Genomic DNA, 56,235 nt, shown 5'->3' on the forward strand with positions numbered 1-56,235 from the left:
CGAAGCCGCCCCCCGTCAGTCGGCGGGTTGGACCTGCCTGGCCTGGTTGCAGCTCCTCTGTGATCAGCCAGAGGCGGCCCTGCGCTCAGCCCGCACCGCCGTGAAACTCAACCCCCAGGATCCGCAAGCCCGGATCAACCTGAGTCTGGCCATGCTCGAAACCAAGTCCAAGGGCGTGCGGGATCAGATCGAGATGGTGCAGCAGGTGCTGGCGATGGCGCCCGATGTGGGCCAGGAGCTGCAGGCGTCGATTGCCGATGGCTTCCAGCGGCGCCCCGGCTGGCCCGCACTCACCAAGGTGAAGAACTGGCTGGAGCTCTGACGTGGCCCGTGTGCTGCTGCTCAGCAACGGACATGGCGAAGATCTCTCCGGCGCCCTGCTGGGGGCGGCCCTGCGGGAGCGAAACCATCAGGTGGAGGCCTTACCCCTGGTGGGCAACGGCCACCCCTACCGGGACGCCGGACTGCCTCTGATCCTGAAGACCCGTGAATTCAGCACCGGAGGGTTGGGGTACACCAGCCTGCGCGGACGCCTCACCGAACTGGTGCAGGGCCAGGTGCTACATCTGCTCGGTGGCGTGGTGAAGCTGTTGCGGGTCGCCCATCGCTACGACCTGGTGGTAGTGATCGGCGATGTAATCCCGGTGATGGCGGCCTGGCTCAGTCGCCGACCTGTGGTCACCTACCTGGTGGCCTATTCGAGCCACTACGAAGGCCGTCTGCGCCTGCCCTGGCCCTGCGGCGAGTGTCTCTCGAGCCGACGATGCCGTGCCGTGTTCAGCCGCGATCAGCTGAGTGCCGACGACCTCAGCCAGCAACTGCAGCGACCGGTGCGCTTTCTCGGCAACCCCTTCATGGATCCGGTGCTGCAGCCCCAGCCCCCCCTGCCCCCCAGCCGGCGAAGGATCGGACTCCTCCCCGGCAGCCGACGGCCGGAGCTGGAACAGAACCTGCGGCTGCTGCTGAGGGTGGTGGAGCAGCTGCCGGAACCCTTGCTCGCCAGCGGCGAGCTGGCGATGGATCTCGCCCTGGTGCATGGCCTGGACGACACCGCCCTGGCCGCCCTGGCCCAGGCCGAGGGCTGGAGGTTGCAGCCGGGCGATGGCCGGGATCAGCAGCAGCGACTGGAGCGAGGACAAAGGCGGATCCAGGTACAACGCAGCCGTTTCACGGCTGTGCTGCAAAGCTCCGATCTCCTGCTCTGCATGGCCGGCACGGCGGCGGAACAGGCGGTGGGACTGGCCAAACCGGTGCTGCAACTTGTTGGTGAAGGCCCCCAATTCACCCCCGAGTTCGCCGAAGCGCAGCGGCGCCTGCTCGGACCGACCGTGTTCTGCGCCAAGGGCCCCGTCGGCAGCCCCGACACCCTGAAGGCCACAGCCGCACTGGCGCTCGAGTTGCTCGAGCGCAGCGTCTCGGATCCAGACCTCCAGGAACGCTGCAGGCGCGAAGCGACCCGGCGCCTCGGCAGCATGGGTGGGGCCGCGGGGCTCAGCGGCGCGGCACGGATCGCTGAGGCGATCGATGATCAGCTGCAAGAGCAGCACCCACGGCACCCCAGAACTCGGGCATGAACAAGACAGCCTCAGAATCCCTCTGGAAGCGCTGGCTGGACCGGCTGCTGGTGCTGGATGTGTTTGTGGTGCTCGCAGGAGCGCTCTGGTTCGCAGCGGCCGTGGTGGCGAGCAGCCAGGGGCTTGAGGCGCCGCTGCGTCAGTTCCAGCGGCTCTGGGAGCCCCTGTTCACCCCGGCCATCGGCCTACTGATCGCCGCGGCCCTGGTGAACGGCATCAGCTCCTGGTGGCAGCGTCGAGCGCTGCAGGCAGGGCGGGATAGCGAAACATGAATCCGAGGCCATCCAGGCGCTCGGAGCGGACCTGCTGACCCTCCAGCACCACCCGGGCCCCATCACCGAGGAGCAGCTGCAGCACAGGCCCCGGCACCGGCAACAAGCTCGGGCGACCGAGACTGCGGCCGAGCGCCGTAGCGAACGCTCCCATGCGCACCGGCTCCGGCGCCACACCATTGACCACCCCAGTCCAGGCCGAATCCTCCAGAGCCACCGCAATCAGACGGCAGAGATCGGTGCGATGAATCCAGCTCATCCACTGACGACCATCACCGATCGGTCCACCGAAACCGGCGCGGAACACGGGCAGCATCTTGCCCAGGGCGCCGCCATCAGGGGCCAGAACGATGCCGATGCGCACCACCACCAACCGAGTCGCGGCGGGTTTGCCTGCAGCCGCCGCTTCCCAGGCGGTGCAGAGCTGGGCGAGTCGATCAGCTCCAGCCCCACTGCTCTCCAGAAAACAGGCGTCAGCAGCGGTGCCATAGAAGCCCACCGCGGAGGCATTCACGAGCACGGAAGGCGGCGTGTCGAGGCCCGCCATGGCCGCAACACAATGGCGGGTGGTGTGGAGACGGCTGTCTTCGAGCAGCTGCACGTGCGCCGGCGTCCAGCGCTGCTCAGCAATCGGCTCACCGGCGAGATTCACCACCCCATCCGCAGCCGCCAGAGCCTGATGCAACGGCCCTTCAGGCGCCCAGGCATCGGCCTGAGCCGGATCCAGCTGCAGCCAGGTGAGGGGCTGGGCCAGGGAGGGACACGCCACGGCCTGGGGGCGCCGGCTCACCACGGTGAGATCGTGCCCGGCGGCCTGGAGCATCGGGATCAGCTCACGCCCCACCAGACCGGTGCATCCGAGCAGAAGCAGGCGCATGGGGTTCGTCCAGGCAAGGGCCCGCAGGCTAAGGGGCCTGGGCCTCCGCAATCGGCACGGTGATCTTCATGCGGCGGGCGAGCGGCACGAGGGCGAAACCCTGAATGAACAGACCGCAGAGCACCACCGCCAGAGCCAACGGCGGCATCTCCTCCCCCCAGCTCACCCCAGACGCCCAGGCATCGATCGCCAGGGCGATCGGCACGGCGCCACGGAGCCCGGCCCAGCAGATGAACATGCGCTCAGGCGGGCGGAAGGTTGTGCGCAACAGCAGGGTCTGCACGATCACGAGTCGCACCAGCTGCATCACCAGAAAGAGCAACAAGCCCCAGCCAGCCGCAAACACCACGTTCTGCGGCTCCACCACCAGCCCCATGCAGAGGAACAACACCAGCTCCGCCATTTTGGCGAAGCTGGCGTGGGCTTCCTCCAGGGCCGCCTGATCCAGGCTGGGGCCATTGCCGAGCACGAGGCCGGCCACATAGGCGGCCAGCAGCGGGCTGCCCCCCATCAAGGCGGTGCCGCCGCTGAGCACCATCAGCAACGCCAGGCTCACCACAGGGAGCATGGTGGTTTGGTTGAGGCTGGTGCGACTGCCGAGCAACTGCACGGTGAGACTGCCGCCGAGGAAGCCGATCAGGATGCCGAGCAGAAACTGACGAATCACGTCGATCACCAGATCGGCCGGTGCCACGCCTTCCCCACCCGCCAGGGCGAGGGCAACGCCCGCGAGCACCACCGCCATCGGATCGTTAAAGCCAGATTCGGTTTCGATCAGATCGATCAAGGGCTGGGGCAACTGGCCAGCCAGGGGCCGCAGCAGGGCCAGCACCGCCGAGGCATCGGTGCTCCCCACCATGGCGCCCACGAACAGGGCTTTCGGCAGCAGCTCCAGCACGGGTCGGTCGCCCTGCAGCACCCCGAAGCCGATCAGCACGGCGGCGGTGAGCACGGAGGTGAGCACCACCCCCAGGGTGGCGAGGCGGGCGGCCGGTCGGATCACGGCCCGCACCTCAGCCCAGTTGGTGGTGAGACCACCAAAAAAGAGCACCAGCACCAGAGCCACCTGGGTGATCTGCTCGGCATGGCTCAGGTTGAGCAGAGAGGCCGTGCCGGAGGCCACCTCCATCTTGTTGTCGATCAGCAGACCGAGCATCAGCACCATCAGGATGCCGGGCACGCGAATCCGAGCCGCCAAATCATCGAGCAGCACGGCCACCAGCAACAACCCCCCGAAGGCGAGCAGATACACCGCCAGTTGATGGGCCAAAGACTCGATGCAACATCGCGATCGTTTTAGCCTGCAATTCAGCAAGCGCTCCGTGATGGCCGAAACAGCCCCTGCCCTGAAGAAAGGCGCCCTGGTGCGGGTCAATCGCCAGGCCTACACCGGCAGTGTGGAGGCAGCGGCCAGCGATCCATCCGCACCGGCCTACATCTTTGAAGGGCCTGGAGAATTGCTGGCGATCCAGGGGGACTACGGCCAGGTGCGCTGGCGCCGTCCGGTGCCGGATGTGTGGCTGAAGCTGGCTCAGCTCGAGGCCTGCGACTGAAGCGTCGCTTCCACCTCCTGCACAGCGCGAGGAATCGAGCGGCCGGCAGCGGGAAGACGCCAGAGCGCGCCAGACAACACAGCGCTGAGATCATCGAGCGCCACCAAGAGCGCCCCATCACCATGGCGCCGACGCGCGGCTTCCATCACCCGACGCGCCTGGGCTGGGTTCCAAGCGGCGATCGACACGACCGCCCGATAGGCGCTGGGCCAGGGGTTCTGGGGCAGGGCCCGCTCCAGAGCAGCGAACTGACGGTCCGCCTCCGCCGGCCGATTCGCCAGCACCGCCAACAAGGCCAGACTCCAACGTGGTTCCACGGCCTCGGGATCCAGGCGAAGCGCTTGCTCCGCCTGGCGCTGGACCCGATCGCGATACAACTGATGGCCATCGAGCATGTGCTCGACACCCACGGCCGCGAACAAGGGATCCAGGCCGGCCGGCCCCTGGGCCAGACCGCTGGCGAGAGCAGGAAATTGCGTGGCAAACTCTGCCGGTGCCGGCGCCTGCGCACGCCGCCTCCAGAGGGAATAACTCCCCACCTGGGGCCGTGAAAAGCGCTCCACCCGTTCAAACACACCGCTGCTGCGCACGGCTTGATCGAGTCGCCGCGCGCTTTTGCGCACCGACCCCTGATCCCCTTCCGCGAGCAACACCCACTCCGCCCTGGCCAGAACGGGTTCCACATCGCCCCGGCTGCTGCCGAGCTGGCGCCCCACCAGTTGTCCGCCCTGGCGACGGCCGTAGTAACTGACGTTGTGCTGATTGAGATCCGGAGTACTCGGCACCACGATCAAGGTGGTGGGTCGCCCATCGGCCCGGGCACCGCCGGCTCGACGGACAATCGCATCCAACGGCCCCTGATGGCGGTTCTGCAGTCGGGCCAGCTGGGCGGACCAGGCGGCGGGCCCACAGGACAGCAGCCCTGACATCAGGGCGACCGGTGCCAACCAGAACTGCAACCCTGGCCAACGGCCGCGCAACCAGAGGCCCCACTGCCACCAGCCTCGCGCCAGAAGCAGGATCAGGGCCGGCAGCAGGGGGGCGATGTAGCGATCGTCTTTGTTGGGGCTGAGGCTGGTGACCAGCCAGCCAACCAGCAGCGTCACCACCAGAAACCGCCAGGCCTGAGGCTCATCGCCGCTGTGGCGGCGGCGCTGCCAGCACCAGAGCACAACCCCAGCACAGCCCACCGCGAGCATCACCGCGCCGATCTGGGCAGGCAGCAGTCGGGGGTACCAGAGCCAGCCGCTCAGGCTGAGCGGCCCAGGGTCTCCCTCCCGGGCTGCCGACTCGAGCACAGCCCGGTTAGTGCCACCCAGGGTGGTGATCCAGTTGTGCCGCAGCCAGGGCAGCACGCCGGCGAGCACCACAGCCACCCCTGCCAACCACTGCAGGCGGCGCCCCTCGCCCCGACGCCAGGCGCCCCAACTCACCCAGGTCAGAGCCGGAAGCAGCACCAGCAGGGAACTCTGTTTCACGAGAAGCGCTCCGGTGCAGGCGAGGGCGGCCGTGAGGGCCTGCAGCCACTGCCCGCCCTCCAGGGGATGCCACCAACGGCTGAGCCGCCAGAGGGCGAGGGTCACCATCGCCGTGAGGGCCATCTCCAGCACGTAATCGCTTCGCAACTCCAGCAAGGCCGGTGCCAGGGCCACCAACAGGGCCGCCAGCAAGGCAAAGGCGCGCGACTCCACCAAAGAACGACGCAACGTCAGCGCCCAGGAGGCCACTGCCCACAAGAGCACGCCGTGCCAGAGGCTGAGGCTCCAGGCCGCCTGGGACGGATCATCTCCGGCCCAGGCCATCACGGTGCCATTCACCAGCGAAGCCAAGGGGGGAATCTTGGGCGATAGATCCAGCAGAGAGTTCCAGCCCTGCCAGGCACCACCTGGCAGCAGCCCGAGCGCGCGGCCGTGATCGAGAGCACTGTTGAGGTAGTCGGCCTGGTCCCAGGCCGGCAGGCCGTCGTTCAACGTCCACCAGAGCCGATCAGCGCCGGTGGCGACCAGCCAGATCCCGAGCAGCAGGGCACGAAAGAGCCAGGGGCCCATCAACCGATCTCCAGACGCCCGCGCTCCTCATGCAGGCGCTGCCGGCGACGCTTCGCCTCCCGCAGCATCTCCCGACCGTCGTGGAGGTAGTTGTCCACGTAACCCATCGTGTAGCGGTCCAATTCGTTGAGGGCATCCTCCACCTGGGAGAGGCAGTGGTACACGCTCAGGCCGAAACCCCTGGCCGAAGCCGGTGTCGGCAGGGATTGATAGAGAGTTTTCACCTTGTCGATGCGGGCGCGACTCTGCTCCAAGTAGGCACAGAACGCCTCCATCAGGGTGTCGTCGTAGGGATCGGCGGAGAGGGCGCGCAGCTGGGCCGGAAAGGCATTGATCACCTGGCCCAGCTGGCGATCGATCGGCCCATACACCGCCTGCAGCCACTGCACCAGAGCGTCATCGGCGCAGGCGCCCCGGCCGGTGGAGCGACTGGCGGCCTGAGCCGCACGGGCATTGCGGGCACCACGGCGCCGGGCCTCTTCCTGGCCATCGCCGGCTGAAGCGAGGCTGCGATCGCGATCGAAAGCCCGGCGGCGCTCGGCATCCCCGAGCAGTTCCCAGGCGGCATTGAGCGCCAGGATCCGCTCCTCATCGCCGCCGGCATCGGGGTGATGTTCCTTCACCAGACGCCGATAGGCCGCCTTGACCTCCCCATGACTGGCGCTGGGACCGAGTCCCAGCACCCGATAGGGATCGCCGCCATGGGCGTCGAGCTGGGGCGAGCGACTCACAACTGACCATCCCGCCGGGCTGGTGCCGCAGGCGCGCTGCTGAACATCGGCGTGGAGAGATACCGCTCCCCAAAGCTGGCGAGGATCACCACGATGCGGCGGCCGGCCATCGCCGGACGCTGGCCGATCCGGAGCGCTGCCGCCACTGCCGCACCACTGCTGACGCCACTGAGGAGTCCCTCCTCCCGGGCCAGACGGCGACCCATCGCCATCGCCTCCTCATCGCTGATGGCCACGATCTCATCGATCAACGCAGCCTCGAGCACGGGAGGCACAAAACCGGCGCCGATGCCCTGAATGCGGTGGGGGCCGGGATCCCCACCCGCCAGCACCGGACTGGCCGCCGGCTCCACCGCCACCACCTGCAGGCCCGGGCACCGGGGCTTGAGCACCTGAGCACAGCCGGTGAGGGTGCCGCCGGTGCCAACGCCAGCAACGAAGGCATCCAAGGCGCCGCCGGTGTCAGCCCAGATTTCTTCGGCGGTGGTGGCCGCGTGCACGGCGGGATTGGCCGGATTGTCGAACTGCTGCAGCAGATAGGCCCCGGGGATCTCCGCCACGAGCTGGCGCGCCAGGGCAATCGCCCCCTGCATCCCCTCCGCCCCTGGAGTGAGCTGAAGTTCGGCGCCATAGGCCCGGAGCATGGAACGGCGCTCCGTGCTCATCGTGTCGGGCATGGTGAGAATCAGTCTGTAGCCGCGGGCGGCGGCCACCATGGCCAGGGCGATGCCGGTGTTGCCACTGGTGGGCTCCACCAGCACGGTGCGCCCGGGGTGGATCGTGCCACTGGCTTCCGCAGCCTGCACCATCGCCCCGGCGATCCGGTCTTTCACCGAGGCGGTGGGATTGAAGCTTTCCAGCTTCGCCAGGATCTCCGCCTGGCAGCCGCAGGCGGCCGGTAAACGGTTCAGCCGCACCAAAGGGGTGCGGCCCACCAGCGCAGTGATGTCGTCGGCGATCGGCATGGGGAGGCCGTCGGGGCTGCTCCCATCCAATCAAAGGATGTCGGCCGGAGACCCAGGCCGGATCAGAATTTGAAAGTGGTTTGAATCACGCCGCCGAAGAGGCTGAAGTTGCCGTCGTAGCCGCTCCCCTGGCGGGTGAGATTGGAGGTGAACTGACCCATCGGGCGCGACAGATAGAACACACTGGGTGCGACCTGGATGTTGTCGGTCACCTGGAAGGAGTAATACAACTCGAAGGCATAGTTGCCATCAAAGGGAGTGGACCCACCATCGAGACCCGTGGCAAACACGGGCTGCCCCACGGCGAAGCCCAGGTCGTTCCCTTTCAGGCCCACATCCGACCATTTGATGCCGGTGAACCAGCTCTGACTGTTGAGAGGCGAACCCGACACTTTGTTGGCGGCGCTCACCTGGTTGTATCCCCAACCCACCGACACCGATGGAACCCAACCACTGTTCTGAGGCTGCCAGTAGGCATTCACGGCATAGCTGTTCGTGGAGCTCGCGATCGGCTCCGAGGCCCCATTGGCCAGGGTGGCGGTGCAGCTGTTGTTGTAGCCATTGGCGGCCACAAACTCGGTGGCGTGGCGGAAGCCGGTGCCGCACTGTCCGTAGCGGTAGGCCAGGGCCGCACCGAATCGAGGTCCGCTGTAGCCAAGCTGGGCCGTGAGGTTGCCTTCCGAGCGATCGGTCATGAAGCCGCCACTGTTGGGATCCGAGGTGTTGCCCTCTGCGGCGACATAGTTCACCGACACGCTCCAGGCAGGGTCACCCTTGCTAGTGGCCTGTTTCCAGTAACCACCGATCATCTGACCCGTGGCCTTGTTGTACACCCCGGTCGCACCCCCAAGCGAAAAGACTTCAAGGGTTTTCACGCCGCCTTTGTTGTAGACGGAGGGCCACATCGCCAGCATTTCAGTGTTTCTAGCAATCGCACCCGCAATGACTGTGAACCGATCCCCCACCGGGAAGCGATACCAGAGGCGATAGATGTTCAGAAAATTACTAGAGCCAGCTCCACTTGAACTGTCATAGGCCACGTCCAGCTGAGTGAGATTAATCCCACCACCATTGAGAGCATTGTTCTTGCCAAAATTACCAGCACGGAGGTAAGCAAGCAGCAGATCCTTCCCCGTGAAACTGGTCTCAAAGTAAAGACGCTGATCGTAATTGAAGGTGAAAGCGCCATACTCCTGGTTGTAAGCCTTGGCGCCACCATTGAGCCCGTTGCCGCTAAAGCTGCTGGCATCACGCGTCGCCCCATTGGGCAGAAGCTTCGATCCATTATCACCACTGGCATTGACGGCGCCGGTGATGAAGGTGGTTTGACCCTTCAGTTTGGTGGTGGTGGAGAACTGGGTTGCTTCCAGTTCGCCGACGCGGGCCTCGAGGCCATCCACACGACCCTTGAGGATCGCCAGTTCACGCTCGAATTCCTTCATCAGGCGCTTGAGCTCGTCGGTCACTTCGGTGACGCGGTCGAGACAGGCGTTCAGCAGGGCAGCCGCCTCAAAGCGGGTCATCGCCCGGTTGCCCCTGTAGGTGCCGTTGGGGTAGCCGGCAACGCAGCCGTAGCGCTCGATTAAGTTGCTCAGCGCCTGATAGGCCCAGTCGGTCGGAACCACATCCGAGAACTGGGTGATGCTGGTGACCTGCTCAAGGCTGTTGGGTGACGAGCTGCTGGCGTAGTCGGAAACGCCACGGATGTTTAGCGGTCTTGCGTTCAGCTCAGCGGCATGGGCCGATTGGCTGGTGTCAATCCCGGCGGCGGCGGCGAGCGATAGCACCACCACACCTGGAACAAGTGCGGTAACAGGGCGCATGCTGAGGCAGGCCACGGGGATGACATCGCATTGAATTGGGCTGAACGTAGGGACTGCCCCGTTAAGGAGGCATCAACACCAGGTGATGATTGTTTGCCTTTCATGCCACAAAAAAGCCCCCGGTGTTCCGGGGGCTGCAAGAGGCACAGTGAGGAGTGCCCGTTCTGTGGATGTGTGAGGAGTGAACCGATCCGATAGAACGGATCAGAACTTGAAGGTGGTCTGGATCAGGCCGCCCCAGAGGTTGAACTGACCGTCGTAACCGGCACCGTTCTGAACCAGATTGCGGGTGTTCTGGCCCATCGGACGGGACATGTAGAAGATCGCCGGGGTCACAGCGATGTTGTCGGTCACCTGGAAGTTGTAGTACCACTCGAAGACATAGTTGCCATCGAAGGGGGTGTCGCTACAGAAGCCATTGAACTTGCCGGTGCAGTCCTCAAGCTGGGTGGCGAAGGTGGGCTGACCGAAGGCGAAGCCAAAGTCGTTGCCCTTGAGGAACACGTCGTCCCACTTCATGCCCACCATCCAGCTCTGGCTGGTGACCGGGGAACCGGGCAGCTTGTCGTTGGTGGTGTTCTGGTTGATCGCCCAACCCACGGAGAAGGAGGGGATCCAGCCAGCGTTCTTGGGCTGCCAGTAGGCGTTCAGGGCGTAGCTGTTGGAGCTGCCACCGCTGCGCACGGCATAGCCGTTCTTGTCTTCGACATCAGAGAACAAGGAACCACCGGTCAGACCAGCAGCGTTGTACTGCTGCTGATAGCAATCGTTGTTCCACTTGCCGTCGAACTTGACGAATTCAGTACCGCGACGCAGGCCGTTGCCGGAATCACACTGGCCATAGCGGTAGGCGAAAGCCAGACCCCACTCAGGACCGCCGTAACCGATCTGAGCCAGGAAGCTGGCTTCAGAGTTGTCGGTCATGAAGCCACCCTCATTGGGGTTGGAGATGTTGCCGTTGCCGTCGTCAGCCACGTAGTTGACCGACACGCTGAAGGCGTTGGCGCCCTTCTTGGTGTTCTGCTTCCAGTAGGCACCGATCAGCTGACCGGTCTCCTTGTTGTACACACCACTGGTGCCCATCAGAGCGGTCCAGTCGAGGATCTTGGCGCCACCCTTGTTGTAGACCGAAGGCCAGAGAGCCAGAGCCTCGGTGTTACGAGCCAGAGCACCGGCGAAGAAGGTGAACTCCTTGCCAACCGGAAACTTGTAGTACAAGCGGTCCAGCTGCACAGTGTTGCTGATCACGCCAGTCACACCAGAGTCGGTGGCGATGTCCAGAGCGGTGAGGTTCACACCAGCGCCAGCAAAGGCGTTCTTACCCTTGGTGAAGTTGCCAGCGCGAAGGCGGGCATACAGCAAGTCCTTACCAGTGAAGCTGGTGTTGAACGCCAGACGCTGGTCGTAGTTGAAGGTCCAGGCGCCGTAGTTGGCGTTGTAGGCGTTAGCGCCACCCTTGTAACCGTTGGCGGCGTACGACTTGCTGTTCTTGTAGGTCTTGCCTTTGTCGGTGTAGCGCAGCACCGAGGCGGTACCGGTCACGCCATCAAACTTGTACTTCTGGTTCCGGTAGACGTACTTGGAACCGTTGTTGCCACCAGCGTTGACAGCACCGGTCACGAAGGTGGTCTGACCCTTCAGTTTGGTGGTGGTGGAGAACTGGGTCGCTTCCAGCTCGCCCACGCGGGCTTCGAGGCCATCCACACGACCCTTGAGGATCGCCAGCTCACGCTCGAATTCCTTCATCAGGCGCTTGAGCTCGTCGGTCACTTCGGTGACGCGGTCGAGACAGGCGTTGAGCAGGGCGGCCGCTTCAAAGCGGGTCATGGCGCGCTGACCGCGGTAGGTGCCGTTGGGGTAACCGGCAACGCAGCCGTAGCGCTCGATCAGGTTGCTCAGAGCCTGGTAAGCCCAGTCGGTCGGATACACATCCGAGAACTGGGTGATGCTGGTGACCTGCTCGCTGGAGCTGGCGTAGTCGGAAACGCCGTTGATGTTCAGCTCAGCAGCGTTGGCAGCCACAGGAGCCAGAAGGCCCAGGGCTGCAGGCGCCACCAGCAATTGCTGGAAGAGTTTCATTGGGGTCCTCACACCAAAATTGAGGGAAAAAGCCGCGGAAGGGAACAACGCAAGAAAATGCGCACACCCCCACGGACGTCCGCAAGGTACTCAGGCCACCCCAGCCGCGAACAGGAGGCCGGTCGAGAATCTGTCCAAAAAAAAGGCCCTCCGGCCAGTGACCGGAGGGCGAGGCGGGGGCGCGATGCCCCCAGGCACAGAGTCCTGAATCAGAACTTGAAGGTGGTCTTCACCAGACCGCCGAACTGGTTGTAGGAGACGCCTTGGGTCGCCGTACCTAGCGGACGGCTCAAATAGAAGATGGCGGGAGTGACCGAAATATTGTCGGTGACCTGGAACATGTACCACCACTCCCAGGCGTACTGACCATCACGCACCAACACATCCTCGGCATCAGAGGCCTGACGGTTAGAGAAGGTCTTGTTGCCGTCGAGACCCAAGGAGGTCACGAAGCCCTGCTGACCCACGGCCATACCGGCGCTGTTCCCTTTCAGGAACACATCAGCCCACTGCAGACCCACATACCAGGATTGGGTCGTGGCGCTGTCGAAGTCGTAACCGAGAAGCGTGGTGTCCTCAGCACCGCTGGTGCTGTTCAAGCCCCAGCCAGTAGAGATAGACGGGATCCAGCCGGCGTTTTCGGGCGTCCACCAGGCGCTGATACCCACAGAGTTGGTATTACCAAGGCTGCCCACCTGCGTAGCCAGAGGCGTCGCCGTTCCCTGGTACATATTGCCAAAGTTCTGAGAGCTGTAGTTGTAAGCAGCTGCCAGACCCCAGTTGTCCTTGGCGTAGGCAATCTGAACCGTTCCAGTGCCAGCAGAGCAATCAGTAGCTATGCCACCAGCAACGAAATTGCCATCGGCGTCAGTACAGGTGCGATTACCGTTGCCATCAAATGCCGTCGGCGCGGAGAAGTTCCCGTTACTTGACACATAGTTGGCACTGATGCTGAAGGCATCCTTTTGCCACCAGATACCAGCACCGGAACCGAGGTTCAGGTTGTAGGTCCCAGGTGCACCGGCGTAAGTGAAGAAGTCAAGAACGCTGTCGGCCGGATAGGCGCTCGGCCACACCGCCAGCATGTCGTCCTGACGCACGACACCACCAGCGGTCACGGTGAAGTCGCTACCGAGGGGGAACTGATAGAAGAGGCGATTCACAGTGATCGCATTGCCGATCGTACCTTCCTCGAAGGCCGTTTCCATGCCAGAAGCGGTGGCATAGGTGCCGCCGAAGGGACTGCCGATTCCGGTGGAAGCGTTAAAGCCGAAAGCACTGTTCTGGAAGTTGCCGGTGCGCAGACGCACTTTCAGCAGATCCTTACCCGTGAAGCTGGTGTCGAGATCCAGCTGCTGGTCGTAGTTGAAGACAGTGGCACCGAGGTTGGAATTGGCCAGGGTGGCCATTTTTTCGGTGTTCTTCGTGTCGCCCGCCGCAGTGATGGCTCGGTTGAAGATTCCGCGAACGGTTGTTGACTTCGGCATGGGATAACCGCCCACCAAGTCGCCGCTGGCATCAAACACGTTGATGTTCTTAGCGTTGCCACCGAAGGCATTGGCGCCAATCACGAAGGTGGTCTTGCCCTTCAGTTTGGTGGTGGTGGAGAACTGAGTTGCTTCAAGCTCGCCCACTTTGGCTTCGAGGCCATCCACGCGGCCCTTGAGGATGGCGAGCTCCTTCTCGAATTCCTTCATCAGGCGCTTGAGCTCGTCGGTCACTTCGGTGACGCGGTCGAGACAGGCGTTCAGCAGGGCGGCCGCTTCAAAGCGGGTCATGGCGCGCTGACCGCGGTAAGTGCCGTTGGGGTAACCGGCAACGCAGCCGTAGCGCTCGATCAGGTTGCTCAGAGCCTGGTAGGCCCAGTCGGTCGGATACACATCCGAGAACTGGGTGATGCTGGTGACCTGCTCGCTGGAGCTGGCGTAGTCGGAAACGCCATTGATGTTCAGCTCAGCGGCATTCGCGGCCACAGGAGCCAGAAGGCCCAGGGCTGCAGGCGCCACCAGCAATTGCTGGAAGAGTTTCATTGGGGTCCTCACACAGAACGGGCGCGATGCGCCAATCCGCAATGTGGGGGATTACCTGCCGTTAACCATCCCGGGATGTGACAGAGATTGCGATGTCCTGTAACAACGAGAACCAAAACCCAGGCAAACGGCTCGATCTGATACCAAATGCAGCGCGTCATCGAAACGCTCTGTGCAAAACGATACCCCCGACCGAAGACCGGCCGGGGGCTCTCGCCGGGTCCGCTCTGGCGCGGAACCGAATGATCAGTCAGATGGTGCCGTCAGCCGGCGTTCTCCGCGATCAGCAGACCCTGCATGAAAGAACTGGAACTCATGGACACCTCCTCCTGAATGGATGGTTGAACGCCGGTGTTGCTTTCGAAGCCAACCTCACCTCGGAAGGTTGAGGATGGCTTCACATCACTGCGATCTGGACGTTTGAACCCTAACGGAACTGGCGTCGTTTCGGGACGCAGGGCTGCCGTCACACCGCTCCTGCTGTGGAGCCTCACCCTGCTGCTCTGGCTCCCCTGGCTGGGGAACCAGCCCCTCCGCGACTGGGATGAGGGCCTGGTGGCCACAGTTTCGCGATCCACTGTTTCGCGATCCACCGATGGACTGCTGGCCTTCAAATGGGAGGCGGCCTATCTGAACAAACCGCCGGGCTTGCATTGGCTGATCGGCGGGGCTGTCCAACATTTCGGAGAGGCGGACGGGGTGGTGCGTCTGGTGCCCTGCCTGCTCTCAAGCCTCGCCGTGCCCCTGATCTACTGGCTGCGCTGCGGTCTGAATCCGACACCGGCAACCCCGGACGCACGCCGCCAGCGGGATCGCCGGGCCCTGATGGCGGCGCTGATCCTGATGACCCTGCTGCCGATGGCACGCCATGGTCGGCTGGCGATGCTGGATGGCACCCTCGTGAGTTGCTCCCTGCTGCTCTGGAGCGGCTGGATCACCAGCAGAACAACCCCTTGGCATGCCCTGCTGGCGGGGCTGGGAGGCAGCGGCGTTCTGCTGCTCAAACCGCCGGCGCTGCTGGGATTTCTCCTGATCGCGCTGGCGATCAGCCTCTGGGAACGGCGGCCCTGGCGCACCCCGGCGCTCGGCTGGTTCGGCCTTGGCCTGCTGCCCGGGATCGGATGGCATGGCTGGCACCTGCACCAACGGGGTGCCGATGCCCTGGTGATGTGGGGTGGTCAGGGTCTGGGACGGATCACCGAGGTGGTGGGCGAAAACCAGGGCGCCTGGGTGATGCCGATCACGGAGGTGCTCGAGGGTGGCTGGCCCTGGTTGCTGCTGCTGCCCACGGGGTTGGCCTGGGCCTGGCGCCACCGGCAGCAGAGCAGCGGTCGCTGGGAACTGGGACTGCTGATCGGCAGCGCCGCCCTGGTGCTCCCCCTGCGCACCCAGCTGCCTTGGTACAGCCATCTGCTTTGGGCTCCGATCGCCCTGCTCTGCGGCGAGGGCCTGGCCCAGCTGCTGCAGACGGGCAAGCCGCGCTGGCTGAGCTGGGGCTTTCAGCTTCTCGGAGTGCTCAGCCTTGTGCTGGCTGGATTGACCAGCCTTTTCGCTTCAAGCAATCAGCTGCCGATCGCCGCCCTCCTGCTCGCTGGGCTCGGGCTGCTGATCGGTGGCGCTGGGCTGCGCGGCGCCTCGCTGCGCTCGCGGCACCGCGGACTGGTGGCCGTGCTGGTGGGCTGGGGGCTGGCCCTGCTGATGCTCTGGCAGAGCCAGCTCTGGCTCTGGGAACTGAACGAAAGCTGGGATCCCAGGCCTATCGCCGGTCAGATCCGCCAGCTCCCCGAGGATGCCGTGGTCGTTCTCAAAGGCCCGACCCGTCCGTCGCTGGGCTGGTATGCCGGCCGGGAGTTGCGTCGTTCCAGCGAGACAGACAGCGACACAAGCGCCAACGAGCACTGGCGGGTGAGTCGGCAACAGGAATCCGATTGCGACAAGGTCGGCGCCACCCAGGAGGGGGACTGGGCCCTCTGGCATTGCCCCGCAACACCTTGAAAAACCACAGCCATGAACCAACACCCCCCGCATCGCGCTCCGGCGCCGCCCCCCGGCGCGCTCTGGCTCTGGTCTGTGCTGCTCGGCCTGCTCGCCTGGGGAACTTCAGCCCTGCGCCACGCGCTGCTGCAAAGCAACGCCTACGACCTCGGCCTGTTTGATCAATGGGCCTGGCTGATCGGCTCCGGGCACGTCCCGATCTCGTCGATGGAAGACGTGCATGTGCTGGCCGACCACGGCGCCTGGCTGTTCTATGCCGCCGGCGCAGCCTACGCCCTGCTGCCCTCGGTTCAATCGCTGCTGGCCAGTCAGGCCCTGGCCCTGGGGCTGACGGCGGTACCGATCTGGATGCTCGCCAGCCAGGCAGCCCTGTCGCGGCAACGCTGCTGGCTCGCCTGCGGACTCTGGTGGCTGCAGCCGGTGGTGTTCAACGCCAGCTTGTTCGACATGCATCCGGAAACCTGGGTGATGCCGGCCTTTGCCCTCGCCCTCTGGGCGGAGCGGGCTGAACGGCCCCGGCTCTGGCTGGCGCTGCTGCTGTTGATGCTGGGGGCCCGCGATGGCCTGGTGCTGATCACGGCGGGGATGGCGCTCGATCTGGGCTGGCGACGGCGCTGGCGCTGGAGTGCAAGCGCGGCTGCCCTCTCGGGCCTCTGGCTGCTGCTGCTGAGCCGCTGGCTCTACCCCCTGCTGCGCGATGGCGAGGGGCCGAAAGCGGCTGGGCGCATGTTCAGCCATCTGGGCGGGGCACCGGGCACGGTGCTGCAGAGCATCGACTGGAGCGGCGGAGGCCTGTATCTGCTGCTGCTGGCCTTGCCCTGCCTCTGGCTCTGGCGACGGCGCTCCCTGCCCACCCTGCTGATCGCCGTGCCGCTCTTGCTCACCAACCTGCTGTCGGCATCGCCCAGTTACCGCACCTTGATCCACCACTACAGCCTGCCCCTGGCGGTGGTGGCGGTGGTGGCCGCCATCGATGGCCTCAAGGAAAGGAAAGCCGAAGCGACCCACCCTTTCCCCTGGACCCTCACCTGGGCTGTGGTCTGCTGGTTGGCCCTGGCCAAACCCTGGTTTTTCACCGGCCCCTACCTGGAGCGGCTCAACGTTTTGCAGGACGCCCGATCGGCCATCGCGCAAGTGCAAGCCGACGATGCCGTATTGACCACCAGCTATCTGGTGCCCCACCTGAGCCATCGCCAACAGATTGCGTTTCCCAAAAAAAGCTTCAGCGATGCACTCCAAGGCGACCAGTGGACAACATTGGTGTTGCACCCAGACGACCCCGGCTGGGGTTCAAGCCGCCGCATCCAACAACAGCTGCTCGACATTGCCGCTTCTCAAAACTGGAACTGTCGAGCCTGGCCTTCAGGGCTGACACTCTGCCGCCGCCCTTAAGTGACCAGCACATCAATGCAAAAGAAAAGCCCACCTTGCGGTGGGCATCGAAACGCAATGGCCAACCTCTCGATCAGAGCGCGTTACCACGGGGCAGAACCTCTTCGGGGAAGACGAAGTTTTCGTGCGGCTGATCAGCCGGTGCCATCCAGGCACGCAGACCTTCATTCAGAAGGATGTTCTTGGTGTAGAAGGTCTCGAATTCGGGATCTTCTGCAGCGCGGATTTCCTGTGACACGAAGTCGTAGGCGCGCAGGTTGAGGGCCAGGCCGATGATGCCGATGGAGCTGGTCCACAGGCCCATCACAGGCACGAACAGCATGAAGAAGTGCAGCCAGCGCTTGTTGGAGAAGGCGATCCCGAAGATCTGGCTCCAGAAGCGGTTGGCGGTGACCATCGAATAGGTCTCTTCTTCCTGGGTGGGCTCGAACGCCTTGAAGGTGTTCGACTGCTCACCGTCCTCAAACAAGGTGTTTTCCACGGTGGCGCCATGGATAGCGCAGAGCAGAGCACCGCCAAGGATGCCGGCCACGCCCATCATGTGGAAGGGGTTCAGGGTCCAGTTGTGGAAGCCCTGCAGGAAGAGCAGGAAGCGGAAGATCGCTGCCACACCGAAGCTGGGCGCAAAGAACCAGCTGCTCTGGCCGAGGGGGTACATCAGGAAGACGCTGACGAACACCGCAATCGGACCGGAGAAGGCGATGGCGTTGTAAGGACGGATGCCGACGAGACGGGCGATCTCGAACTGACGCAGCATGAAGCCGATCAGGGCGAAGGCACCGTGGAGAGCCACGAAGGCCCAGAGGCCACCGAGCTGACACCAGCGCACGAAGTCACCCTGGGCCTCAGGGCCCCAGAGCAGCAACAGGCTGTGGCCCATCGCATCAGCGGGGGTGGACACCGCAGCGGTGAGGAAGTTGCAACCTTCCAGGTACGAGGAGGCGATGCCGTGGGTGTACCAGGAGGTAACGAAGGTGGTGCCGGTGAGCCAACCACCGATGGCCAGATAGGCCGTGGGGAAGAGGAGAATGCCGGACCAGCCGACAAAAACGAAGCGGTCGCGCTTGAGCCAGTCATCGAGGACGTCGAACCATCCCCGCTGTGGCGCGCGTCCTACAGCGATCGTCATGAGAGGCGCTTCATGAAGCTTTACGTGCCGAGCCTAAGGGGTGTCGTCCCATCTGTGGGGACGGAGTTCCGGGCAAGCCGCGGCAGTTGAGTGGAAATACTCAGGAGAGCCTGAACGCCTGAGCGAAAGCCTGTGCCGATTGGCGACAATGACAGCAGTGACGTGGATCCGCTGTGTACATCGTTGAATTGGCCTTGAGGATGAGCCCCGTGCCGGTCTCGGTGCAACGCAAGGAACTCCACGATGCCGAGGCCCTCTATCAGCAGGTGCGCCAAAGCATGGAGCAGGGGCAACCAAGGTTGATGGAACTGAGCTGCGAAAAGGTCGATGGCAAGCGGGTGAGCGTGCTCACCAACGACGTTCTCGCTGTGCAGATTTACGAAAAGGCGGCCGCCAGCGGCGGCAGCAAGCGCCCCGGCTTTGCATTTGATTCCTGAGGCTGAGAATGCCTGAGGCCACGGATGAGTCCACACGTCGGGGCAGCGTTCGCATTGAACGCCTGAGCTACAGCTGGCCCTGTGGAACCAGGGCCCTGGACCACTGCAGCCTGGAGATCCCCGGTTCCGGCCTCTGGATGTTGGTGGGCAGCAATGGCAGTGGCAAAAGCACGCTGTTTCGCTTGCTTGCCGGGCTGCTCACGCCGCAGCACGGACGGATCAGCCATCACCTCCGCCCGGCTTTGGTGTTTCAGAACCCCGACCATCAGCTGTTGCTCCCCAGCTGTGGCAGTGAGCTGCTGCTGCATCTGCCGCCAGGCTGCCCGGCCGATCAGCGCCCCCACAGAATTGAACAAGCCCTGGAACAGGTGGGTCTTGCAGGCATGGTGTCTCGTCCGATCCACACCCTCAGCGGCGGCCAGAAACAGCGGCTGGCGATTGCCGGCGCCCTCGCCAGCGAAGCCAGCCTGCTCCTGCTCGACGAACCCACCGCCCTGCTCGACCCCGCCAGCCAGCAGACGGTGCTGGGAACCGTGCAGCAGCTCTGCCATCGCTCCCGGGCCCCCCTCACAGCCCTCTGGGTGACCCATCGGCTCGATGAGCTCGACCATGCCGATGGAGCCGCCCGCATGGAACAGGGACGGATCGGCGCCTGGCAATCAGGCCGCCAGCTGCGGCAACGGCTTCAGGCCCTTGCCGGTCGGCGGGGCTGAGGGGTAAGTTCTTCGGGTGCCATTCCTCGGTAGCTCAGCGGTAGAGCGGTCGACTGTTAATCGATTGGTCGCAGGTTCGAATCCCGCCCGGGGAGCTTCATCACTATTGCCGCAGCCATGAGCTGCGGCTTTTTTTTGGCTAACGATCGCGCGCTTTTTCCTCGACAGGCGGAAAATTCGTCATAAAGGCGACGGGATTCGAAAGACTTTCTGAAGAGCCTTGGAAGGTCTTGACGCCGCCACAGCGGCAAATCCCTTGCCCCGCCTGAGATCAATCACTGAGGGATCGCTCTGTCGCCGCGGTGACCACCCCTGCATGGGCCTACAAATCTTGGGAGAATCCGCACAACGATTGATTCGCGTTTCGTTTCCCTGTTCGCCCGCGTCTGACGTCTGATGAAACCCTGCATCCTGCTGATTGAAGACGACAGGGATATGCGCGAGCTCGTGGGCGGGCACCTCGAGCACAACGGCTTTGATGTGCAACGCGCCGAAGACGGCATCAAGGGTCAGGCCCTAGCGCTGCAGTACTCCCCCGATCTGATCCTGCTCGACCTGATGCTGCCGAAGGTCGATGGCCTCACGCTCTGTCAGCGACTCCGCCGCGATGAACGCACCGCTGGCATCCCGATCCTGATGCTCACGGCCCTGGGCGGCACCAAAGACAAGGTGAGTGGCTTCAACTCCGGTGCCGACGACTACCTCACCAAACCCTTTGACCTCGAAGAACTGCAGGTGAGGATCAAAGCTCTGCTTCGTCGCAGTGATCGGGGGCCCGTCGGCAGCGGAACTCACCAGGAAATCCTCAGCTACGGCCCGCTCACCCTGGTGCCGGAACGTTTCGAGGCGATCTGGTTTGACAATCCCGTGCGCCTCACCCACCTGGAGTTCGAGCTGCTGCACTGCCTGCTGCAGCGTCATGGTCAAACCGTGGCGCCATCGTTGATCCTCAAAGAGGTGTGGGGGTACGAACCAGACGACGACATCGAAACCATCCGGGTGCATGTGCGACACCTGCGCACCAAACTCGAGCCCGATCCGCGCAAACCGCGTTTCATCAAAACCGTGTATGGCGCCGGCTACTGCCTGGAATTACCCACCGGCGCTCAACTTGAAGATCTGGGCGATGTGTTGGCCCAGGCCCGCCAAAACCGCGAGGAGCACGAGCAGGCCAAACGGGCCAGCGCCTGAGGGGTACCCACCCTGATCAGGCGTTCACAACGAGCAGATCCAGCAGCGCCACCTCCCAGGCCAAGCGCGGCTGCACATAGGCCAGCAACTGCTGGCGCAGACGCTGCAACCGTTGCAGATCCTGCTCACGGCCCTGCTGCCGCCAACGCACCTGCTCCCACCAGGCAAGCAGCCAGAGCTGTTGCTCACCATTGAGCTCTTCACTGAGCTCCCGCGCCAGCGCCAGGGCCTCCACCGGTTGTTGTGGCGGCTGCTCCAGCCTCTGACGCAGGGTTTCCGGCACCGCCTGCCATTGCGCAGCGTGATGCAGGAGCGCACCGGGTGATCCCGCTGCCAGGGCGGCCAGATCCGGCTGCTTCAGGGCCTCAAGGGCCGACGACGCCAGCGCTGGATCCAACCGCTCCAGCACCTGATGCATCGCCTCAGCGCTGAGCCTCACAAAACGGATCTGCTGACAGCGCGAACGAATGGTGTCGAGCAACCGCTCGGGGGCCGCCGACACCAGGATCAACAAGCCATGCCCGGGTTCCTCCAGGGTTTTGAGCAGAGCATTCGCTGCGGCCTCCGCCATCGCTTCCGGCTCCTCCAGCACCACGAGACCACGCCGTGCCTCCAGCGGCTGCCGTGCCAGGAAGCGGCCGAGCTCCCGGATCTGCTCCAGACGCACCTGGGGAGGGGAGCGTCGATTCACTCCGGCCTCCTCCGCTTCGGAGCGGGGCACGAGGCGCCCCTGATGGCTGTAGGTGGGTTCCACCCAGAGCAGATCGGGGTGATTGCGGGCCTCCAGACGCCGGCGTTGCCTGGAATCCGGCTCACCATCGGCCAGCACCCCCTCGAGGAAACGGAGCGCCGCCAGGCGACGGCCCACACCGTCGGGGCCATGCAGCAGATAGGCGGGAGCGATCCGGTCGCAGCGGAGGGCCGCCTCGAGCAGAGACACGGCCAGCGGCTGCCCCACCAGGTCGGCAAACAACGCCGTCACAGGCGTGCCCAGCGCCGGGCCTGTTGGCTGAGCAGCGCCTCCAGGGACTCACGCACCTCGGCCAGGGGGCGATCCGCCCGCACCTCCAGCCACCCCTGCTCCGCTGCCTGGGCAGCAAAACCATCCGCCACCCGCTGCAGAAAGGCCAGGCCCGTCGCCTCGATCCGATCGGCACGGCGGCCCCCTCGGCGCTCCACACTCACCGCCACAGGCAGCGAGAGCCAAATGGTGAGATCCGGTGTCAATCCGCCGGTGGCGATCAACGCCAACTGACGGATTAGGGCCTGATCCAATTGGCGCCCAAACCCCTGATAGGCCATGGTCGATCCGGTGAAACGGTCACTGAGCACCCAGTCACCCCGCTCGAGGGCGGGCCGAATCACCTGAGCAACATGCTGGGCTCGATCCGCTGCATAGAGCAGCAACTCCGCCACCGCTTCCGGTGCCGCCGCCTCGGGAGGATGGAGCAGCAGCTCGCGCAGGGCCTGCCCCAGAGCGGTGCCTCCAGGCTCCCGGGTCTGAATCAGGCGAGCCGTTGATGGCATCAACCCACTGATTGGCAACCAGGCGACCAGATGGGCCATCTGGGTGGTTTTGCCACAACCATCAATCCCCTCCAGCACCAGCAGCCGGCCGCGCTGGATGGTCATGGCAGCCGCAGGCTGAGGGCATTGAGCACCACCGTGATCGAGCTGAGGGCCATCAGGAGGGCAGCGAGCGGAGGCGAGAGCAGCACACCGAAACCGGGCAACAACACCCCGGCCGCCACGGGCAGGGCAATCAGGTTGTAACCGAAAGCCCACACAAGGTTCTGACGCACTTTCGCCATCGTGCGGCGCGCGAGCAGCAGCGCTTCGGGGACACCCTCCAAGCGATCGCCGAGCAACACCAGATCAGCCGTGTCTTGAGCGATCTGCGTGCCTGTTCCCACCGCGATCCCCAGATCGGCCGCGGCGAGAGCGGGGGCATCGTTGATGCCATCCCCCACCATCGCCACCGCCCCCTCCGTTCGGAACGCTTCCAACCGTTCCAGCTTCTGCTCGGGCAGGAGTCCCCAGGCCAACTGCTGGGGGCCAAAACCGAGCTCACCACCCAGACGCTCCACCGACTGACGCCGATCGCCACTGAGCATGGCTAGCTGCAACCCTTGATCCGCCAGCCGGCGCACCGCCGTGGCGGCATCGGGCCTGGGGCGGTCATCGACACTGATCAGGGCCAGAAAGCGCGCTTCCAGTGCCACCGCCACCAGGGAAGGGCCCGCTGCCGCCAGCTGGTCGAGCTGCTGCTGTTCGGCCTTCCCCCAGGCCACGCCCTGGCGTTGCAACCACTCGGGTGTGCCAACCAGCACGGTGCCGTCCACTCCTGCGAGGCGGCCGGACACCCCGGCGCCTGGGATGGTGTGGCTGGCTTCCACAGACAGCAGCGGCAGCTGACGGCGCTGGGCCTCCTGAAGCAGGGCGTGGGCCAGGGGATGGCGACTGCTCTGTTCCAGGCTCGCCGCCAGCTGCAAGGCCCGAGACGGATCGTCAACGGCCAGCACTTTGGACACCAGGGGGCGCCCCAGGGTGAGCGTGCCGGTTTTATCGAAGACCACTCGGGAGAGGTCGGCGGCCTGCTCGATCACATCGCCGCCGCGGAACAACCAGCCCTGACGGGCCGCCAAGCCCGAGGCCACGGTGATCACCGTGGGCGTGGCCAGGCCAAGGGCGCAGGGGCAGGCGACCACCAGCACGGCGATCGCCAGCTGGATCGCCAGACCCAGCGGTGTTTCCGCCCCGGCACCCAACGGCGCATGCAAGCCATGGGCCATGCCGTGCTGCATTCCGTTCTGCATGCCATGGCCAGAAGCAAGCAACTCCGGCCAGAGACGGGCGCCGATCCACCACCAGAACAGCAGGGTGATCAGCGCCAGGGACACCACCCCGTAGCAGAAGAGGCCAGCGACCCGATCGGCCAGCCCCTGGATCGGGGCCTTGCGGGCCTGGGCCTGCTCCACCAGAGCGATGATCCGGGCCAGGGCTGTTTCCGCCCCCACCCGCTGCACCTGAAGCACCAGGGGCGCCTCCAGGTTGAGGCTGCCCGAGGAAAGCTCGGTGCCGGGTGCGGCCTCCAAGGGCAGCGGTTCACCCGTGAGGCTCGACACATCCACCGCCGAGCCGCCATCCACCACCAAGCCATCCACCGGCACCCGATCGCCCGCCAACAGCTGCACCCGCTCACCGGGGCGGAGATCGGACACTGGTACTTCCCGCACCGTGCCGTCATCCATCAGCAGCCGCGCCACATTCGGTTGCAGCGACGCCAGCTCCTGCAGGGCACGGCCCGTGCGCAACCGCGCCCTCTCCTCGAGGAATCGCCCCAGCAGCACAAAGCCGAGCAGCATGACCGGCTCATTGAAGAAACAGGGCCAGCCCACCTGGGGCCACAGCAGAGCCACCACACTGGCCAGGTAGGCACTGCCCACCCCGAGAGCCACAAGCGTGTCCATGCTCGGTGCGCCGGCCCGGGCAGCCGCCCAGCCACCCAACAGGATCGACCGGCCCGGACCCAGCAGCGCCACCGTGGCCAAAGCGGCATGAAAGGGCAAGGCACCGAGAATCGGCACCTGGAGTTGGCCGCCTTCGGCCAGATGTCCCAGCACCGACAGCAGCAGGAGTACCAGCGCCACCATCAACTGACGCCACTGGCGCCACCAGCCCCAAAGCCGTTCAGGATCGTCGGCCTCCACAGGAGACACCCCCCTGGGTTTGGCGGGGAAGCCCCGATCGGCAAGGGCCTGGAGCACGGGCTCGAGGCCGTCGTCCCGCCCCGGCCGATCGTCGGCCAGCTGCACCCAGGCGCTGCGGGTGACCAGATTCACGCTCGCGTCGCGCACGCCGGGCTGCTCCAACAGCGTGCGTTCCACCGCGCGCACACAGCCTCCGCATTTCATCCCTTCCACATCCAGCAGCACGGTGCCGCTGGAGGCACCAGGCCCAGACGGTGTGAGCCTGGACGCGGCAGGCGACGAAGTGGGGGCCGGATGGGTGGTCACCAGCGGGGCTCAGATCAACGTTAACAGGCTCACCACGCTAGGCAGGCCTGGTTGCCCCAGGATGGAGGCACCTGAGCAGGCGCGCCGTGCCCCGCAGCAATCGCAACGACAACTTCATCGACAAAAGCTTCACGGTGATGGCCGATCTGATCGTGAAGCTGCTGCCGATCAATGCACGCGCGAAGGAGGCCTACGTGTATTACCGCGATGGTCTCTCGGCCCAGAACGACGGCGATTACGCCGAAGCTCTGGAGAATTACGAAGAGAGTCTGAAGCTGGAGGACAACCCGATCGATCGCGGCGAAACCCTCAAGAACATGGCGATCATCTACATGAGCAACGGCGAGGAAGAGCGGGCGCTGGAGACCTATCAGAAAGCACTTGATGAAAACCCCAAGCAACCGTCCTGCCTCAAGAACATGGGCCTCATCTACGAGAAACGGGGCCGCACGGCGGAAGAGGAAGGGCGACGCGACGACGCCGACCGCTGGTTCGACCGCGCCGCCGATGTGTGGACCCAGGCCGTGCGCCTCAATCCGGGTGGCTATCTCGACATCGAGAACTGGCTCAAGTCGACGGGCCGCAGCAACGTGGATGTGTATTTCTGAGGATCAGGCGCGATCGTCGGCCGGATCCACGCCGAGAGCCAGCACCAGGGCTTCCGTGATCCGAGCCGCTTCCAACAGTTCGAGATCCAGGGCCGCCGCTGCAGCGCCGAGTCCGCTGCCCCTGGGCACCACGGCCCGCCGGAAGCCGAGTCGGGCCGCCTCCTGCAGGCGCAACTCCAGCTGCGTCACCGGACGCAGCTGGCCTCCGAGCCCTAGCTCCCCCAGCAACACGGTGCCGGCCGGCAGGGTGAGATCGCGATAACTGGCCACCACGGCGGCCGCTACCCCCAAATCCGCGGCCGGTTCCTCCACCTCGAGCCCGCCGGCCACGGCGAGATAGCAGTCGAAGCGCGAGAGGGGCAACCCCATGTGCTTTTCGAGCACCGCCAGGATCTGATGCAGGCGATTCACAGCAATGCCGGTGGCGGTGCGGCGCGGACTGGCATAGCTGGTGGTGCTGACCAACGACTGCAGATCCACCACCAGCGGCCGTGTGCCTTCGCAGGCCACGATCGTGGCCACACCGCTGGCCTGATCACCACTGAGAAACAGCTCGCTCGGATTGCCCACTTCCGCCAGGCCCTGCCCACGCATCTCGAACACGCCCAGTTCGTGGGTGGCACCGAAGCGGTTCTTCACGGCCCGCAGCAGCCGGTGGCTGGCGAAGCGATCCCCCTCGAAGGTGAGCACCGCGTCCACCAGATGCTCGAGCACCTTGGGCCCGGCCAGCACCCCTTCCTTGGTGACGTGCCCCACCAGCAACAGGGCCGTGTTCTGGCGTTTGGCGAGTCGTTGCAGAGCGGCGGCGCACTCCCGCACCTGGGCCACGGAGCCCGGAGCGCTGGACAGCTCCCCATCGTGGAGGGCCTGAATGCTGTCGATGATCGCCACATCCGGCTGCAGCGCCTCCAGTTCCTCGAGCACCAGCTCGAGATCGGTCTCGGCCAGGAGCTGCAGGCTCTGAACGGCCTCCACCCCCACCGGATCCTGCAGGCGCTGCCAACGCAGCTTCACCTGCGCCGCAGACTCCTCCGCACTCACGTAGAGCACCGAGCGCTGCACAGCCATCGCCGCAGCGCTCTGCAGCAGCAAGGTGCTCTTGCCGATGCCGGGATCGCCGCCCACCAGCACCAGAGAACCGGGCACGACGCCACCGCCGAGCACGCGATCCAGTTCTCCATAGCCACTCGCCAAGCGCTGCAGAGGCTGATCCGCGAGCGCATCGATGGCCATGGACCGGCGCGCTGTCGGTGTGGTCGCCGGATCGGCGGAAGCCCGCCGGCGACGGCCGTCAGATTTGGGCGCAGCCTGCTCCACCAGGGAGTTCCAGCTCCCACAGCTGTTGCAGCGACCGAAGAACTGACGGGTCTGGGCCCCGCAGCTCTGGCAAACAAAGAAGGAGCGCGACCGTGACACGTCGAACTGTGAAGAAACTTGGCGCTGAGTGAATGATGGGCACCCCCATCAACTTATGTGTGACGAGATCTTGTAATGGCTGCTGATCACATGACAGCCTCCGGTTCTGCCAAGGAAACCATCCTGGTCGTCGATGACGAGGCCAGCATCAGGCGGATCCTGGAGACGCGCCTGTCGATGATCGGTTACAACGTCATCACTGCCAGCGACGGCAACGAGGCCCTCGAGTGCTTCCGCGCCAGTGAACCGGATCTGGTGGTGCTCGACGTGATGATGCCGAAGCTCGACGGCTACGGCGTCTGCCAGGAGCTGCGCAAGGAATCGGATGTGCCGATCGTGATGCTCACCGCCCTGGGCGATGTGGCCGACCGGATCACGGGGCTGGAGCTCGGTGCCGATGACTATGTGGTGAAGCCCTTCAGTCCCAAGGAGCTGGAGGCCCGCATCCGCTGCGTGCTGCGCCGGGTCGACAAGGAGCAGGTGGCGGGTATCCCCAATTCCGGCGTGATCCAGGTGGCCGACCTGCGCATCGACACCAACAAACGCCAGGTGTTCCGTGGCGATGAGCGGATCCGACTCACCGGAATGGAATTCAGCCTTCTGGAGCTGCTGGTGAGCCGCTCAGGCGAGCCCTTCAGCCGCGGTGAAATTCTCAAGGAAGTCTGGGGCTACACCCCGGAACGCCATGTGGATACGCGGGTGGTGGATGTTCATATCTCCCGACTTCGCTCCAAACTGGAAGACGATCCGGCCAACCCCGAGTTGATCCTCACGGCTCGCGGCACCGGCTATCTGTTCCAGCGCATCGTCGACTCCGTTGCCTCCGAAGGACCCTGACTCCGCCGCGACCTCCTCGCCCCGGAGCAAACCCCGCCGATCCCGCGCCGTGCGACGGCTGGTGATCTGGTATCGACGCAACGCTGCCGTCACCAGCCTGGTGGGCACCGCCGCCACATCCGCCAGTGCCGCAGGAACGGCAGCCGGCCAGGTGGCCGGTTCGGTCGGCTCCATGGCGGGAACGGTGGTGTCCAGCGCCGGGACGATGGCCGGCAGCATGCTGCAGCCGCTGGTCTTCGATCCCCTGCGACGACTGCAGGGTGGTAGCGGCACCGACGATGCGGTGATCGAGGACAGCGCCCGACTCTGGGTGGCCGTGGATGGCATGGGCGGTGACCATGCCCCGGGCCCGATCCTGGAGGGCTGCCTGGAGGCGATCGAGCGACTGCCGCTGCGGATTCGCTTTGTGGGAGAAACCGATCGAGTGCTGGCGGCCGCGGCCGCCATGGACCTGAGCGATGCCCTGGAGCAGGCGATCGCCCTGGGCCATCTGGAACTGGTGGCCAGCGGCCCCTCGATCGGCATGCATGAAGAGGCCACCACCGTGCGCCGCAAGCGGACAGCCAGCATCAACGTGGCCATGGACCTGGTGAAACGCGGCGAGGCGCTGGCGGTGTATTCCGCCGGGAATTCCGGTGCCGTGATGGCGTCAGCGATCTTCCGCTTGGGGCGGCTCGCCGGCATCGATCGACCGGCGATCGGCGCCCTGTTCCCCACCAAGGATCCAGGCCAGCCCGTGCTGGTACTCGATGTGGGCGCCAACATGGATTGCAAGCCCGCCTACCTGCACCAGTTCGCCCTGCTGGGCAACATCTATTGCCGCGATGTGCTGCAGGTGAAGCAGCCCCGCATCGGACTGCTCAACATCGGCGAGGAGGAGTGCAAGGGCAATGATCTCGCCCTGCGCACCCATGCGCTGCTCAAGGAGGAGTCGCGCCTGCATTTCGCCGGCAACTGTGAAGGCCGCGACGTGCTCTCCGGTGCCTTTGATGTGGTGGTCTGCGACGGCTTCACCGGCAACGTGCTGCTGAAATTCCTCGAGTCGGTGGGCAGCGTGCTGCTCGATGTGCTCAGGGCGGAGTTGCCACGGGGGCGGCGCGGCAAGGTGGGCTCCGCGTTCCTGCGCAGCAATCTGAAGCGCATCAAGAAGCGCTTGGACCACGCCGAACACGGAGGCGCCCTGCTGCTGGGGGTGAATGGCATCTGCGTGATCGGTCACGGCAGCAGCCGGGCCCTTTCGGTGCTGAGTGCCCTGCGGCTGGCCCACTCGGCCGCCAGCCATGGCGTGATGGACGACCTCGCCGCCCTCGGCGAGCCAAAGCAGGCCGTGCAGGCCTGACTGTGGTTGACTGACGCCGACCCTGCGACCGTGTCTCTTGGCTGGATCAGCTCCACTCTCCGGTGCGACCGGTGGCGTGGCCCTGGTGGCCAGCGGCAGCGCCAAGGGTGAGCAGACGATCCGAAACGAGCAGCTCGGGCTGCGGGTCGACACCAACGATGAATGGATCCGCAGCCGCACCGGCATTCGTGAGCGCTGCATCTGCGGACCACAGCAGAGCCTGGCCGACCTGAGCCACGAGGCAGGCGATGCAGCGCTGACCATGGCTGGCTGGTCGCCCGAGAGTGTCGACCTGGTGCTGCTCGCCACCTCCACTCCCGACGACCTTTTCGGCACAGCACCCAAAGTGCAGGCGCTGCTCGGCGCCAGGCAGGCCGTGGCCTTTGACCTCACGGCCGCCTGCAGCGGTTTTCTGTTCGCTCTGGTCACCGCTGCCCAGTTCCTGCGCACCGGGGCGATGCGCCGAGTGCTGGTAATCGGGGCGGATCAACTGAGCCGCTGGGTCGACTGGGATGACCGCCGCACCTGCGTGCTCTTCGGTGATGCGGCCGGCGCGGTCGCGCTCGAAGCCACCACACCGGCCGAGGATGGGTTACTCGGCTTTGCCTTACGGAGCGATGGCCTTCGGGGCGACTGCCTCAACCTCTCCCAACATCAGCAGCGACAAGCATTGGTGGACGGCACCAGCCATCAGGTGGGGGGCTTTGCACCGATCAGCATGAACGGGCAGGAGGTGTATAAGTTCGCGGTGCGCGAGGTGCCGGCGATTCTTCATCACCTCCTGCAAAGCACAGAGACGGCAGCAGACAGCCTCGACTGGCTGCTGCTGCATCAAGCCAACCAGCGCATCCTCGATGCGGTGGCCGATCGCTTCAAACTTCCCCACGCCAAGGTGCTCAGCAACCTGGCCCACTACGGCAACACCTCCGCCGCCACGATTCCGCTGATGCTCGACGAAGCGGTCCGTGACGGGCGCATCCAACCCGGCCATCGGATCGCCAGCAGTGGCTTTGGCGCAGGACTCAGCTGGGGCGCCGCCCTGTTCCGCTGGCAAGGCCCCTCGTAGGCTCGCCGCACAGCTGCGCTTGGTTGATGTCGATCGCCTGGGTGTTTCCCGGTCAGGGTTCTCAGAAGACCGGGATGGCCGATCCCGTGCTCAACCTTCCCGGCGCCGAGGAACGCTTCGCCCTCGCCTCACGCCTGCTCGGACGCGATCTGCTGGCGATCTGTCGGGGCGAGCCCGGCAGTGACGATCCCGAACGGCACGGGCCCAACGATCTCAACGACACCCGCAACACCCAACCGGCCCTGTTTGTGGTCGAATCGCTGATCGTGGACGAACTGCGGCGGCAGCAGCGCGAGCCGGCTCTGGTGGCTGGCCACAGCCTGGGGGAGCTGGTGGCGCTCTACGCCGCTGAGGTTTTTGATGCCGCCACCGGGCTGGAGCTGATGCTGCGCCGCTCCGAGCTGATGGCCGCCGCCGGGGGTGGCGCCATGACTGCCGTGATCGGCTTCGACCGCGATCAACTCCTGGCGCTGGTGGCCGCCAACGACGCTGTGGTGATCGCCAACGACAACAGCGCCGCCCAGGTTGTGCTCTCCGGCACCCCGGAGGCCCTGCAGCACGTGAGTGAGCAGCTGACCTGCAAACGGGCCATTCCCCTGGCCGTCTCCGGGGCGTTTCACTCGCCGTTCATGGCGGAAGCCGCCGAAGCCTTCGCCAGCCACCTCGAGGCTGTCGCCTTCGAAGACGCTCGCTTCCCGGTGCTGAGCAACACCGATCCAACCCCCAGCTGCGATGCCGCCGTGCTCAAGCAACGCCTCCGGCAGCAGATGACCACCGGGGTGCGCTGGCGGGACACCATGGCGGCGATGCAAGCCGCCTCGATCGACACCATGGTGGAGATCGGGCCTGGCAACGTGCTCAGCGGCTTGGCGAAGCGCTCCATGCCGGGAGTGACGCTCAGCTCCCTGGCCGGAGCGGCCGATCTGGGGCTCTGATCCTTGGCACTCCCCGTTCCCAGGCCAGGGTCTGCAGCACCGGTGCTGCTCACGCCGCGGCCGAGCCTCACCTATCGCCTGGTGAGCTCAATGCTCGTCTTTCCCGTGTTCCGCGGTCTGTTCAGAGGCCGCACCGTGGGGAACGAGAATGTGCCGATGCAGGGCCCTGTTGTGGTGGTGGCGAACCATGGCTCCCATCTGGATCCGCCGCTGCTGGGCCATGCCCTCGGGCGTCCGGTCGCCTTCATGGCCAAATCGGAACTGTTTGACGTTCCGGTGCTGGGGCCGATTATCCGCGCCTGCGGCGCCTACCCCGTGCGGCGCGGAGCCAGTGATCGCGAGGCAATCCGCACCGCCACGGCCCGCCTCGAGCAGGGATGGGCCACCGGCGTGTTTCTGGACGGCACCCGCCAAGCCAATGGCCGGGTCAATGAGCCGATGCCAGGCGCTGCCCTGCTCGCCGCCCGCAGTGGCGCCCCCCTCCTCCCCGTGGCGATCGTGAACAGCCACAGAGCCTGGGGCCCGGGCCAGAGGCGCCTGCGCGCCGTGCCGATCCTGCTCCGAATCGGCACCCCGATCCCGGCTCCAGCCAGTCGCCGCAAACCCGATCTGGAAGCCACCACCCGGGAACTCCAGCAACGGATCAACGGCCTGCTCGATCAGGGCCTCCTGGATCAAGGTCTGCTGGGCCAGGGTCTGCCGGGCCGGCCCCCCCACTGAGCCATCGCCCCCACGACATCCGCGCCCAGGGTTTGAGATCCCGACCGGTGAGCACCCAGGCGAGAGCGCGCAGACCATCGCCCACCTGCTTCCCCAGGCTCTCCTCGAGGCAACGGGGCGCACAGGCCACCGGCACGGCGGTGAGGCGGATGCCCCGACTGCCAGCCACCAGCCGCCCCACCACGATCGCCCGGGGCAGATGGTCGCGACTGGTGACCAAAAGCACGTGTTGCACGCCCTCACGCTTGAGATCATCCACCAGAGAGGTGAAGTTGCCCAGGGTGTCTTTGGCCCGGTAATCCAGGCGCACCCGGCTCTGGCTCAGGCCCTCGCGATCCATCAGCCAATGGGCGTATTCGGGATTGCTGCCGCCACTCACCACCACAGGAAGTGCGAGGCGACGGCCAAGCTGCAGACCGGCCTTTTCCCGATCCACATCGCCGCCCAGCACCAAAACGCGCTGGGGAGGCTGACGCGTGAACCAGGCCTGGCGATAGGGCCGCAACGGCCAGGCGCTGAGCGCGCCGAGCAGCGCCGCGGCGCTCAGGATCACAAGGCGGCGCCCCATCGGCTCACACCACACCCACCGGCGACATGGGATACAGGGGGAGTACCTCCGACCAGGCGGCCGGGAGCCGCTGCTGATCGGCCTGGTAACAGAGAGCGAGCAGATGCTGCACATCCGCTTCCACGCCCGTTGCCATGGGCAGGGCCGGACGGGGCTGGGCATCAGCAGCGAGCAGGCGAGGAGCCTCCAGCTCCACCGCACCGAGCTCAGCCGGGTTGCAGCGATAGCAGCCGCCGACGCGACCGCGGCGAGGCAGGTCTTGCACGATCCAGAACGGTTGCACCGGATCGAAGCAATCGACCCCGGCCGCAGCATCTCGGGCTAGCCGGGGCGCCATCAGGGCAAAGCTGCTCACCCCATCGAGGGGAACCTGCAGCTGCTGCGCCAGGGTGCGCGCCATCACCACCGTCAATCGGGTGCCGGTGAACCCGCCCGGCCCTGTGGCCACCGCCAGGCGAGTGATTGACGACCACTGCTCAGACGGCAGCAGCAGCTGCACGGCCGGGATCAGATCGTTGGTCAGTCGGCGGCCACAGGAAAGCACGAGATGACGCCGCGTGTCGGAGGGGTGGTCGGCGTCGAGCACGGCCACCCCAAGATCGGGGGTCGAACTGTGCAGCGCCAGGAGCCAGCGGGTCATGGAGGGAGCTTCGCACCCGGACGCAGACGCTGCCAGCGCCCAGGCTCAGCCTCAAAGCTGTCGCAGGCGCGGACGTCCCACTCCACCCCCACACGCCCGCCCTCCAGATCGCGCACGCTGATGTGAATCCGGGGCTTTCGGGGCTCCAGATCCGGAGCCGGATTGAGGTGCTCGGCTCCGTGCTGCCGCTCCACCGCGTGATAGGCCTGGCAGCGATCCACCCAGCGGCAATCCACGCAGATGCACATGCCTCGCCATGCCGCTGAGCCATCCATTCTGGAGGCGGAGCCCCGCGCATGGGCCTCGCTGCTCTGGCAGCGGTTGGCACCGGAGCGCTGGCCGATCCCACTCACGGCCCTGCCACCGGGCGCGGCCCTCGTGGGGGGAGCGATCCGAGATGGACTGATCGGGCGGCTGCGCCCCCAACCGGATCTCGATCTGGTGGTACCCGAGAGCGCCCTGGAGCTCACCGCCCAGCTGGCCCAAGAGCATGGCGGCGCCTGCGTGGTGCTCGATGCCCAACGCGACATGGCCCGCCTGGTGCTGAAGGGCTGGACCCTCGATCTGGCCCGGCAGGACGGGGCCGACCTGGAGGCGGATCTGTGGCGGCGGGATTTCCGGCTCAATGCGATCGCCCTGGTGGTGGATTCCCAGCCCCAGTTGCTCGATCCCACCGGCGGCCTCGACGATCTACGCGCCGGGCGCCTCTCGGCCATCCATGAAAACAACCTGATCGACGATCCGCTGAGGCTGCTGCGAGGCGTGCGACTGCTGGCGGAACTGTCCTTCAGCATCGACACCGCCACCATGGCGATGCTCAGGCGGCAGCGCGCCCTGCTGCCCAGGGCGGCACCGGAGCGCATTCAGGCGGAACTGCTGCGGCTGGTGGCAGGCCCCCAGGCCGACCAGGCCCTGGAGGTGCTCGACAAGCTCCAACTGCTGAGGCCTTGGCAGGAGCTGGAGGGGCCGCCACCGGCAGCTCTGCCGGTGCGGGGGGCTGGCCTGCAACAGGCCGCCGCGGCCCTCAACCCAGACGAACGCGACCACGCCTTGCCCCTGCTCCGGCTCACCGCCTGCCTGGGGGATCAGGGACTGCAGAGCCTGCGCTTCAGCAAAAAACAGTGGCAACGCTGTGCCCGGCTGCGTCACTGGCTGACACGCCTGGAGGAAGCGGCATTCGACACGCTTCCTGAACTTGAACGCCTCCAGCTGCATCTGGAGCTGGAAGACGACCTACCAGCCTTGATTCTGCAACTGCCCCCCGAGAGGCGAGATCACTGGTTGATGCGCTGGCGGGATGACACTGACCCTTTATTCCATCCCCGAGCCGCTCTGGATGGACGCACCCTGCAACGCGAACTGGAGCTGCCCCAGGGCCCCCTGCTGGGGCGACTGCTGCATCACCTCAAGCGTGAACGCGCCTTCGGGCGCATTCACGATCGCGAGGACAGCCTCGCCGCAAGCCGGACATGGCTGAAGCTTCAATGTGATTGACTGGCCTTTCAATGACGACCCCGATCGGCCTGACCGGATCTTCACGTTTCCATTTCCCCCTCCCTTCATGAGTGTTCGCCTCTACATCGGCAACCTGCCGCAAGACTTCGACAGCAAAGCACTGGAGTCTCAGCTCGCCAATGTGGGAGAGGGGATTCGCTTCAAAGCTGTGCTCGACCGGGAGACAGGCAGCTGCCGGGGCTTCGGCTTTGCCAACGTGAATGACGAGAAAGTCGCTGATGCTGTGATCGAGCAGTTCAACGGCAAGGAGTTCGGTGGCCAGACCCTCCGGGTGGAACGGTCCGAGCGCCGCGACAGCAATGCCGGCGCCGCTGGTCGCCGTGGTGGTCGCGATCAGGGCCATCCGCCTGGCTCAGCCCGCAAAGCAGTGAACAAAGTGGTGCACAGCGATGCGAAGGCCGAGGAAGCTCCCGACCCTCGCTGGGCGGGTGAACTCTCCAAGCTGAAAGACCTTCTCGCCAATCAGAAGGCAGCGGTCTAAGCGAAGACCGCACAATAATTACAGCCCGGGATTCAACATCCCGGGTTTTTTAGCGTGCCTGGGCAATCACAAAGGAGCGAGGCAGCTCAAGCAATTTGCCGAGGCGACTCACGTAGGCCCGATGGTTGAACACGTCGTAATCGAGCCGTTCAATCGCATCAAGAATGCCGCGATACAGACGCAGAGACGTCCACACCGGCCAGCGTGCATCACCTGACAACCAACGCACGCCCGCCTCGGAACGAGCAAACCACAGGCGAGCACGCTCCAGCTGGAACACCATCAGGTTGCGCCAGGCGTCATTCAGGCGACCAGCCAGGAGATCGGCCTCGGAATAGCCGAAACGGTCCAGATCTTCCAGGGGCAAATAGATGCGACCACGGGAACGGTCTTCACCGACGTCGCGAAGAATATTGGTGAGCTGATTGGCGATGCCAAGGGCCACAGCAGCATCGGAGGTGTTGGGATCATCGCTCCAGGGTGCCGTGGTGTAGGCCGGATCCAACCCCATCACGCCCTGGGTCATTAAGCCCACCGTGCCCGCGACGCGATAACAGTAGAGACGTAGATCCTCAAATGTGGGATAGCGGGTCCAGGTGAGATCCATCCGCTGCCCCTCGATCATGTCGAGATAGGGCTGAATCGACTGTGGGAAACGCTCCAAGGTGTCGACCATCACCGCATCAAGATCGCTGCCAACCCGCCCGGCAAACACTGCGCGGGTGTTCTCCTCCCAGCGATCGAGCCGCTCAGCCAGTTCCGCCTGGGGACGGGCCTGAGCTTCGGCACTGTCCATCAGTTCATCAGTGCGACGGCACCAGACATAGATCGCCCAGATCGCCCGCCGCTTCTCGGGAGGCAGCAGCAGCGTGCCGAGATAAAAGGTTTTGGCCCACTCCGCCGTTTCCTGACGGCAGGCCTCATAAGCCCGCCTCAGAGCCCCGCTGAGGGCCTGACTCCCGTGAGCCTGGGAGGGTTCGGGCGGCGCGAGGGTCATGATTCAAGCCGTGACCGGCGCGCCGACATCAGTCAATGATTGCAGGTGATCGCGTTGGCGGTCCACCGCTTGGGCACAGAGCTTGCCGCTGAGCACGGCCCCTTCCATCGACGCCAGATAGCGCTGCATCGTGTAGTCGCCAGCGAGAAAGAAATTGGGAATCGGGGTGGCCTGATCCGGCCGCAGCTGCTGACAGCCAGGGGTGGTTTTATAAACCGACAGAGGCGTTTTCACCACCTTGTATTTGCGCAGAGTGGCGGGCTGATCTCCACCGAAGTGCATCGGGAACAGCTTCTTCAGTTCGCCCATGGTGGCCTCGATGATCTCCTCATCCGGGCGACCGATCCAATCCTTGGCCGGAGCAAACACCAGTTCGAGCATGGAGCGATCGGGATCCTCGTATTCCTTGCAGGTGATGCTCATATCGGCGTAAACACTCAGCAAGGGAGAACGGCTGAACAGCAGGTGATCGATGTCGGTGAGCTTGCGATCGAACCACAGATGCAGATTGATCACCGGCACACCGCGCAGGCCATCCAGCTTGCGGAACACCTCCATCTGCTTCCAGGGCTCGGGCAGCAACAACTTGAAGGGATCGACCGGCAGGGCACTCACGTAGGCATCCGCCTGCACCTCACGGGGTTCTTGCCCCTTCACCCCACCAATCTGAAAACCAGCCACGCTGCCATCGGCGTTGAGGCGAATCTCCCGCAGGGGGCTGTTGCGATGCACCTCGCCACCCAGGGCCTCGATGTGCTCCACGATCGGCTGGCACAGACGCTCCGGCGGTGCGCCGTCAAGAAAGGCCATCTGAGATCCGTTCTTCTCCTGCAGAAAACGGTTCAGGGCCGTGAGCACCACCGTGGCTGAAATTTCATCGGGATCGATGAAGTTGAGGGCCTTGCTCATGGCAATGAACACCTCATCGTTCACGCGCTCGGGGATGTTGTGCAGGCGCAACCACTCGGTCCAGGAGTACTGATCGCATTCCTCCACATAGCCCTGACCGCGGAGCATGGCGGGCACCAACCCCAGGCCGAAGGCAATTTTTTCGGGCCAGGTGAGCATGTCGTTGTTGCCCAGAATCGCCGCCACCCCATTGACCGGTGCGGGGAGATCAGGAAAGTCAAAGCGGCTGTAGGTACCGGGCTCCTCTGGCTGATTGAAGATCATCGAATGGCTCTTCCACTGCAGCCGGTCTTCGATGTTCAACTCTTTGAAGAGCTGCAGCATGTTCGGGTATGCCCCGAAGAAGATGTGCAGACCGGTTTCATACCAGTCGCCGTCCTCGTCTTTCCAGGCCGCCACCTTGCCGCCCAGCACATCCCTGGCTTCGAGCACGATCGGGGTATGACCGGCGTCCGCCAGATATTTGGCGCAGGACAGACCGGCCAGACCGGCTCCTGCAATGGCGACGCGCATGGCTATCTCGAAATCGTGAAGCCAACCTTAAAAGGACCGCTTCCCCGGCCGCTTCCTAAAGTCGATTTCAACAGCCACCGGAGCCTCCGCTCGCCCCCCTGCCATGGCCGAGACCCTGCTGAAGTGCACCACCCGCCACGTACGGCTGTTCACTGCCCGGGTGGAGAACGACAACCTGGTGCCAGCTGACGACCAGCTCACCCTGGATCTCGACCCCGACAACGAATTTCTCTGGGATGACACCACCATCGGCACGGTGCAGCAGCGGTTCCGTGAACTGGTGGACAGCCAGGCCGGCCAGGAACTGAGCGATTACACCCTGCGGCGCATCGGCACCGAGCTTGAGGGCTGCATTCGCGACCTGCTGCAGAGCGGCGCCCTGAACTACAACCCGGCCTGCCGGGTGCTCAATTACTCCATGGGACTACCCCGCACCCCAGAACTGCTGTGAGCCGTTCCCCCTACGACCGCCCCCGGCCCACCCGTCGCAGCGGTGAACGTCGCTACGAGGAGAGCCGTTACGGCCCACCACCGACGGGTGGTGGCGGTCCGGGTGGGCTCAAATTCAACGGGGCCACCGCCGCCGTGCTCGCCGGCGTTCTCGTGATCGGCATCGGCATCGGCAGTGCCGTCACCAGCACCACCCAAGGCGATCAGGGCAACATCGCCAGCAGTCAACAGCTGGATATGGCAGTGCCGGATCCGGAGTTCTGCAGGCAATGGGGTGCCAGTGCCTATGTCATGGACGTAGAGATGTACACGACGATGAACCCGGTGAGCAGCTTCGTGACCCAACCGGCGCTGCAGGCCGGTTGCGTGATCCGCCGGGAGAACTGGGCCGTGCTCCGCAAGGAGGGAGCGATCACTCCCGCCCAGGAGCGGGAATGCAAGCAACGGATGAACACCTTCGCTTACATCGGCTCCATCCGCGACAAGCCCGTGGTGCGCTGCGTCTATCAGACCGATATCCGGGAGAACAAGTTCATCACCAAGGGCGTCGCCGACGATTCCGTGGGCATCACCCCGGAAGCCGATCAGTTCTGATCCTTCGGTCTGATCACCCCGCTTCCACCACCGCTTCCCCCTCCTCCACGGCGCTCCGGCTCTGACGCAGCGGGCTGTCGGCACTGGCAAACACTGGAAGCACATCGCGACGGAACGCTTCCGCTGCTCTGGAGCAGTAGCGGGCGGGGTGGCTGATCAGCTTCAGTTGTCGCCGCACCTGCAGATCCACCACCGAGGGTTTATGCAGGGTGCCGGCATTGAGCTCCCGCTCAATCGAGACCACCGGCAGAAAGGCGGCACCAAGACCGGATTGCACCGCATTCTTGATCGCTTCCAGGGAATTGAGCTCCATCTCAATCCGCAACCGCTGCACATCAAGGCCGGAGCGTGCCAGCAATTGATCCACCATCTTTCGGGTGGTCGATTGGGCATCGAGGCAAACGAAGCCGAGTCGGTAGAGGTCGTCTTTACTCAGCTCCAGCAGGCGGGCCAGCGGATGCTTCACCGGCAGCACCAGGGCCAGTTCATCGCTGGCATAGGGCACCACCTGCAGCAGCTCGTTGAGCTCCGGGGGCAGTTCACCACCGATGATCGCCAGATCGATCTGACCGTTGGCCACACTCCAGCCGGTGCGCCGGGTGCTGTGCACATGCAGCTGCACGGCCACATCGGGGTATTTCTGCCGAAACAGGCCGATCATCCGAGGCATCAGATAGGTGCCTGTGGTCTGGCTGGCGCCCACCACCAGGGAGCCGCCTTTGAGGTTGTGCAGATCGTCGAGGGCGCGGCAGGCCTCGTGGCACTGACTCAGGATTCGGTCGCAGTAACCGAGCAGCAGGTGACCGGCCTCGGTGAGCTGGGCCTTGCGACCACCACGGTCGAAGAGGGAGACCTCAAGCTGCTTCTCAAGATTCTGGATCTGCAGGCTCACCGCCGGCTGGGTGACGAAGAGGCTGTCAGCGGCCTTCTTGAAACTGCCCTCGCTGACGATGGCACGAAGGATGCGCAGCTGATCCAGGGTGAACGGGAGATCGGCCATGGGGCCCAGCCACCCGGGCAACGAAGACCAAAACTGTAGGTGGGATGCCCGCTGCAGGAACGACCGTTCACGGACCGCCAGAATCGCCGCTTGCGATGGCTGTGAGATCCAACCGTGCCGCTGAGCGCCCCTCCCAATCTTCACCACAGCAGCCTGGTGATGCTGGCCCTGCTCCTCGCTTTCGCCCTGATTCACAGCGGCGGCGCGGCCCTGCGCAGCCGCGCCGAAGCCCGCATCGGTGCCCGCGCCTGGCGCCTGATCTTCGCGGCTCTGAGCATTCCCTCAGCCGTGGTGGTGATCGGCTACTTCCTGGCGCACCGCTACGACGGCCTGCAGCTCTGGAACCTCCAGGCGGTGCCGGGCATGGTGCCCCTGATCTGGACACTGACGGCGATCAGCTTTCTGTTTCTCTATCCGGCCACCTACAACCTGCTGGAGATTCCTGCCGTTCTCAAACCCCAGGTGCGGCTCTATGCCACGGGAATCATTCGCATCAGCCGCCACCCCCAGGCGGTGGGTCAGATCTTGTGGTGCTTCAGCCACGCCCTCTGGATCGGCAGCAGCTTCATGCTCGTGACCTGCGCCGGCCTGATCGGCCACCATCTCTTCGCCGTCTGGCATGGCGATCGCCGCCTGAAGGAACGCTTCGGCACCGCCTTCGACACCCTGCGAGACAGCACCTCGGTGGTTCCCTTCGTGGCCGTGCTCGATGGGCGTCAGCAGCTCGACTGGCGCGAACTGCTGCGTCCGGCCCAACTCGGCATCGCCATCGCCGTGGGGGTGTTCTGGTGGGCCCATCGCTACATCCCGATCGGCGGCATGGTCTTTCTTCACTCACGGCTCGAGGGCCTGTTGAGCTGAGCTGCCTACACTCGGCATCAGCCTGATTCGCCCGGATGCACTCGGCCGCTGACTTCGCCTGGTTGATCCCGGTGCTCCCCCTGCTCGGTGCCGTCATCACCGGCCTGGGGCTGATCAGTTTCAACCGCACGATCAATCGGTTGCGCAAACCGGTTGCCGTGCTGCTGCTCAGTTGCGTGGGGGCAGCTGCTGCCATCAGTTACGCGGTGCTGCTGGAGCAACTGGCTGGTGCGGCTCCCGTGGAACATCTTTTCGTGTGGGCCAGCGCCGGCAGTTTCAGCCTGCCGATGGGGTACGTGGTGGATCCACTCGGGGCCGTGATGCTCGCCCTGGTCACCACGATCGCCCTGCTGGTGATGCTCTATTCCCATGGCTACATGGCGCACGACAAGAGCTACGTGCGCTTTTTCACCTATCTCGCCCTGTTCAGCAGTTCGATGCTCGGGCTGGTGTTGAGCCCCAACCTCCTCGAGATCTATGTGTTCTGGGAACTCGTGGGGATGTCGTCGTATCTGCTGATCGGCTTCTGGTACGACCGCGACGGTGCCGCCCATGCCGCCCAAAAAGCTTTCGTGGTGAACAGGGTCGGGGATTTCGGGCTCCTGCTCGGCATCCTCGGTCTGTTCTGGGCGACTGGCAGCTTTGATTTCCAAGGCATCGCCGATGGTCTCTCGGCTGCGATCAGCTCAGGAGTGGTGCCCGGCTGGGCCGCTCTCGCCCTCTGCCTGTTCGTGTTCATGGGGCCCATGGCCAAGTCGGCCCAGTTCCCACTGCACGTGTGGCTGCCGGACGCGATGGAAGGTCCCACACCGATCTCCGCCCTGATCCACGCCGCCACGATGGTGGCCGCCGGCGTGTTCCTGGTGGCTCGCCTCGAGCCGCTCTACGCCCAGTTCCCATCGGTGGGCCTGGTCATTGCCGTGGTGGGCACGATCACTTGCTTCCTGGGAGCATCGATCGCCCTCACCCAGATGGATCTCAAGAAAGGTCTGGCTTACAGCACCGTGAGCCAACTGGGCTACATGATGCTGGCCATGGGCTGCGGTGCCCCGGTAGCCGGGATGTTCCACCTGGTGACGCACGCCTTCTTCAAGGCGATGCTCTTCCTCTGCTCCGGCTCGGTGATCCACGCCATGGAAGACGTGGTGGGGCATGAACCGGTGCTGGCGCAGGACATGCGCCTGATGGGCGGCCTGCGCGGCAAGATGCCGATCACGGCGATCACCTTCCTGATCGGCTGCATCGCCATCAGCGGCATCCCGCCCCTCGCCGGCTTCTGGAGCAAGGATGAAATCCTCGGCCAGGCCTTCGGCACATTCCCGCTGTTGTGGGCCGTGGGCTTTCTCACCGCAGGCATGACAGCCTTCTACATGTTCCGCCTTTACTTCCTCACCTTCGAAGGGGAGTTCCGCGGCACGGATACGGCGCTGCAACACAGCCTGCTCGAAGCCGCCGGCAAAACTGCTGACGAAGACCATGGCCATCACGCCGGCAGCGTGCATGAATCCACCTGGTCCATGACCCTGCCCCTGGCGATCCTGGCGGTGCCGTCGGTGCTCATCGGCCTGCTCGGCACCCCCTGGAACAGCCGCTTCGCTGCCCTGCTGAATCCAGAGGAGGCGGCTGAGATGGCTGAACACTTCAGCTGGGGAGAATTCCTGCCTCTGGCCGGTGCCTCTGTGGCCATCTCGTTGGCGGGCATCAGCATCGCTGTTCTTGCCTATCTGCTGCATCGCCTTGATCTGAGCCAACTCGCGGCCGCTCGCTTCCCGGCGATCAATGCCTTCCTCGCCAACAAGTGGTATCTCGATGCGATCAACGAGAAGCTCTTTGTTCGCGGCAGCCGCAAGCTGGCACGCGAAGTGCTGGAAGTGGACGCCAAGGTGGTGGATGGCGTGGTGAATCTCACCGGCCTGCTCACCCTGGGCAGTGGCGAAGGCCTGAAATACTTCGAGACCGGCAGGGCTCAGTTCTATGCCCTGATCGTGTTCGGTGGCGTCATCGCCCTGGTGGTGCTGTTCGGCGTGCTCGGCAGCCCGATCACCTGATCCGTTCGCCCCCTTGGGGCCTCGATAGGCGTTGTGTGTGTCAACGCCTATCGAGGCGATGCGAACCGGGCCAGGATTTCTACACTCCAGCCAGTGCTGAAAAGGCCTGGCCGTGCTGGATTTCGCCGTCAGTCCACCCTTCGATCCCACGTCGGCTCTGGTGCCTGACGCCCTCGAAGCCGGTGTTCCCTGGCTGAGCCTTTCGATTCTGTTTCCAATCGTTGGCGCCCTGATCGTGCCTTTTGTTCCCGACAAGGGAGACGGCAAACAGGTGCGCTGGTTTGCCCTAGGCATCGCCCTGATCACTTTCCTGATCACCGCTGCGGCCTATCTCAATGGCTACGACCCGAGCGTCAGCGGCCTGCAGCTGTCGGAACGGGTGAGCTGGCTGCCGCAGCTCGGACTCACCTGGGCCGTCGGCGCTGATGGGCTCTCCATGCCCCTGATCCTGCTCACAAGCTTCATCACCTCCCTGGCCGTGCTAGCCGCCTGGCCGGTCACCTTCAAACCGAAGCTGTTCTTCTTCCTGATCTTGGCGATGGATGGCGGTCAGATCGCCGTCTTCGCTGTGCAAGACATGCTGCTGTTCTTCCTGGCCTGGGAGCTGGAGCTGATTCCGGTGTATCTGCTGCTGGCGATCTGGGGGGGCAAGAAACGTCAGTACGCGGCCACCAAATTCATCCTTTACACCGCCGGAAGCTCCTTGTTCATCCTGCTGGCAGCCCTGGCCATGGGCTTCTTCGGGGGTGGCACACCGAGTTATGAATACAGCGTGCTGGCGCAGAAGGGCTTCGGCACCGGCTTCCAATTGCTCTGCTACGCGGGTTTGCTGATCGCCTTCGGCGTCAAACTGCCGATCGTGCCCTTGCACACCTGGCTCCCCGATGCCCACGGCGAAGCCACCGCTCCGGTGCACATGCTGCTGGCCGGCATTCTGCTCAAGATGGGTGGGTATGCCCTGATGCGCTTCAACGCCGAGATGCTTCCGGCAGCGCATGCGCAATTTGCTCCCCTGCTGGTGGTGCTCGGCGTGGTGAACATCATCTATGCCGCCCTCACCTCCTTCGCCCAGCGCAATCTCAAACGCAAGATCGCCTACAGCTCCATCAGCCACATGGGTTTTGTGCTGATCGGCATCGGCAGCTTCAGTGCCCTCGGCACCAGTGGCGCCATGCTGCAGATGATCAGCCATGGTCTGATCGGGGCCAGCCTGTTTTTCCTGGTGGGAGCCACCTACGACCGCACCCACACGCTCCAGCTCGATGAGATGGGCGGCGTGGGCCAGAAGATGCGGATCATGTTCGCCCTCTGGACGGTCTGCTCCCTCGCCTCCCTGGCCCTTCCCGGCATGAGTGGCTTCGTGAGTGAGTTGATGGTGTTTGCCGGTTTCGCCACCGACGAGGCCTACAGCCTCACCTTCCGCATCGTCATCGACGGACTGGCTGCCGTCGGCGTGATCCTGACCCCGATTTATCTCCTCTCGATGCTGCGGGAGATTTTCTTCGGAAAAGAGAACAGCCAACTGGTGACCAACACCAACCTGGTGGATGCCGAACCGCGCGAGATTTACATCATCGGCTGCCTACTGGTGCCGATCATCGGCATTGGCTTGTATCCCCGGCTGATGACCGACAGCTACCGCAGTTCAATCGAAGCGCTGGTGGATCGGGATGTGGTGGCGATGGAACGGCTCAAACAACCCACGGCGCCGATGATTCGCAGCCTCTCACTGGCGCCGGCGCTGCTGCAGGCTCCGGCACTCGCCGCGGGCAACTAAACAGCACAGGATGGGAGCTGGCATCTGCTGGTTCCTATCGATACCTTGAGCGGAGTGATGTCACAGCGTTGTCGGATGCCGAGCTGATCCGCGGAAGCGAGGGGGGAGCGCGCCTGGCGATCCGCCTGCTCCAGGATGCGGCGCAGCGCGGCGATCTCGATCCCTGGGATGTGGATGTGATCGCCGTTGTGGACGGCTTTCTCGATCAGCTGCGTCAGCGCATTGCCGTGCCCCGCCAGGTGGCGCGTGCCCTCCAGGGTCGTGGTGGTAGCTACGAGCAGGATCTGGCCGACAGCAGCGAAGCCTTTCTGGCAGCTTCCGTGCTCGTGGGCCTGAAAGCAGAGGTGCTCGAAGCCCAGACCTTCCCCCCGGAGCCAGTGCTGGAAGAGTGCTGCGAACCGGAGCTGGGGGATCAGGGCTGGTTAAATCCCGACTTCGATCTACCCCGTCGACCGGAACGCTTGCTGGAGCGCCGCCCGGTGGCCCCACCACCGTTGCGGCGACCGGTCACCCTCGGCGAACTGATCGAACAGCTCGAATCGATCGCTGAACAACTCGACTCCGATGAGCTGGAGCTGCGGCGACGCCAACGGCAGAAGCGCTTCAGTCGTCGCGAAGCGATTGCCCAGGTGGCCGCCCTCGCCCACCGGGAGAAACTGCCGGAAACCACCGCCGCCCTTGGCGTGTTCCTGAGCCATTGGGAGGCAGCCCTTCACTGGACCGATTTCGAAGCCCTCGTTGAACACTGGGCTGACGCTGCCGCTGCGGATCTAGACACCGATCGGGTGGGGGTGTTCTGGGCCCTGCTCTTCCTCTCCTCCCAGGGGCAGGTGGAGCTACAGCAGGAGGGACACCTGCATGCCCCACTCCGGCTGAAACGAGTGCTGGCTCCAGGCAGTGCGGCCCAGTTGCCGCTCACGACGCTGCAGGTGCCAGCTGTCATGCCGGCCAAGGAGGCGAGGGCGGCGTAGGCGGCCCTTTATGTTGATGCATCCGAACTGAGGCCTCGAGACGTCGATGAAGGCGATGATCCTGGCGGCGGGCAAGGGAACGCGGGTCCAGCCGATCACGCACGTGATCCCCAAGCCGATGATCCCGATCCTGCAGAAGCCGGTGATGGAGTTTCTGTTGGAGCTGCTCAAGGAGCACGGCTTCAAGGAGGTGATGGTGAATGTGTCGCACCTCGCCGAAGAAATCGAGAATTACTTCCGCGACGGCCAACGCTTCGGTGTGGAAATCGCTTACAGCTTTGAGGGCAGGATTGAAGATGGCGAACTGATCGGCGATGCCCTGGGGTCGGCCGGCGGCCTCAAGAAGATCCAGGATTTCCAACCCTTTTTCGATGACACCTTCGTGGTGCTCTGCGGCGATGCCCTGATCGACCTGGATCTCAGCGAGGCGGTGCGTCGCCACAGGGAGAAGGGGGCGATCGCCAGCCTCGTCACCAAACGGGTGCCTCGCGATCAGGTGAGCAGCTACGGCGTCGTCGTTACCGACGAGCAGGACTGCATCCGCGCCTTCCAGGAAAAACCGAAGGTGGAGGAAGCCCTCAGCGACACGATCAACACCGGCATCTACATCTTTGAGCCGGAGATCTTTGCCCACATCCCCTCCGGGCAACCATTCGACATCGGCTCCGACCTGTTCCCGAAGCTGGTGGAGCTGGGGTCACCCTTCTATGCCCTGCCGATGGATTTCGAATGGGTGGATATCGGCAAAGTGCCCGATTACTGGCAGGCGATTCGCAGCGTGCTTCAAGGCGAGGTGCGTCAGGTCGGCATCCCGGGCAAGGAGGTGCGACCAGGGGTGTACACCGGCCTGAATGTGGCTGCCAACTGGGACACGATCAAGGTGCAGGGCCCTGTGTACGTGGGTGGAATGACCAAGATCGAAGACGGCGCGACGATTCTCGGCCCGTCGATGATCGGCCCCAGCTGTCACATCTGCGAAGGCGCCGTGATCGATAACTCGATCATTTTTGATTATTCACGAATCGGCCCCGGGGTGCAGCTGGTGGAGAAGCTGGTGTTCGGCCGCTACTGCGTCGGCAAGAACGGCGACCACTTCGATCTGCAGGAAGCAGCCCTCGACTGGCTGATCACCGATGCCCGTCGTCAGGATCTGGTGGAACCCTCGCCCCAGCAGAAGGCGATGGCTGAGCTGCTCGGCACCGATCTCACGACTGCAGCGACTTAACAGCCTGCGACTTAACTGCCTGGAAATTCACAGCATCCGAGCTGACGCCTGCCTGGCGGAGGATCTCAGGGATCCGCTCCTCCGCTTTCACCGCCATCAGGTGCACCCCCTGGGCGATGCCCAGATAGCGACGCACCTGCTCGGCGGCAATGGCCACTCCTTCGGCCGCAGGGTTCTCGGCGTTGGCCAAACGCTCGATCAGAGCTTCGGGAATGCAGGCTCCGGGCACCATCCGATTGATGAACTGGGCGTTGCGGGCCGATTTGAGCAGAAACACTCCAGCCAGCACTGGCAGCTCTAACGGTGCCGCCAACTCACGGCAGAAGCGCTCCAACACAGCGGCATCCATCACCATCTGGGTCTGCACAAACTGGGCACCGGCCTTGCGCTTGCGTTCCAACCGCCTGGAGAGGCCGCTCCAGCTGGAGGCATGAGGATCGGCGGCAGCCCCCGCAAACAGGCTGGTGGGCCCATCCGCCAGGGTCTCCTTCACTGGATCCATGCCGCTGTTAAAAGCCGTGACCTGCTGGAGCAGACGCACCGATTCGAGCTCGTTGACAGGCCGGGCTCCGGGCTGATCCCCCGCCTTCACAGGGTCACCGGTGAGGCATAGAAGGTTGCGGATCCCCAGAGCATGGGCCCCGAGCAGATCCGCCTGCAGCGCAATCCGATTGCGATCGCGGCAGGCCATCTGCAGCACCGGTTCATGGCCTGCATCCAGAAGCAAGCGGCAGAGGGCGAGGCTGCTCATCCGCATCACGGCCCGGCTGCCATCCGTCACATTGATGGCATGCACCCGGCCCCGCAGCAGCTCCGCCATCGCCAGGGCATGGCTGGGATCCCCTCCCCGTGGCGGCATCACCTCCGCCGTGATCGCTGCCTCTCCAGACAGCAGGACGCGCTGCAGCGCACTCACCAAACCGATTCACCCTTGAACCCCGGCCACTATGGGGGATCAGGTCACTGCCCCGCGCCTAGGATAACAAGACAGGCGTGGGAATCGGTGACCATGGCCCATGGCAGCGACTCCGGCTCCCCATCGATCGATCTCTCGACCAGGGAGATCGAAATCGTGGAGCTGGTTGCGGAGGGACTCACCAATCAGGAAATCGCGGAACGCCTCACCATCAGCAAGCGCACGGTGGATAACCACGTCAGTAACGTGTTTACCAAAACCGGTGCCAAAAACCGGGTTGCCCTCCTGAACTGGGCCATGGATCACGGCAAAATCTGCCGCGATGGGTTCAATTGCTGCTCCCTGCCTGACGCGACACCCGGCGCGTCCTGATCGGCGAGCGGATCACCCGGGGGATCGCCAACAGAGAGCAATTCGCCAGAGATAGCTCAAACAGCGCGGCATAGTCTTCGCAGGCTTCCCTGCACCCTCCCATGAAGCGCAGGATGCCATCGCTGTCGTAAAGGCCATACATGGCCACCCCCTGCAGATTGCTCTGCGACCTGAGCCGGCGGCACCGACCCTGTCATTCAAATCTAAAGCAAATCAAAAGCTTTCAGCCACTCCCGGGGCCTGCTTGCCAGAGGCTGGTGCGCCAGCGCCGCATTGCTCCAACGATCGTCGCCCGTCAGCTCGCGACCACACCAGGGGGGAAGATCCAACGGCGCATCAGCCGCAGGCAATTCCACCTCCGCCAACACCAGCGGCGCATTCTCCGCTGCAAACACATCCACCACCCAATCCCCGCCTGGACAGGCGATGGCAAAGCGCGTCTTGGTGAGCCGATGGGGCGCGAGCTGCCAGAGAGCCTCCGCATCGGCCACGGGAATGGCGTATTCGAACTCATGGCGCGCAAAACCCGCCGCAGGGGCTTTAAGAGTCAGCCAGGCCTGCTCGGCCCGCCCCTGATCGCTGTCGCGCAGACGCAGTCGCACGGTGACACCCTCGCGCGAACCGGCGAGATAGCCCTGACGCAATGGCTGGGCAGCACCGGCCAGAGGCCTCCATCCATCCGTTGCGACAAGAAAGCGACGTTCGATCTCGAGTGCCATGGCGGTGCGGGATCAGTTCGGCGACGGAGCGCTGTCCACCAGGCTGCCCGCCCAATGGAGCTTGTAGGCCAGGGTGCGGTAATAGGACGGCCGCTGATCCAGCTGCACCATCAGGGCGTGGTGGGGAGCCCGCTGAATCACACAGCACTCACCTGGCTCCAGCACAGGGCCACTGGCACCGTCTTTCCAGAGCTTCACCTGACTGCTGGGCTGCCCCAGGGGCCAGATCACCAGCCTGGAGCGGGGTGGCACGACCACCGGCCGACTGGACAGGCTCATCGGGCAGATCGGGCTGATGATGATCGCCTCCATGCCCGGATGGAGGATTGGCCCCCCTGCCGCCATCGCATAGCCGGTGGAACCGGTGGGGGTGGCCAGGATGAGCCCGTCGCCCCGGATCTGATCCACCACTTCGCCATCGATCTCAAGCTCGAGCATGCAGGTGGGCGCAATTTCATCGCGATAGGGGCGCAGATAGAGATCATTGAGGGCCCAGTGCCGCTCCACATCGGGGGTCGCAGCATCGGCCCTCGGCCCCGATGAGGCACCCACCGGACAATTGAGATCCGGCCGACGATTGACCGTGGCCTGCAGCATCATGCGCCGTTCCATGGCGTAACGGTCGTCGAGCAGGCGCTGCCAGAGCTCCTGACCGCCGAGGAGGCTGGGCTCATGGGTGAGAAAGCCGAGGTGGCCACCCACGTTGAAGCAGAGGATTGGGACCTTGAGCACCGACAGATGGCGCGCCGCGCCAAGCACGGTGCCGTCGCCACCCAGCACCACCGCCAGATCGGGAAGCTCAGATTCCGAGGCCAGGAGGCCTGGAAAAGGGTCGGCGCTGGCGCCGCTCATCGCCAGGGAAACGGTCACGCCGAGCGCCGTCAACGCATCGGCGCAACGGCGGGCCTCACGCAAGGCAATCGGACTGTCAGCCCGATAAATCAGCCAGACCCTTTGGAGCTGCATGGACGTGGGGCACCGGGATCACCAGCGCAGCAGGTTGAAGCGTTCCATATCCACTGTGACCCGATTCCGATACAGCGACAGCAGAATCGCCAGACCCACCGCCGCCTCCGCCGCCGCCACGGTGATCACGAACACGGCAAACACCTGACCGCGGATGAGATCGCCATCCACATACGAGGAGAACGCCATCAAGTTGATGTTGACGGCGTTCAGCATCAACTCGATGCTCATCAGCACGCGCACCGCGTTGCGGCTGTTGATCAGGCCCCACACCCCCGTGCAGAAGAGCACCGCCGCCAGGAGCAGGTAGGCCTCAAGAGGTACGGAACCGCTCAGCAGGTCGGACATGGGGAAAGAGAGCAGACAAGGAAAGGGTGATGGCCGGGATCAGGAGGGACCCTGATCGACAAGCAGAGGTGTGCGCGCCTTTTCAATCAAGCCCTGATCGGCCACAGCGCCGGTGCCCAGGTCGGTGGACTGCACATCGCGACGGGCCAGAACGATCGCCCCGATCATCGCCATCAGCAACAAAACAGACGCGAGCTCGAAGGGAAGCAGGTAATCCGTGAAGAGATGCTCGCCGATCCGCTCGGTCGCCCCCTCACCGATCGCCGCCGGACCTGGCACAGCCCAGGGAGTGGTGACCACCACCCGCACCAATAGGGCGAACAAACCGGCACAGACGCCGGCGGAAAGCAGCCGCCGAATCGGCAGACCCTGAATCGGCGCCAGGTCTTCCCGTTTGTTGACGAGCATGATCGCGAACAGGATCAGCACGTTCACCGCCCCCACATAGACCAACACCTGGGCCGCAGCCACAAAGCTGGCATTGAGGAGGAGATAGAGACCGGCAACCGCCAGAAACACGCCACCCAACAGGAAGGCGGAATACACAATGTTGCTCAGGAGCACGACGCCGAGAGCGCCGATCACTACCACTGCAGCAAGCGCAACAAAACAGATGAGCTGGGTGGACGCTGCGATCGTCATTCCGCGCTCTCCTCCTTGGCAGGGGCCGTTGCAGAGGATTCTCCACCATCCGCCGCATCGGCACCATCCGAAGGGGCAAGGTTGGCCAGAACCTGCTCCGGCAGCTGACCTGCCCTGGGCTGATCCGCTGGCACGTCGTGGGGATCAGCCCAGGGCAGGCAGATAGCCGAGTTCGCGCAGCGGCTGCACGGAAGGGTCGGTGGTGACGCTGGTCGGCAGGCGGCCGAGGGCGACATTGTCGTAATTGAGGCTATGGCGATCAAAGGACGCCAGCTCATATTCCTCCGTCATCGAGAGGCAGTTGGTGGGGCAATACTCCACACAATTGCCACAGAAAATGCAGACCCCGAAATCAATGGAATAATTGCGCAGCTCTTTTTTCTTCGTCTCCTTGTTCATCACCCAGTCGACGACGGGCAGGTTGATCGGGCAGACCCGCACGCACACCTCACAGGCAATGCACTTGTCGAACTCGTAGTGAATCCGGCCGCGATAGCGCTCTGATGGAATCAGCTTCTCGTAGGGATACTGAACCGTGACCGGCCGACGCTTCATGTGGTCGAAGGTGACCGCCAATCCCTGGGTGAGATTGCGGGCTGCATCCACGGCATCCCTGGTGTAGTCACCTACCTGCTTGAGAAATCCGAACATGGCCTGGCAGCGGTCAGATGGTCAGTGAAACGTCATGATGCCGCTCGCAGCGGCGCGTTGTCGGTGCGAAGCCAGGCCTCGTCCCGACAGGGTCAGCCTCCGAAGGCAACGGGGAAGGCGAGCTTGAGGGCGGCGGTGACCAGCAGATTCACCAGTGAGAGGGGAAGCAGGAACTTCCAGCCCAGGTCGAGAAGCTGGTCAATGCGCACCCGTGGCGTGGTCCAGCGCAACAGGATGGCGAGGAACACGAGCAGGTAGGCCTTCAGCACCGTCATCACGATGCCCACGGTGCCGGTGATCACCTGCACCACAGGGGCATCGACGGATTGACCCAACCATCCGGCGAGCCACTCGACGGGAATCGGGAAGCCCCAGCCCCCGAGGTAGAGCACCGAGACCAGAAGCGCCGACAGCACCAGATTGATGTAACTGCCCAGGTAGAAGAGGGCGAATTTCATACCGGCGTATTCGGTTTGATAACCGGCGACCAGTTCTTCCTCCGCCTCTGGGAGGTCGAAGGGAAGTCGTTCGCACTCGGCGAGGGCACAGATCCAGAAGATCAGGAAGCCAACCGGTTGCCGCCACACGTTCCAACTGAGCAACCCGGCGCCGGTCTGCTGATCGACGATGTCAATCGTGCTGAGTGAGTTGCTCATCATCACGATCGCCAGCACAGAGAGCGCGAGGGGAATCTCGTAACTGATCGATTGGGCAGCGGCGCGCAGACCGCCCAGGAGCGAGTATTTGTTGTTGGAGGCGTAGCCACTCATCAGCAGGCCGATGGGTTGCACGCTGCTTAGGGAGATCCAGAGAAAAATCCCCACACCCACGTTGCTGATCAGCAGGTTCTGGCCAAAGGGAACAATCAGCCAGGACAGGATCACCGGCACCACCACCAGCACGGGGCCGAGGGTGAAAAGCAGGCCGTCGGCGCGGGCCGGAATCACGTCTTCTTTCACCAGCAGCTTCAGGCCATCGGCCAGGGGCTGCAGGACACCGAGGGCACCGGCATATTCGGGACCGATGCGCTGCTGCACAGCCGCGGAGATCTTGCGCTCCAGCCAGACGGTGACCAACACGCCCACGACCGCAGCCACCAGCACCAGCAGCATGGGCAGCGGCAACCAGAGCAGATGGGCCGCCTGGGGGGACAGCCCGAATCCCTGCAACGCCTCGCTGAAGCTGAGTTCCAGATCCAGACCTGGACTCACCAGGGCCGGCGCGGCAGTGGCAAAGGGAGTCACCATAATCACGGGTGAGTTGCCAGCAACTTAGGCGCCCGCAGCCGGAACGCGGCTCTCGCGCGCAACCCAGCTGCGCAGAGGGCGTCCGGTGTAGATCTGCGATGGACGAAAAATGCGATTGGCACCGAGCTGTTCCCGCCAGTGCGCCAACCAGCCGGCGACCCGGGCGATGGCGAACACCGGTGTGAACAGATCCCTGGGGATCCCAAGCTTGCGATACACCAGGCCGGAGTAGAAATCGACGTTGGGATAAATACCCTTTGGACCGAGGCGGCTGTCGGCGGCCTCCTCCAGGGCTCGGGCGACGTCATAGAGATCATCGTGACCGAAACGGGCGAACATCTCCTCCGCCAGCGACTGCAGGATCACGGCACGGGGATCCTTGACGCGATATTCCCGGTGACCGAAGCCCATCACCTTGCGCTTGCTGGCGATTGCCTCATCGAGATAGGCGGCGGCATTGGCGGGTGAGCCGATCTCTTCGAGCATGGCAAGCACATCCTCATTGGCGCCCCCATGCAACGGGCCGGCCAGCGTGCCGACGGCCGAGGCCACCACGGCATAGGGGTCGGTAAGGGTGCTCGCGGTGACACGGGCGCTGAAGGTGCTCGCATTCAGGCTGTGCTCGGCGTGCAGCATCAGGCAGCGATCGAAGATGCGGGCCGCGAGCGGATCCGGTTCCCGCTCGGTGAGCATGTAAAGGAAATTGGCCGAGTAGGCCAGGTCGTCCCGCGGCTGAATCGGATCCTGCCCCTTCCGGATCAGCTGGAACGCAGCCACCATCGTGGGGATCTTGGCGATCAACCGCACCACGGCGTCGTAGATGTATTGGGGATCATCGATCGCCCTGCGGGAATAGAAGAGCCCCAGGGATGCCGCACTCGACTGCAGCGCATCCATCGGATGACCGCTGGCAGGAAAACACTTCATCATGTCGCGCACCCGGAAACTGACGCGCCGGTGCATCTGCACTTCCTCTTCGAAGTCCCGCAGTTGCTGCGGCGAAGGAAGCTCGCCCCAGATCAGGAGATAGGTGGTTTCCAGGAAGGTGCTGTGAACCGCCAGATCCTCCAGGGGATAACCGCGGTAAGAAAGACGCCCGAGCTGGCCATCGATGTCGCAGATCGCCGACTGGGTGGCAGGCACGCCTTCCAGGCCGGGCCTGAACACAATCCCGGTTTTCTCATGGCGAATCTCCTCGTTCTGTGCCACCCCCACTCCGCTGCTGCAGGGCAACCTAAACCGGGCCTGGCAGGAGAAACCGTGGCCTCAGCAACGCTTCGAGGCGCGCTGTCCCGAAGCTGTGGACGCCTGGCCTCGACCAATGCAGATGACAGAGGCCGGCTTTCCGCATCCGCAGACTGCCGGCGGGCGCACCGACCAAGGCCGCTGCCAGGTCGCTGAGATCCGGCTCGTGCCCCACCAAAAGGCAGCGACCGCCAAGCTCGGTCACCAGGGCGCGATGGTCGCCGCCGGGTTGGAGGCGTGGCTCGAGTTCCAGCTGGGGCGCCATGTCGGCCTGCACCGCCAGCTCGGCCGTCTGCAGGGCCCGGCGATAGGGGCTGGTGAGCAGGCGGTCCGCCTGAAAGCCCAGGCTGCGCAACCGCCGCATCACGGCCAAGGCGCGTTGCTGACCCACCCGGGTCAGGGCCCGCTCCGGATCATCCGCCCCTTGAACGCGCTCCGCGGCGATGCCATGACGCAGCAAATAAAGATCAACCGAGGCTGAGGTGGGCACGCAATCGCAGGGTGTCGCTGGCTGAAGCCTGGTCCGATCCCGGCGGACTGTCAGCAGCCACAGGCTCACCCGGCACAACAGCCATGGCCATCCCCTGCACCGTGGGCAGCAAGGAGCGACCGGCAACGACCTGGAGCAACGTCCAGGGACGCCACCGCTGCAACTGGTCCCGGGCCAGCTGATCGTCCAAAGCCAGTTGCTGCAGCGCACCAACGCCTCCCGCCCAGGCCTCGGCCGCCAGGGCATCGAGTTGTTCGAGGCGGGGGCGCAACGCCTTGGTCTCACGACGCTGCCCGAGAGCCTGCAGCGAGAGTCCCCACCAGGCAGCGCCATCGCTCGCTTCACGGGCCACGGCCAATTCGGTGGCGAGCGACTCCTTGCCATGGCTGCGCTGGCGCTGCAGTCGCGTCCAGACGCTGAGCGGCCCCTGGTCCCCTTCCAGCGTGGAGCGCACTAGATCGCTCTCCTGCAACGCCGCATCCACCACCCCGGCCTCCGGCTCAGCCGAGTCGGTGCCCAGCAGCCAGCCGTCAGCAAGCCGCTCCCAGAGCAAGGGGCCGGCATCGAGCGTTGCCACCGCCCGCAGGGCAGGAGAGCCGGCCTGATCCAGCTGACCCCTGAGCAGGGGGCCGAGCCACTGCACCAGGGGGTCGTTGGCTGTGGTCATCAGGTTCGCCGGTGCTTCCAGCACCGCCAGGGCCTCAGCCGGGCCACCGGCAGCCTGGATCAGAGCGTGGCCATCGGCATTCGCGCGCACAGAGCGCACCACAGGCGCTCGGAAACGGAGCAGGCCATCCAGTTGCAGGTCGGCTCCTTCAGGCTTCAGGGCCGCCACCATGCCGTTGAGATCACCGCGCTGGCTCACGGCCGCCGGCAGGCCGAGCCATTGCTCGAGCGCCTGCGGGCTGGCGGTGAGCAGCGCCACACCCCGACCGAGCTCCTGCACCTGAGCCTGCAGTTGCGGATCACCCAGCTGATGCACGGCATCCAGCTGGGAACTGTCCAGGGCCTGCTCCAGAGCACCCCGGCCCGAGGCGAGCAGCAGCAGGTCGTCATCGATCAGCGCCGTCGCGATCGGCTGAGGATCACGACCGAGTAGCGCCCCCCGCCCACTGATCACGCCAATGCCGCGGTAGCGGCTGATTTGCAGGTCGGTGCCAGCGAGACTGCGGGTCTGCCAGAAGCGTTGCAGGAAGCGGCGGGCGCCATCCTGATCACGGCTGGCCAAGGCCAACACCCAGCCGGTCGCTCGATCCGATCCCCGTGGTTCCAGCAGAGCCACGCTCACCTGGGGCCCGAGCCAATCGGCCAGCTCCGCCTCGAAATCAAGCCCGGCAAGCGCGAAGACCCCTTGACGCAGCTGGGTCATCCCCTCCCGCACCGCACGTCGCTGACCGATGGGCGCCACGGCTTCGGCATAGGCGGGCAGACGGGCGGGATCCACCAGCCAATGCAGGCTGAGGGCCGCATCCCTGGGCACAAAACGGGCCGCCCGCGGCAAGGCGAGGGGGCGATCGACGAGGCGGATCGGACTTTGCCGGGCCATCGCCCAGCCGATGCCAAGGGCAGATCCGAGCAGAACGAAGGCCGCCAGGGCAACGGCGAGCAGAAATGGGCGGGCCTTCATGGGCCGGCGAGCGGTCACGTGCCGTCATCTTTGTCCATCCGCCGACCCTTGCCAGGAGCAACCAGACTTCAGCCATGACCGATCTCACACCTGACGCACGCCCAAAACCGCTCTCTGCCAGGGATCTCAGCCTCTGGCTGCAGAGTGAGCAACCGCTGCGATTGGTGGATGTGCGCGAGCAGCAGGAACTGGCGCTCGCCCCCTTCCCCCACCCCGTGATCCACTTGCCCCTGAGCGAGTCGGAACGCTGGCTGCCCGCCTTGCCAGGTTTGCTAGGCGAGGACGCTGACCTCGTGGTGCTCTGTCATGCAGGGGTGCGCAGCTGGCAGTTCGGCTGTTGGCTGCTGGCCAGGGATCCACAGCGCACCGTCTGGAATCTCGAGGGCGGGATCGATGCCTGGAGTGTGGACGTGGATCCAAACGTCCCCCGCTACTGACACGCCGCCCGTACCATCGCCCTGACGCTCGGGCTGCCGTGGACACCCTCCCCAACCGACAACAGGAGGTCCTGCGGGCCACGGTGCATCACTACGTGGACACGATCGAACCGGTGGGCAGCCGCACCCTGGTGCAGCGCTTCGGCCTCAAAGCCAGCTCCGCCACGGTGCGTTCGGCGATGGGGGCCCTGGAACAGCGGGGGCTGTTGACCCAACCCCATACCTCCGCCGGCCGGGTTCCCAGCGCCCGGGGCTATCGCCACTACGTGGATTGCCTGCT

General features: G+C 64.6%; 55 protein-coding genes, 1 tRNA gene and 1 pseudogene (2 of these 57 only partly in view). 28 read left to right on the top strand and 29 right to left on the bottom strand.

Annotated elements, in window-relative coordinates; genetic code table 11:
- The 3 genes in view from SynWH8101_RS12500 to SynWH8101_RS12510 are tightly spaced (at most 1 nt apart) and all read left to right on the top strand, a layout consistent with a single transcriptional unit that may run on beyond the window.
- On the top strand, positions 1–322 hold the 3' portion of the coding sequence (locus SynWH8101_RS12500; RefSeq protein WP_130130028.1) for a M48 family metallopeptidase. 98 nt of this gene lie to the left of the window's left edge; 322 of the gene's 420 nt are visible here — the last part of the coding sequence; the start codon falls outside the window, past its left edge; the stop codon is at positions 320–322.
- 1 nt (position 323) lies between these two features.
- Positions 324–1,574, top strand: a complete 1,251-nt coding sequence (locus tag SynWH8101_RS12505; RefSeq protein WP_130130029.1) for a lipid-A-disaccharide synthase-related protein — start codon at positions 324–326, stop codon at positions 1,572–1,574.
- Positions 1,571–1,846, top strand: a complete 276-nt coding sequence (locus tag SynWH8101_RS12510) for a hypothetical protein (protein WP_130130030.1) — start codon at positions 1,571–1,573, stop codon at positions 1,844–1,846. Before SynWH8101_RS12505 ends, SynWH8101_RS12510 begins: the two co-directional genes overlap by 4 nt.
- Here SynWH8101_RS12510 and SynWH8101_RS12515 read toward each other — a convergent pair.
- Both SynWH8101_RS12515 and SynWH8101_RS12520 read right to left on the bottom strand, forming a co-directional pair.
- Complete coding sequence (locus SynWH8101_RS12515; RefSeq protein ID WP_130130031.1) at positions 1,791–2,723, bottom strand: TIGR01777 family oxidoreductase; 933 nt, start codon at positions 2,721–2,723, stop codon at positions 1,791–1,793. The two genes, SynWH8101_RS12510 and SynWH8101_RS12515, sit on opposite strands and share 56 nt — an antisense overlap.
- A gap of 28 nt (positions 2,724–2,751) precedes the next feature.
- Complete coding sequence (locus tag SynWH8101_RS12520; RefSeq protein WP_130130032.1) at positions 2,752–3,993, bottom strand: cation:proton antiporter; 1,242 nt, start codon at positions 3,991–3,993, stop codon at positions 2,752–2,754.
- Positions 3,994–4,048: 55 nt separating this feature from the next.
- Between SynWH8101_RS12520 and ndhO the strand changes: the two genes are divergently transcribed.
- Entirely contained in the window at positions 4,049–4,276 is a 228-nt protein-coding gene (gene ndhO / locus SynWH8101_RS12525) for an NAD(P)H-quinone oxidoreductase subunit O (protein ID WP_130130033.1), read from the top strand.
- On the opposite strand, the gene SynWH8101_RS12530 is transcribed toward ndhO, so the two are convergent.
- The 6 genes from SynWH8101_RS12530 to SynWH8101_RS12555 all read right to left on the bottom strand — a co-directional run bounded on the left by SynWH8101_RS12530 (position 4,255) and on the right by SynWH8101_RS12555 (position 13,952).
- Positions 4,255–6,324, bottom strand: a complete 2,070-nt coding sequence (locus tag SynWH8101_RS12530; protein WP_130130034.1) for a phospholipid carrier-dependent glycosyltransferase — start codon at positions 6,322–6,324, stop codon at positions 4,255–4,257. The two genes, ndhO and SynWH8101_RS12530, sit on opposite strands and share 22 nt — an antisense overlap.
- Positions 6,324–7,055 (bottom strand): J domain-containing protein, encoded by a 732-nt coding sequence (locus tag SynWH8101_RS12535; protein ID WP_130130035.1) that lies wholly within the window; start codon positions 7,053–7,055, stop codon positions 6,324–6,326. Before SynWH8101_RS12535 ends, SynWH8101_RS12530 begins: the two co-directional genes overlap by 1 nt.
- Positions 7,052–8,020: a cysteine synthase A gene (cysK, locus tag SynWH8101_RS12540; RefSeq protein ID WP_130130036.1), complete on the bottom strand. Its 969-nt coding sequence runs from the start codon at positions 8,018–8,020 to the stop codon at positions 7,052–7,054. The genes SynWH8101_RS12535 and cysK overlap by 4 nt, the downstream gene beginning before the upstream one ends.
- Before the next feature lie 62 nt (positions 8,021–8,082).
- Entirely contained in the window at positions 8,083–9,843 is a 1,761-nt protein-coding gene (locus SynWH8101_RS12545) for an iron uptake porin (RefSeq protein ID WP_254427973.1), read from the bottom strand.
- 204 nt (positions 9,844–10,047) lie between these two features.
- A complete protein-coding gene (locus SynWH8101_RS12550; RefSeq protein ID WP_130130037.1) occupies positions 10,048–11,922 on the bottom strand; it encodes an iron uptake porin in 1,875 nt (624 codons plus the stop codon).
- 209 nt (positions 11,923–12,131) lie between these two features.
- A complete protein-coding gene (locus tag SynWH8101_RS12555) occupies positions 12,132–13,952 on the bottom strand; it encodes an iron uptake porin (RefSeq protein WP_130130038.1) in 1,821 nt (606 codons plus the stop codon).
- Positions 13,953–14,372: 420 nt separating this feature from the next.
- On the opposite strand from SynWH8101_RS12555, the gene SynWH8101_RS12560 reads away from it, so the two are divergent.
- Positions 14,373–15,947, top strand: a complete 1,575-nt coding sequence (locus tag SynWH8101_RS12560) for a glycosyltransferase family 39 protein (RefSeq protein WP_130130039.1) — start codon at positions 14,373–14,375, stop codon at positions 15,945–15,947.
- A 12-nt stretch (positions 15,948–15,959) separates the two neighbouring features.
- Complete coding sequence (locus SynWH8101_RS12565) at positions 15,960–17,339, top strand: DUF2079 domain-containing protein (protein ID WP_254427974.1); 1,380 nt, start codon at positions 15,960–15,962, stop codon at positions 17,337–17,339.
- Positions 17,340–17,412: 73 nt separating this feature from the next.
- Here SynWH8101_RS12565 and psbD read toward each other — a convergent pair whose 3' ends face one another.
- Positions 17,413–18,468: a photosystem II D2 protein (photosystem q(a) protein) gene (gene psbD, locus SynWH8101_RS12570; RefSeq protein WP_007100314.1), complete on the bottom strand. Its 1,056-nt coding sequence runs from the start codon at positions 18,466–18,468 to the stop codon at positions 17,413–17,415.
- Positions 18,469–18,641: 173 nt separating this feature from the next.
- Here psbD and SynWH8101_RS12575 point away from each other — a divergent pair, with 173 nt between their 5' ends.
- The 4 genes from SynWH8101_RS12575 (at position 18,642) to SynWH8101_RS12590 (ending at position 20,809) form a co-directional block, all read left to right on the top strand.
- A complete protein-coding gene (locus tag SynWH8101_RS12575) occupies positions 18,642–18,905 on the top strand; it encodes a hypothetical protein (RefSeq protein WP_130130040.1) in 264 nt (87 codons plus the stop codon).
- Between the two features lie 8 nt (positions 18,906–18,913).
- Positions 18,914–19,618, top strand: coding sequence for an ABC transporter ATP-binding protein (locus SynWH8101_RS12580; RefSeq protein WP_130130041.1), 705 nt, complete (start codon positions 18,914–18,916; stop codon positions 19,616–19,618).
- A 23-nt stretch (positions 19,619–19,641) separates the two neighbouring features.
- Positions 19,642–19,713: transfer RNA gene (locus tag SynWH8101_RS12585), tRNA-Asn, on the top strand.
- 301 nt (positions 19,714–20,014) lie between these two features.
- A complete protein-coding gene (locus tag SynWH8101_RS12590) occupies positions 20,015–20,809 on the top strand; it encodes a response regulator transcription factor (RefSeq protein ID WP_130130042.1) in 795 nt (264 codons plus the stop codon).
- 16 nt (positions 20,810–20,825) lie between these two features.
- On the opposite strand, the gene SynWH8101_RS12595 is transcribed toward SynWH8101_RS12590, so the two are convergent.
- Genes SynWH8101_RS12595 through SynWH8101_RS12605 form a run of 3 tightly spaced genes read right to left on the bottom strand, consistent with a single transcriptional unit; the run spans position 20,826 to position 24,744 of the window.
- Positions 20,826–21,791, bottom strand: coding sequence for a DNA polymerase III subunit delta' (locus SynWH8101_RS12595; RefSeq protein ID WP_130130043.1), 966 nt, complete (start codon positions 21,789–21,791; stop codon positions 20,826–20,828).
- Positions 21,788–22,441, bottom strand: a complete 654-nt coding sequence (gene tmk, locus SynWH8101_RS12600; RefSeq protein WP_130130044.1) for a dTMP kinase — start codon at positions 22,439–22,441, stop codon at positions 21,788–21,790. The genes SynWH8101_RS12595 and tmk overlap by 4 nt, the downstream gene beginning before the upstream one ends.
- Positions 22,438–24,744, bottom strand: a complete 2,307-nt coding sequence (locus SynWH8101_RS12605; protein WP_255423197.1) for a cation-translocating P-type ATPase — start codon at positions 24,742–24,744, stop codon at positions 22,438–22,440. Before SynWH8101_RS12605 ends, tmk begins: the two co-directional genes overlap by 4 nt.
- Before the next feature lie 167 nt (positions 24,745–24,911).
- Here SynWH8101_RS12605 and SynWH8101_RS12610 point away from each other — a divergent pair, with 167 nt between their 5' ends.
- Positions 24,912–25,433 (top strand): photosystem I assembly protein Ycf3, encoded by a 522-nt coding sequence (locus tag SynWH8101_RS12610; protein WP_130130045.1) that lies wholly within the window; start codon positions 24,912–24,914, stop codon positions 25,431–25,433.
- A gap of 3 nt (positions 25,434–25,436) precedes the next feature.
- Here the strand turns inward: SynWH8101_RS12610 and radA are convergent, their stop codons facing one another.
- On the bottom strand, positions 25,437–26,849 hold the full coding sequence (gene radA, locus SynWH8101_RS12615; protein WP_130130046.1) for a DNA repair protein RadA: 1,413 nt from the start codon (positions 26,847–26,849) through the stop codon (positions 25,437–25,439).
- 90 nt (positions 26,850–26,939) lie between these two features.
- Between radA and rpaB the strand changes: the two genes are divergently transcribed.
- From rpaB to SynWH8101_RS12640, 5 genes are all read left to right on the top strand, one after another.
- Positions 26,940–27,686, top strand: a complete 747-nt coding sequence (rpaB, locus tag SynWH8101_RS12620) for a response regulator transcription factor RpaB (RefSeq protein WP_130130047.1) — start codon at positions 26,940–26,942, stop codon at positions 27,684–27,686.
- Positions 27,667–29,025 carry a phosphate acyltransferase PlsX gene (gene plsX, locus SynWH8101_RS12625; RefSeq protein WP_130130048.1) on the top strand — a complete coding sequence of 453 codons (1,359 nt, stop codon included), beginning with the start codon at positions 27,667–27,669 and terminating at the stop codon, positions 29,023–29,025. The genes rpaB and plsX overlap by 20 nt, the downstream gene beginning before the upstream one ends.
- Positions 29,026–29,062: 37 nt before the next feature.
- On the top strand, positions 29,063–30,091 hold the full coding sequence (locus tag SynWH8101_RS12630; protein ID WP_130130049.1) for a beta-ketoacyl-ACP synthase III: 1,029 nt from the start codon (positions 29,063–29,065) through the stop codon (positions 30,089–30,091).
- A 26-nt stretch (positions 30,092–30,117) separates the two neighbouring features.
- A complete protein-coding gene (fabD, locus tag SynWH8101_RS12635) occupies positions 30,118–31,026 on the top strand; it encodes an ACP S-malonyltransferase (protein WP_130130050.1) in 909 nt (302 codons plus the stop codon).
- A 90-nt stretch (positions 31,027–31,116) separates the two neighbouring features.
- Positions 31,117–31,746, top strand: coding sequence for a 1-acyl-sn-glycerol-3-phosphate acyltransferase (locus SynWH8101_RS12640; RefSeq protein WP_254428129.1), 630 nt, complete (start codon positions 31,117–31,119; stop codon positions 31,744–31,746).
- Here SynWH8101_RS12640 and SynWH8101_RS12645 read toward each other — a convergent pair.
- Genes SynWH8101_RS12645 through SynWH8101_RS12655 form a run of 3 tightly spaced genes read right to left on the bottom strand, consistent with a single transcriptional unit; the run spans position 31,670 to position 33,202 of the window.
- Positions 31,670–32,314 carry a YdcF family protein gene (locus SynWH8101_RS12645; protein ID WP_130130052.1) on the bottom strand — a complete coding sequence of 215 codons (645 nt, stop codon included), beginning with the start codon at positions 32,312–32,314 and terminating at the stop codon, positions 31,670–31,672. The genes SynWH8101_RS12640 and SynWH8101_RS12645 overlap by 77 nt on opposite strands.
- 4 nt (positions 32,315–32,318) lie before the next feature.
- The gene (gene tsaB / locus SynWH8101_RS12650; protein WP_130130053.1) at positions 32,319–32,954 is read right to left on the bottom strand and encodes a tRNA (adenosine(37)-N6)-threonylcarbamoyltransferase complex dimerization subunit type 1 TsaB; all 636 of its coding nucleotides are present in this window, start codon (positions 32,952–32,954) and stop codon (positions 32,319–32,321) included.
- Positions 32,951–33,202 carry a Ycf34 family protein gene (locus SynWH8101_RS12655; protein WP_007101400.1) on the bottom strand — a complete coding sequence of 84 codons (252 nt, stop codon included), beginning with the start codon at positions 33,200–33,202 and terminating at the stop codon, positions 32,951–32,953. Before SynWH8101_RS12655 ends, tsaB begins: the two co-directional genes overlap by 4 nt.
- Here SynWH8101_RS12655 and SynWH8101_RS12660 point away from each other — a divergent pair.
- Positions 33,201–34,448 carry a CCA tRNA nucleotidyltransferase gene (locus SynWH8101_RS12660; protein WP_130130054.1) on the top strand — a complete coding sequence of 416 codons (1,248 nt, stop codon included), beginning with the start codon at positions 33,201–33,203 and terminating at the stop codon, positions 34,446–34,448. The genes SynWH8101_RS12655 and SynWH8101_RS12660 overlap by 2 nt on opposite strands.
- Before the next feature lie 67 nt (positions 34,449–34,515).
- Positions 34,516–34,950 (top strand): RNA-binding protein, encoded by a 435-nt coding sequence (locus tag SynWH8101_RS12665; RefSeq protein WP_130130055.1) that lies wholly within the window; start codon positions 34,516–34,518, stop codon positions 34,948–34,950.
- A gap of 49 nt (positions 34,951–34,999) precedes the next feature.
- Here the strand turns inward: SynWH8101_RS12665 and SynWH8101_RS12670 are convergent, their stop codons facing one another.
- Positions 35,000–35,950 carry a phytoene synthase gene (locus tag SynWH8101_RS12670; protein WP_370587033.1) on the bottom strand — a complete coding sequence of 317 codons (951 nt, stop codon included), beginning with the start codon at positions 35,948–35,950 and terminating at the stop codon, positions 35,000–35,002.
- The gene (gene pds / locus SynWH8101_RS12675; RefSeq protein WP_130130056.1) at positions 35,951–37,369 is read right to left on the bottom strand and encodes a 15-cis-phytoene desaturase; all 1,419 of its coding nucleotides are present in this window, start codon (positions 37,367–37,369) and stop codon (positions 35,951–35,953) included.
- A 103-nt stretch (positions 37,370–37,472) separates the two neighbouring features.
- Between pds and SynWH8101_RS12680 the strand changes: the two genes are divergently transcribed.
- Both SynWH8101_RS12680 and SynWH8101_RS12685 read left to right on the top strand, forming a co-directional pair.
- Positions 37,473–37,820, top strand: a complete 348-nt coding sequence (locus tag SynWH8101_RS12680; RefSeq protein ID WP_130130057.1) for an NAD(P)H-quinone oxidoreductase subunit M — start codon at positions 37,473–37,475, stop codon at positions 37,818–37,820.
- Positions 37,817–38,413, top strand: coding sequence for a DUF3172 domain-containing protein (locus SynWH8101_RS12685; RefSeq protein ID WP_130130058.1), 597 nt, complete (start codon positions 37,817–37,819; stop codon positions 38,411–38,413). The genes SynWH8101_RS12680 and SynWH8101_RS12685 overlap by 4 nt, the downstream gene beginning before the upstream one ends.
- 13 nt (positions 38,414–38,426) lie before the next feature.
- On the opposite strand, the gene SynWH8101_RS12690 is transcribed toward SynWH8101_RS12685, so the two are convergent.
- Complete coding sequence (locus SynWH8101_RS12690) at positions 38,427–39,413, bottom strand: LysR family transcriptional regulator (protein ID WP_130130059.1); 987 nt, start codon at positions 39,411–39,413, stop codon at positions 38,427–38,429.
- A gap of 159 nt (positions 39,414–39,572) precedes the next feature.
- Between SynWH8101_RS12690 and SynWH8101_RS12695 the strand changes: the two genes are divergently transcribed.
- The 5 genes from SynWH8101_RS12695 to SynWH8101_RS12715 all read left to right on the top strand — a co-directional run bounded on the left by SynWH8101_RS12695 (position 39,573) and on the right by SynWH8101_RS12715 (position 46,295).
- The gene (locus SynWH8101_RS12695) at positions 39,573–40,274 is read left to right on the top strand and encodes an NnrU family protein (RefSeq protein WP_130130536.1); all 702 of its coding nucleotides are present in this window, start codon (positions 39,573–39,575) and stop codon (positions 40,272–40,274) included.
- Positions 40,275–40,309: 35 nt separating this feature from the next.
- Positions 40,310–42,322, top strand: coding sequence for an NAD(P)H-quinone oxidoreductase subunit 5 (locus tag SynWH8101_RS12700; RefSeq protein ID WP_130130060.1), 2,013 nt, complete (start codon positions 40,310–40,312; stop codon positions 42,320–42,322).
- 112 nt (positions 42,323–42,434) lie between these two features.
- Positions 42,435–44,099: an NAD(P)H-quinone oxidoreductase subunit 4 gene (locus tag SynWH8101_RS12705; protein WP_130130061.1), complete on the top strand. Its 1,665-nt coding sequence runs from the start codon at positions 42,435–42,437 to the stop codon at positions 44,097–44,099.
- 68 nt (positions 44,100–44,167) lie between these two features.
- A complete protein-coding gene (locus SynWH8101_RS12710; protein WP_130130062.1) occupies positions 44,168–45,070 on the top strand; it encodes a segregation/condensation protein A in 903 nt (300 codons plus the stop codon).
- Positions 45,071–45,116: 46 nt separating this feature from the next.
- Entirely contained in the window at positions 45,117–46,295 is a 1,179-nt protein-coding gene (locus tag SynWH8101_RS12715; RefSeq protein WP_130130063.1) for an NDP-sugar synthase, read from the top strand.
- Here SynWH8101_RS12715 and SynWH8101_RS12720 read toward each other — a convergent pair.
- The gene (locus SynWH8101_RS12720; RefSeq protein WP_130130064.1) at positions 46,276–47,214 is read right to left on the bottom strand and encodes a methylenetetrahydrofolate reductase; all 939 of its coding nucleotides are present in this window, start codon (positions 47,212–47,214) and stop codon (positions 46,276–46,278) included. The two genes, SynWH8101_RS12715 and SynWH8101_RS12720, sit on opposite strands and share 20 nt — an antisense overlap.
- 90 nt (positions 47,215–47,304) lie before the next feature.
- Here SynWH8101_RS12720 and SynWH8101_RS12725 point away from each other — a divergent pair, with 90 nt between their 5' ends.
- Positions 47,305–47,583 (top strand): response regulator transcription factor, encoded by a 279-nt coding sequence (locus tag SynWH8101_RS12725; RefSeq protein ID WP_007101386.1) that lies wholly within the window; start codon positions 47,305–47,307, stop codon positions 47,581–47,583.
- A 203-nt stretch (positions 47,584–47,786) separates the two neighbouring features.
- Here SynWH8101_RS12725 and SynWH8101_RS12735 read toward each other — a convergent pair whose 3' ends face one another.
- The 9 genes and pseudogenes from SynWH8101_RS12735 to SynWH8101_RS12775 all read right to left on the bottom strand — a co-directional run bounded on the left by SynWH8101_RS12735 (position 47,787) and on the right by SynWH8101_RS12775 (position 55,518).
- Positions 47,787–48,302, bottom strand: coding sequence for a CYTH domain-containing protein (locus tag SynWH8101_RS12735; RefSeq protein ID WP_130130066.1), 516 nt, complete (start codon positions 48,300–48,302; stop codon positions 47,787–47,789).
- Positions 48,303–48,314: 12 nt separating this feature from the next.
- Positions 48,315–49,268, bottom strand: coding sequence for an NAD(+) kinase (locus SynWH8101_RS12740; RefSeq protein ID WP_130130067.1), 954 nt, complete (start codon positions 49,266–49,268; stop codon positions 48,315–48,317).
- A gap of 18 nt (positions 49,269–49,286) precedes the next feature.
- Positions 49,287–49,616: an NADH-quinone oxidoreductase subunit NuoK gene (gene nuoK, locus SynWH8101_RS12745; protein WP_007101382.1), complete on the bottom strand. Its 330-nt coding sequence runs from the start codon at positions 49,614–49,616 to the stop codon at positions 49,287–49,289.
- 39 nt (positions 49,617–49,655) lie between these two features.
- A complete protein-coding gene (locus SynWH8101_RS12750; RefSeq protein ID WP_130130068.1) occupies positions 49,656–50,258 on the bottom strand; it encodes an NADH-quinone oxidoreductase subunit J in 603 nt (200 codons plus the stop codon).
- A pseudogene (ndhI, locus tag SynWH8101_RS12755) lies at positions 50,255–50,909 on the bottom strand (NAD(P)H-quinone oxidoreductase subunit I). Before ndhI ends, SynWH8101_RS12750 begins: the two are co-directional and overlap by 4 nt.
- 92 nt (positions 50,910–51,001) lie before the next feature.
- On the bottom strand, positions 51,002–52,120 hold the full coding sequence (gene nuoH, locus SynWH8101_RS12760) for an NADH-quinone oxidoreductase subunit NuoH (RefSeq protein WP_174719561.1): 1,119 nt from the start codon (positions 52,118–52,120) through the stop codon (positions 51,002–51,004).
- 60 nt (positions 52,121–52,180) lie between these two features.
- The gene (locus tag SynWH8101_RS12765) at positions 52,181–53,371 is read right to left on the bottom strand and encodes a citrate synthase (protein WP_130130537.1); all 1,191 of its coding nucleotides are present in this window, start codon (positions 53,369–53,371) and stop codon (positions 52,181–52,183) included.
- A 19-nt stretch (positions 53,372–53,390) separates the two neighbouring features.
- Complete coding sequence (gene sixA, locus SynWH8101_RS12770) at positions 53,391–53,891, bottom strand: phosphohistidine phosphatase SixA (protein WP_130130069.1); 501 nt, start codon at positions 53,889–53,891, stop codon at positions 53,391–53,393.
- On the bottom strand, positions 53,869–55,518 hold the full coding sequence (locus SynWH8101_RS12775) for a DUF3352 domain-containing protein (protein WP_130130070.1): 1,650 nt from the start codon (positions 55,516–55,518) through the stop codon (positions 53,869–53,871). The genes sixA and SynWH8101_RS12775 overlap by 23 nt, the downstream gene beginning before the upstream one ends.
- A 74-nt stretch (positions 55,519–55,592) precedes the next feature.
- On the opposite strand from SynWH8101_RS12775, the gene SynWH8101_RS12780 reads away from it, so the two are divergent.
- The gene (locus tag SynWH8101_RS12780; RefSeq protein ID WP_130130071.1) at positions 55,593–55,955 is read left to right on the top strand and encodes a rhodanese-like domain-containing protein; all 363 of its coding nucleotides are present in this window, start codon (positions 55,593–55,595) and stop codon (positions 55,953–55,955) included.
- Positions 55,956–55,993: 38 nt separating this feature from the next.
- On the top strand, positions 55,994–56,235 hold the 5' portion of the coding sequence (locus SynWH8101_RS12785; RefSeq protein WP_165380992.1) for a heat-inducible transcriptional repressor HrcA. The gene runs 757 nt beyond the window's last position; the window shows 242 of its 999 coding nt (coding positions 1–242); the start codon lies at positions 55,994–55,996; its stop codon lies beyond the right edge, outside the window.

The organism is Synechococcus sp. WH 8101, assembly GCF_004209775.1.
GTDB lineage: Bacteria > Cyanobacteriota > Cyanobacteriia > PCC-6307 > Cyanobiaceae > Synechococcus_C.

Bases quoted from the DNA above. Each gene is read 5' to 3' on its own strand.
- ndhO (WP_130130033.1), top strand. From the start codon at position 4,049: ATGGCCGAAACAGCCCCTGCCCTGAAGAAAGGCGCCCTGGTGCGGGTC.
- SynWH8101_RS12740 (WP_130130067.1), bottom strand. From the start codon at position 49,268: ATGCAGCTCCAAAGGGTCTGGCTGATTTATCGGGCTGACAGTCCGATT.
- SynWH8101_RS12640 (WP_254428129.1), top strand. From the start codon at position 31,117: ATGCTCGTCTTTCCCGTGTTCCGCGGTCTGTTCAGAGGCCGCACCGTG.
- cysK (WP_130130036.1), bottom strand. From the start codon at position 8,020: ATGCCGATCGCCGACGACATCACTGCGCTGGTGGGCCGCACCCCTTTG.
- SynWH8101_RS12750 (WP_130130068.1), bottom strand. From the start codon at position 50,258: ATGACGATCGCAGCGTCCACCCAGCTCATCTGTTTTGTTGCGCTTGCT.
- SynWH8101_RS12680 (WP_130130057.1), top strand. From the start codon at position 37,473: ATGGCCGAGACCCTGCTGAAGTGCACCACCCGCCACGTACGGCTGTTC.
- tsaB (WP_130130053.1), bottom strand. From the start codon at position 32,954: ATGACCCGCTGGCTCCTGGCGCTGCACAGTTCGACCCCCGATCTTGGG.
- SynWH8101_RS12725 (WP_007101386.1), top strand. From the start codon at position 47,305: ATGGCCCATGGCAGCGACTCCGGCTCCCCATCGATCGATCTCTCGACC.
- rpaB (WP_130130047.1), top strand. From the start codon at position 26,940: ATGACAGCCTCCGGTTCTGCCAAGGAAACCATCCTGGTCGTCGATGAC.
- pds (WP_130130056.1), bottom strand. From the start codon at position 37,369: ATGCGCGTCGCCATTGCAGGAGCCGGTCTGGCCGGTCTGTCCTGCGCC.
- SynWH8101_RS12735 (WP_130130066.1), bottom strand. From the start codon at position 48,302: ATGGCACTCGAGATCGAACGTCGCTTTCTTGTCGCAACGGATGGATGG.
- SynWH8101_RS12555 (WP_130130038.1), bottom strand. From the start codon at position 13,952: ATGAAACTCTTCCAGCAATTGCTGGTGGCGCCTGCAGCCCTGGGCCTT.
- SynWH8101_RS12530 (WP_130130034.1), bottom strand. From the start codon at position 6,324: ATGGGCCCCTGGCTCTTTCGTGCCCTGCTGCTCGGGATCTGGCTGGTC.
- SynWH8101_RS12545 (WP_254427973.1), bottom strand. From the start codon at position 9,843: ATGCGCCCTGTTACCGCACTTGTTCCAGGTGTGGTGGTGCTATCGCTC.
- SynWH8101_RS12690 (WP_130130059.1), bottom strand. From the start codon at position 39,413: ATGGCCGATCTCCCGTTCACCCTGGATCAGCTGCGCATCCTTCGTGCC.
- SynWH8101_RS12645 (WP_130130052.1), bottom strand. From the start codon at position 32,314: ATGGGGCGCCGCCTTGTGATCCTGAGCGCCGCGGCGCTGCTCGGCGCG.
- SynWH8101_RS12775 (WP_130130070.1), bottom strand. From the start codon at position 55,518: ATGAAGGCCCGCCCATTTCTGCTCGCCGTTGCCCTGGCGGCCTTCGTT.
- SynWH8101_RS12515 (WP_130130031.1), bottom strand. From the start codon at position 2,723: ATGCGCCTGCTTCTGCTCGGATGCACCGGTCTGGTGGGGCGTGAGCTG.
- fabD (WP_130130050.1), top strand. From the start codon at position 30,118: ATGTCGATCGCCTGGGTGTTTCCCGGTCAGGGTTCTCAGAAGACCGGG.
- tmk (WP_130130044.1), bottom strand. From the start codon at position 22,441: ATGACCATCCAGCGCGGCCGGCTGCTGGTGCTGGAGGGGATTGATGGT.
- SynWH8101_RS12580 (WP_130130041.1), top strand. From the start codon at position 18,914: ATGCCTGAGGCCACGGATGAGTCCACACGTCGGGGCAGCGTTCGCATT.
- SynWH8101_RS12565 (WP_254427974.1), top strand. From the start codon at position 15,960: ATGAACCAACACCCCCCGCATCGCGCTCCGGCGCCGCCCCCCGGCGCG.
- nuoK (WP_007101382.1), bottom strand. From the start codon at position 49,616: ATGTCCGACCTGCTGAGCGGTTCCGTACCTCTTGAGGCCTACCTGCTC.
- SynWH8101_RS12780 (WP_130130071.1), top strand. From the start codon at position 55,593: ATGACCGATCTCACACCTGACGCACGCCCAAAACCGCTCTCTGCCAGG.
- SynWH8101_RS12590 (WP_130130042.1), top strand. From the start codon at position 20,015: ATGAAACCCTGCATCCTGCTGATTGAAGACGACAGGGATATGCGCGAG.
- SynWH8101_RS12660 (WP_130130054.1), top strand. From the start codon at position 33,201: ATGCCTCGCCATGCCGCTGAGCCATCCATTCTGGAGGCGGAGCCCCGC.
- SynWH8101_RS12550 (WP_130130037.1), bottom strand. From the start codon at position 11,922: ATGAAACTCTTCCAGCAATTGCTGGTGGCGCCTGCAGCCCTGGGCCTT.
- psbD (WP_007100314.1), bottom strand. From the start codon at position 18,468: ATGACGATCGCTGTAGGACGCGCGCCACAGCGGGGATGGTTCGACGTC.
- SynWH8101_RS12715 (WP_130130063.1), top strand. From the start codon at position 45,117: ATGAAGGCGATGATCCTGGCGGCGGGCAAGGGAACGCGGGTCCAGCCG.
- SynWH8101_RS12655 (WP_007101400.1), bottom strand. From the start codon at position 33,202: ATGTGCATCTGCGTGGATTGCCGCTGGGTGGATCGCTGCCAGGCCTAT.
- SynWH8101_RS12665 (WP_130130055.1), top strand. From the start codon at position 34,516: ATGAGTGTTCGCCTCTACATCGGCAACCTGCCGCAAGACTTCGACAGC.
- SynWH8101_RS12510 (WP_130130030.1), top strand. From the start codon at position 1,571: ATGAACAAGACAGCCTCAGAATCCCTCTGGAAGCGCTGGCTGGACCGG.
- SynWH8101_RS12700 (WP_130130060.1), top strand. From the start codon at position 40,310: ATGCACTCGGCCGCTGACTTCGCCTGGTTGATCCCGGTGCTCCCCCTG.
- SynWH8101_RS12695 (WP_130130536.1), top strand. From the start codon at position 39,573: ATGCTGGCCCTGCTCCTCGCTTTCGCCCTGATTCACAGCGGCGGCGCG.